43 protein-coding genes (1 of these 43 cut by a window edge) are annotated in these 57,671 nt (G+C 39.4%); 42 read left to right on the top strand and 1 reads right to left on the bottom strand.

Features of this window, described 5'->3' with window-relative positions; genetic code table 11:
* The 39 genes from OCV43_RS02145 to OCV43_RS01955 form a co-directional block, all read left to right on the top strand.
* Positions 1 to 1,641, top strand: partial view of a hypothetical protein gene (locus tag OCV43_RS02145; RefSeq protein ID WP_227700537.1) — the 3' portion only. The gene continues 75 nt to the left of window position 1, outside the view; 1,641 of the gene's 1,716 nt are visible here — the last part of the coding sequence; its start codon lies off the left edge, out of view; the stop codon is at positions 1,639 to 1,641.
* Between the two features lie 37 nt (positions 1,642 to 1,678).
* Positions 1,679 to 3,310 carry a cytidylyltransferase domain-containing protein gene (locus OCV43_RS02140; protein WP_262623301.1) on the top strand — a complete coding sequence of 544 codons (1,632 nt, stop codon included), beginning with the start codon at positions 1,679 to 1,681 and terminating at the stop codon, positions 3,308 to 3,310.
* A gap of 79 nt (positions 3,311 to 3,389) precedes the next feature.
* A complete protein-coding gene (locus OCV43_RS02135; RefSeq protein ID WP_262623300.1) occupies positions 3,390 to 4,403 on the top strand; it encodes an acyltransferase family protein in 1,014 nt (337 codons plus the stop codon).
* A gap of 13 nt (positions 4,404 to 4,416) precedes the next feature.
* Positions 4,417 to 5,484, top strand: a complete 1,068-nt coding sequence (locus OCV43_RS02130) for an N-acetylneuraminate synthase family protein (RefSeq protein WP_262623299.1) — start codon at positions 4,417 to 4,419, stop codon at positions 5,482 to 5,484.
* Between the two features lie 193 nt (positions 5,485 to 5,677).
* A complete protein-coding gene (locus tag OCV43_RS02125; RefSeq protein ID WP_262623298.1) occupies positions 5,678 to 6,307 on the top strand; it encodes a hypothetical protein in 630 nt (209 codons plus the stop codon).
* Positions 6,308 to 6,378: 71 nt separating this feature from the next.
* Positions 6,379 to 7,911, top strand: coding sequence for an ATP-binding protein (locus tag OCV43_RS02120; RefSeq protein WP_262623297.1), 1,533 nt, complete (start codon positions 6,379 to 6,381; stop codon positions 7,909 to 7,911).
* A gap of 34 nt (positions 7,912 to 7,945) precedes the next feature.
* Positions 7,946 to 8,134 (top strand): hypothetical protein, encoded by a 189-nt coding sequence (locus OCV43_RS02115; protein ID WP_262623296.1) that lies wholly within the window; start codon positions 7,946 to 7,948, stop codon positions 8,132 to 8,134.
* Positions 8,135 to 8,206: 72 nt separating this feature from the next.
* Entirely contained in the window at positions 8,207 to 10,453 is a 2,247-nt protein-coding gene (locus OCV43_RS02110; protein WP_262623295.1) for a transglutaminase domain-containing protein, read from the top strand.
* A gap of 186 nt (positions 10,454 to 10,639) precedes the next feature.
* A complete protein-coding gene (locus OCV43_RS02105) occupies positions 10,640 to 12,505 on the top strand; it encodes a hypothetical protein (RefSeq protein WP_262623294.1) in 1,866 nt (621 codons plus the stop codon).
* A 72-nt stretch (positions 12,506 to 12,577) separates the two neighbouring features.
* Complete coding sequence (locus OCV43_RS02100; protein WP_262623293.1) at positions 12,578 to 15,787, top strand: N-acetylmuramoyl-L-alanine amidase; 3,210 nt, start codon at positions 12,578 to 12,580, stop codon at positions 15,785 to 15,787.
* 102 nt (positions 15,788 to 15,889) lie between these two features.
* Entirely contained in the window at positions 15,890 to 18,328 is a 2,439-nt protein-coding gene (locus tag OCV43_RS02095) for a glycosyltransferase family 2 protein (protein ID WP_262623292.1), read from the top strand.
* A 65-nt stretch (positions 18,329 to 18,393) separates the two neighbouring features.
* Positions 18,394 to 19,527: a dTDP-4-amino-4,6-dideoxygalactose transaminase gene (gene rffA / locus OCV43_RS02090; protein WP_262623291.1), complete on the top strand. Its 1,134-nt coding sequence runs from the start codon at positions 18,394 to 18,396 to the stop codon at positions 19,525 to 19,527.
* Positions 19,528 to 19,556: 29 nt separating this feature from the next.
* On the top strand, positions 19,557 to 20,573 hold the full coding sequence (locus tag OCV43_RS02085) for an NAD-dependent epimerase/dehydratase family protein (protein ID WP_262623290.1): 1,017 nt from the start codon (positions 19,557 to 19,559) through the stop codon (positions 20,571 to 20,573).
* A gap of 19 nt (positions 20,574 to 20,592) precedes the next feature.
* Positions 20,593 to 21,738, top strand: coding sequence for an ATP-grasp domain-containing protein (locus tag OCV43_RS02080; protein WP_262623289.1), 1,146 nt, complete (start codon positions 20,593 to 20,595; stop codon positions 21,736 to 21,738).
* Positions 21,735 to 22,091 (top strand): transporter, encoded by a 357-nt coding sequence (locus tag OCV43_RS02075; protein WP_117698685.1) that lies wholly within the window; start codon positions 21,735 to 21,737, stop codon positions 22,089 to 22,091. Before OCV43_RS02080 ends, OCV43_RS02075 begins: the two co-directional genes overlap by 4 nt.
* A 4-nt stretch (positions 22,092 to 22,095) precedes the next feature.
* Entirely contained in the window at positions 22,096 to 22,428 is a 333-nt protein-coding gene (locus OCV43_RS02070; RefSeq protein ID WP_227700551.1) for an EamA family transporter, read from the top strand.
* 12 nt (positions 22,429 to 22,440) lie between these two features.
* Positions 22,441 to 23,385 carry a glycosyltransferase family 2 protein gene (locus OCV43_RS02065; RefSeq protein WP_022244459.1) on the top strand — a complete coding sequence of 315 codons (945 nt, stop codon included), beginning with the start codon at positions 22,441 to 22,443 and terminating at the stop codon, positions 23,383 to 23,385.
* A complete protein-coding gene (locus OCV43_RS02060) occupies positions 23,366 to 26,302 on the top strand; it encodes a YfhO family protein (protein ID WP_262623288.1) in 2,937 nt (978 codons plus the stop codon). Before OCV43_RS02065 ends, OCV43_RS02060 begins: the two co-directional genes overlap by 20 nt.
* Before the next feature lie 5 nt (positions 26,303 to 26,307).
* Positions 26,308 to 28,260 carry a DUF2142 domain-containing protein gene (locus OCV43_RS02055; RefSeq protein WP_262623287.1) on the top strand — a complete coding sequence of 651 codons (1,953 nt, stop codon included), beginning with the start codon at positions 26,308 to 26,310 and terminating at the stop codon, positions 28,258 to 28,260.
* A gap of 90 nt (positions 28,261 to 28,350) precedes the next feature.
* Complete coding sequence (locus OCV43_RS02050) at positions 28,351 to 30,129, top strand: hypothetical protein (protein WP_262623286.1); 1,779 nt, start codon at positions 28,351 to 28,353, stop codon at positions 30,127 to 30,129.
* Entirely contained in the window at positions 30,122 to 31,030 is a 909-nt protein-coding gene (locus OCV43_RS02045; RefSeq protein ID WP_262623285.1) for a glycosyltransferase family 2 protein, read from the top strand. Before OCV43_RS02050 ends, OCV43_RS02045 begins: the two co-directional genes overlap by 8 nt.
* A gap of 56 nt (positions 31,031 to 31,086) precedes the next feature.
* Positions 31,087 to 32,055, top strand: coding sequence for a glycosyltransferase family 2 protein (locus OCV43_RS02040; protein WP_262623284.1), 969 nt, complete (start codon positions 31,087 to 31,089; stop codon positions 32,053 to 32,055).
* A 61-nt stretch (positions 32,056 to 32,116) separates the two neighbouring features.
* Positions 32,117 to 32,530, top strand: a complete 414-nt coding sequence (locus OCV43_RS02035; protein WP_022244453.1) for a sugar 3,4-ketoisomerase — start codon at positions 32,117 to 32,119, stop codon at positions 32,528 to 32,530.
* Between the two features lie 12 nt (positions 32,531 to 32,542).
* On the top strand, positions 32,543 to 33,640 hold the full coding sequence (locus tag OCV43_RS02030) for a DegT/DnrJ/EryC1/StrS family aminotransferase (RefSeq protein ID WP_262623283.1): 1,098 nt from the start codon (positions 32,543 to 32,545) through the stop codon (positions 33,638 to 33,640).
* A gap of 13 nt (positions 33,641 to 33,653) precedes the next feature.
* Positions 33,654 to 34,643, top strand: a complete 990-nt coding sequence (locus OCV43_RS02025) for a GNAT family N-acetyltransferase (RefSeq protein ID WP_262623282.1) — start codon at positions 33,654 to 33,656, stop codon at positions 34,641 to 34,643.
* 15 nt (positions 34,644 to 34,658) lie between these two features.
* Positions 34,659 to 35,666 (top strand): glycosyltransferase family 2 protein, encoded by a 1,008-nt coding sequence (locus OCV43_RS02020; RefSeq protein WP_117840490.1) that lies wholly within the window; start codon positions 34,659 to 34,661, stop codon positions 35,664 to 35,666.
* 26 nt (positions 35,667 to 35,692) lie between these two features.
* Complete coding sequence (locus OCV43_RS02015) at positions 35,693 to 36,610, top strand: glycosyltransferase family 2 protein (protein WP_158561572.1); 918 nt, start codon at positions 35,693 to 35,695, stop codon at positions 36,608 to 36,610.
* A 15-nt stretch (positions 36,611 to 36,625) separates the two neighbouring features.
* A complete protein-coding gene (locus OCV43_RS02010; protein ID WP_262623281.1) occupies positions 36,626 to 38,098 on the top strand; it encodes a flippase in 1,473 nt (490 codons plus the stop codon).
* Between the two features lie 11 nt (positions 38,099 to 38,109).
* Positions 38,110 to 39,294: a nucleotide sugar dehydrogenase gene (locus tag OCV43_RS02005; protein ID WP_262623280.1), complete on the top strand. Its 1,185-nt coding sequence runs from the start codon at positions 38,110 to 38,112 to the stop codon at positions 39,292 to 39,294.
* A 77-nt stretch (positions 39,295 to 39,371) separates the two neighbouring features.
* The gene (locus OCV43_RS02000; protein ID WP_262623279.1) at positions 39,372 to 41,012 is read left to right on the top strand and encodes a glycosyltransferase family 2 protein; all 1,641 of its coding nucleotides are present in this window, start codon (positions 39,372 to 39,374) and stop codon (positions 41,010 to 41,012) included.
* 21 nt (positions 41,013 to 41,033) lie between these two features.
* A complete protein-coding gene (locus OCV43_RS01995) occupies positions 41,034 to 42,056 on the top strand; it encodes an acyltransferase family protein (protein ID WP_262623278.1) in 1,023 nt (340 codons plus the stop codon).
* Between the two features lie 123 nt (positions 42,057 to 42,179).
* Positions 42,180 to 42,377, top strand: coding sequence for a hypothetical protein (locus tag OCV43_RS01990; protein ID WP_022244445.1), 198 nt, complete (start codon positions 42,180 to 42,182; stop codon positions 42,375 to 42,377).
* Between the two features lie 120 nt (positions 42,378 to 42,497).
* A complete protein-coding gene (locus OCV43_RS01985; RefSeq protein ID WP_118056464.1) occupies positions 42,498 to 43,904 on the top strand; it encodes a sugar transferase in 1,407 nt (468 codons plus the stop codon).
* Positions 43,905 to 43,907: 3 nt separating this feature from the next.
* Positions 43,908 to 45,356 (top strand): glycosyltransferase family 2 protein, encoded by a 1,449-nt coding sequence (locus OCV43_RS01980; RefSeq protein ID WP_118056463.1) that lies wholly within the window; start codon positions 43,908 to 43,910, stop codon positions 45,354 to 45,356.
* Between the two features lie 3 nt (positions 45,357 to 45,359).
* Positions 45,360 to 46,526, top strand: a complete 1,167-nt coding sequence (cps2T, locus tag OCV43_RS01975; protein WP_262623277.1) for a beta 1-4 rhamnosyltransferase Cps2T — start codon at positions 45,360 to 45,362, stop codon at positions 46,524 to 46,526.
* A complete protein-coding gene (locus tag OCV43_RS01970; protein ID WP_262623276.1) occupies positions 46,523 to 47,227 on the top strand; it encodes a glycosyltransferase family 2 protein in 705 nt (234 codons plus the stop codon). The genes cps2T and OCV43_RS01970 overlap by 4 nt, the downstream gene beginning before the upstream one ends.
* Positions 47,228 to 47,329: 102 nt before the next feature.
* Positions 47,330 to 48,478, top strand: coding sequence for an LCP family protein (locus OCV43_RS01965; RefSeq protein WP_262623275.1), 1,149 nt, complete (start codon positions 47,330 to 47,332; stop codon positions 48,476 to 48,478).
* Between the two features lie 142 nt (positions 48,479 to 48,620).
* On the top strand, positions 48,621 to 49,682 hold the full coding sequence (locus OCV43_RS01960) for an SGNH/GDSL hydrolase family protein (protein WP_262623274.1): 1,062 nt from the start codon (positions 48,621 to 48,623) through the stop codon (positions 49,680 to 49,682).
* A complete protein-coding gene (locus tag OCV43_RS01955) occupies positions 49,679 to 51,130 on the top strand; it encodes an MBOAT family O-acyltransferase (RefSeq protein ID WP_262623273.1) in 1,452 nt (483 codons plus the stop codon). The genes OCV43_RS01960 and OCV43_RS01955 overlap by 4 nt, the downstream gene beginning before the upstream one ends.
* Here OCV43_RS01955 and OCV43_RS01950 read toward each other — a convergent pair.
* Positions 51,111 to 52,085, bottom strand: coding sequence for a glycosyltransferase family 2 protein (locus OCV43_RS01950; protein WP_117697452.1), 975 nt, complete (start codon positions 52,083 to 52,085; stop codon positions 51,111 to 51,113). The genes OCV43_RS01955 and OCV43_RS01950 overlap by 20 nt on opposite strands.
* Before the next feature lie 193 nt (positions 52,086 to 52,278).
* On the opposite strand from OCV43_RS01950, the gene OCV43_RS01945 reads away from it, so the two are divergent.
* The 3 genes from OCV43_RS01945 to OCV43_RS01935 form a co-directional block, all read left to right on the top strand.
* Positions 52,279 to 53,598: an ArnT family glycosyltransferase gene (locus tag OCV43_RS01945; protein ID WP_227700565.1), complete on the top strand. Its 1,320-nt coding sequence runs from the start codon at positions 52,279 to 52,281 to the stop codon at positions 53,596 to 53,598.
* Positions 53,599 to 53,733: 135 nt separating this feature from the next.
* Complete coding sequence (gene glmS, locus OCV43_RS01940; protein ID WP_262623272.1) at positions 53,734 to 55,560, top strand: glutamine--fructose-6-phosphate transaminase (isomerizing); 1,827 nt, start codon at positions 53,734 to 53,736, stop codon at positions 55,558 to 55,560.
* A 635-nt stretch (positions 55,561 to 56,195) separates the two neighbouring features.
* The coding region (locus OCV43_RS01935) for a S1C family serine protease (protein WP_262623271.1) at positions 56,196 to 57,671 on the top strand (1,476 nt) is incomplete at its 3' end.

Below are 57,671 nucleotides of genomic sequence, written 5' to 3'. Positions count from 1 at the left end.
AGTTCATTAGTATATAGAAATATATATATATGTGTTTCATTGGACCTGTTAATGTATCTAATGTCAGCTATTGTAATTGTGGATTATGTAATGTATGCATTTGATACATATAAAATAAATTATGCAGAAAATAAAATAATAAGAGGATGTATATGGACGATAACAGCTTGCGTATGTAATGTGAAAATATTGATAATATTATTTGTTGTTTCATTGCTATTTTGGCTTTATATATCCAATGAAAAAAGAAGAAAATTTGATTTTTCGTTTACATTTATGGTGGCATGTTTTGGCATGGAAATCATTAGCGTTATTGATATAATGTATGATTGCGAATATAGACATGGCGCAAAAATGCTGAATAGCTCGCTGGCAGTAGATATTTTGACAGTAATATCAGTATTGATGTATATATATTCAGACAAGATATTTACATGGATGGCAAAATTACCGGCAATTGAAAGAATGACAAATTATAATAGTGTGAATTTTAATGAGGAAACACTTTGGCAGAAGAGGATGACATATGTTGGAGTAATACTTATTGGGTTATTATTGGGATTACATACGTATAATTCTTTTGTCATTAATAAAGATATTTCGAGAATATTTATATTATCATTGATGATGATACTACAAATTGTAATTGTGTATTTTTTATATGACAAGGTATGCAGTGACCTAGGCAGAACAGTCAATCTGTTTATAGCAGTAATTACGGTTTGCTTGCCATATATTAATTGTAAAAATTACAGCTTGAAAATGTCTCTTATATATTGTTCAGCGTTTGCAATTTGGTATTGCTGTTTCAAGTTTATAAAGAATAAGAAATGGAGTTGGATAATTGCTACAGTTTTGGCGATTTGTGCGGTTGCTTTTTTGGTTGTAAATGGTTATTATATTATCCCTTTCATAAATGTTGGCATCGGGATTCTTTTGGGAAAGATATTTAAAAAGAAGGAATGTTATTTAATTATTTTATGCATTATATTGATAATATGTGGTCAGGTGTTGTTTGATTATAAATATATAACACCAATGAAAGAATATGATGAAGTAATTAATACTTGCTATGATATCAATGAAAAAGTGGATGTTGACATGTTTTATGTGGGAGAAGATTCTCATATGATAAAGATGTTAAAAGATGGAGATATAACATTTAATTCAACAACCTGCGATAATATAACGGAAAGTGGAGTGATTATATTTGATGCCGCTATTCCAGAAAAATATATTATACATAAATATGTTGTGTTAGAAGACAATCAATTTATTGTTTGCTTTAACGATGAAAGTTTAGCGGAAAATTATCAAAATATGGGAGGAAAATATTCGAAGAAAGAATGTGATGCTCAATTGAATATAGACTATAAGCAGAAAACACACATGGCAGAAGTAACAGTCTCAAATGTAACGGAAGGGTATCATGACCTATCTGTGGCAGTCTGGAAAGGTAATGAGGAGCCAATATGGTATAATTTTGTGGATCATGGAGATGGACAGTTTCAAGTTAATGTAAAGTTGAAAAAATATAAGGAAAATGAAAGGATTAATTTTCATATATATGGGACATTTGAACAGGAAGACCCAAATATTATAATAGGAAGTGATTATTTAATCCCAGCGATTGAACAATAATCAGAAGTATAACAATAACAACAGAGAGGATAAGATAATGGTCTTGGCAGTAATACCGGCTCGTGGCGGCTCAAAAGGAATACCACGGAAAAATGTCCGTTTGATGAATGGAAAACCACTTATTTATTATGCAATTCATAATGCAAAGAATTGTCCAAGCATTGATGATGTTGTAGTTTCATCTGATGATGAAGAGATTTTGAAAATAGCTTCTTCTTATGGTGTAGAGACCATGACCAGAGACAGTGAACTGGCAAAGGATGCCGTGACATTAGACCCGGTTATCTATGATGCAGTCTGCACTATGGAAAAGAAGAAAGGGATTCAGTATGATGTGGTAATTACCTTACAGGTAACATCACCGTTACTTTCTTCTGATACCTTGGATAAGGCTTTGGAAAGCTTTTTGGCTTCTTCCGATGATACTTATATCAGTGTGGTAAATAAGCCGCATTTATCCTGGACGAAGAAAGATGGCTGTTATGTACCGAATTATGAGAAACGTCTGAACCGTCAGCAGTTACCGCCGAACTATCTTGAGACAGGTGCATTTCTGATTACAAGAAGAGAATGTATGGAGGTAAACAGCCGCATTGGAAAGAAGGTTTCTGTCTATGAGATGCCGGAGCGTGAGGCAGTGGATATTGATGCTGCTTCCGACTGGGTATTGTGTGAGTATGAACTGAAAAAGAAACGGATTATTCTTCGGGCAGATGGATACAAAGAGCTTGGAATGGGACACATTTATCACTGCCTGACACTGGCATATAATCTGACCGGACAGGAGATTCTCTTTGTGACAAAAGAGCAGCATGAACCGGGACTGAAGAAACTGCAGGAAGCAAATATGCCGGTACATACCATTAAGAGTGACGAAGAATTCATGGAATTCGTGCAGGAATGGAAGCCGGACGTAGTAGTAAATGACTGCCTTAATACAGAAGCAGATTACATCAAAGAATTAAAGAAATATGTGAAACGTGTCGTAACCATAGAAGATCTCGGCGAGGGAGCCGATTATGCAGATGTAGTGATTAATGCTCTGTATGAAGATCATACCAGAGGAGATAATTATTACTGGGGATCCAATTATGTATGTCTTCGGGATGAATTTTTCTGTGCCACACCATCCGTATTTCATGAACAGGTGCAGAATATAGTGGTTATCTTCGGTGGAACAGACCCTTCGAACTTTACCAAGAGAATCTATGAGATGGCAAAGCGGATTCATAAGGATTATCCTGAGATTAAATTCCATTTTGCACTGGGCGTAGGGTATGACCAGAAAGCAAATCAGATTGAGACAGATGAAATAGCAGGCATCTATGTAGAGCAGAATTTAAAACACATCAGCGACCTTTTTGGCAAGGCAGACCTGGCATTTACTTCTCAGGGCAGAACCGTCTATGAGCTTGCCACCATAGGCGTACCGGCAGTGGTTATGGCTCAGAATGAGCGTGAGATGAAGCACACCTTTGCACAGATGAACAATGGTTTCTTAAATCTTGGACTTGGAATCAATGTGGCAGATGAAACCATTGAGACAACCTTCCGCTGGCTGGTTGATACACCACAGATTCGAAAGGAAATGCAAAGCCTGATGATGCGTCATGACTTGAAATCCGGTATTAAGAGGGTAATCGGATTAATTTTGGAGGACGAAGAATAGATTTTGGTAGCAAGAGTGAGACCATTGAGACTAAAAATGAGACCATTGAGACCAAAGTGAGACTAATTGGAGAACAAATATGCAGAAGAACATAGCATGGCTTTCGAGCCTGCGTGGAATAGGCTGCCTCTTCGTACTGGCAGCACATCTTGGCGCAAGCTCGACAAATTATGGAATGTATTTTAACGGCTGCGGCAAAATAGGTGTCTGGTTGTTTATGATTTTCAGTGGATTCTGGTTTCTGTATCCGCTCTGCCAGAGGCAGCAGGCTTTGAAGGGGCGGAATCTTATGGGCTATTATGGCAAGAAAATCATCCGGATTATGATACCATATCTGGCAGTTCTGCTGATTTCCATGGGACTGGGATTTATTCCGGATGGAAAGGAACTGTTGCGGCATTTGTTGCTGGTAGATGGATTCGGACATTTCTGGTATATGCCGGTTATTATGAAATTTTTCCTGATTGCACCGCTGTTCTGGCTGTTGCAGCAGATGATAAGGAATAAAAAATGGCTGTTTGCAATAATCGCAGGAATTGGAATTGCACTGTCAGTAGTATTTCCGTTTACCACATACACAGAAAATTCCACGCAACTGCGGTGGTATGTTCCGGTATTTTTAATGGGAATGCTTCTTGCAATTATCTGGGACTTCTGGAATAACTGGAAGGAAAACAGCATAGGAGCAGATGTAATTGTATTGGCACTGGTAGTAATATTATTTTCCCTTACACCGTGGTTCCGGCAGAAGTTGTGGGGAATAGAGCCATCTGCTTATCTGCAGAATAAATATCTGCTGATGGGGGGATTGTGGTGCCTTATTATTCTTGGAATCGTAAAAGGGAAAATATGGAAAGCATGGCTTAATAAGAGCCGCATCCTGCAATGGATTGGAGAAATCAGCTTTCCGCTGTACCTCATTCATTTCCCAATCTTAATGCGGTTAAATACTACGGAAATGGGATGGACGAAAAAAGTGATTATTGTATTGGTTACAAGTATTTTACTGGCGGCAATTCTCCATTGGGGCGTGGAAAAGCCATGTATCACATTGTCAAAGAAACTGACAGAATATAAAAAGTCAGAGAAGTAAAGGAGAAATGAATATGAGTAAAATTATCGAACGTGCTCTGACACATAAAGCAGTACTGATTGCAGAGATTGGTGTAAATTATTATGACATTGCAAAGAAAATGAACATTTCCAATATGGAAGCTGCAAAGTTAATGATCAAGAAAGCCAAGGATGCCGGAATCCATGCAGTAAAATTCCAGACCTATAAAGCTGATACGCTGGCAGCAAAGGATTCTCCATCTTACTGGGATACCACGGAAGAGACCACAACATCCCAGCATGAGTTGTTTCAGAAATTTGACCAGTTTGGCGAAAAAGAATATCAGGAGCTGAAGGATTACAGTGATGAAATTGGCATTGAATTTTTATCCACTGCATTTGATATTGAATCAGCAGATTATCTCGATAAGATGATGGAGGTATACAAAGTATCTTCTTCTGATATGAATAATCTTCCGTTTGTGGAATATCAGGCAAAGAAAAAGAAACCAATGCTCATTTCCGTAGGTGCAGCCAATGAGGATGAGATTGACCGCATGATAGCAACTGTCCGTAAGGTAAATAACCAGCCGCTTTGCATTCTGCATTGTGTGCTGGAGTATCCGACTCCGTATGAGCATGCTAACTTAAATAAGATAGCAAGCCTGAAAGAAAAGTATAAGGATCTGATTATCGGATATTCAGACCATACAAAACCGGATGCCTGCGCAGATGTAATCAAAACAGCGTACAATCTGGGCGCGGTAGTGATAGAGAAGCATTTTACACTGGACAAGACCTTAAAAGGAAATGATCACTATCATGCTATGGATCCGGAGGATGCAAGAAAGATTCTTTCAGGAATTGAATTTATTGATACCATTCGTGGCAAAGGTGATTTATGCTGCTTAGAGACAGAGCAGACTGCCAGAAAGAATGCAAGACGTTCTCTGGTAACAACCTGCGATATTGCAAAAGGAACCGTAATCACAAGAGAAATGTTGACCTTCAAGAGACCGGGAACCGGAATTTCTCCGGAGCGGATGGAAGAAATTATTGGACGCACGCTGAAGGTGGATGTGGCAGAGGATACGATTTTGAAGGATGAAATGTTAGGATAATTAGAGAAGGAATAGTGCAAGAATAGAAAATTCTGAAATTAAAAAATTATATTATGGAAATAATGTAGTATTGGTCGTATTATTATAGTTCTGGTTGATTCAGATGAAAGAGGCATCATATGTAGTTGCTGATATGGTTTGAGTCTTTTACTTTATAACTAAATGGATGTAGTAAGAATGGGGATAGTGTAAAATGTTTATGCAATTGTTAATATATTACTATGATTTAATAAAAAAAGAAAAGTATAGCAAAAATCCCAGATGGATGACATTTTTAATTGTTTTTTCTATTGCAGTTTTGATCATAGGAACAATATTGTCGGTTTCTAATTGTATGATAGGTATGAACATTATGTATTTGTTAGCGTTTTGTTCGATTATTGTAATGATATTCAAATCTGAAAGTATTCCTAAAAAAATAATTACGCCTAAAGATTATCATGAAAAAATTCTTATGCAATTAAAAAAGACATTAGATGAAGCTCAAATTAAAAATAAAGAATCTTTGCAGGCAATTATTGAACAATGTAGGGATTACGAACAAATTGAAACAAATAATGGTTGGAATAAATTTATAGACATTTTTAATTTGATGATATGCCCATTAGTAATAACATCAGGCTCTATTATATTTAGCATGGTGAATAAAAAAGAAAGTTTGCTGATATTGGGCGGTATGATAGTAATAGTTTTGTTATTTATTTTAGTTACAGGATGGATTCTTCCTGAGATTAAAAGTTGGTTGAATAGTTATAAAACGGTTGCAAAGAAAATGAGGGGCGATTTAGAAATTATACTTTCAGAATATTATAATGATAAATAATGTGGTTTAAAGAGGTAACAACATACATAATTGTTTCATAACAAAAGCGCGATAGAAAGGGAGGAGGCTAAATGATTCCATTAAAAATAGAAACATTACTAGAAGGGCGTGTTGTAGAGCATGACCGCGTTGAATATAAGACTGGGTGGAATCCAAATGCTATTATTCATTCAATCTGTGCATTTGCAAATGATTATGATAATACGAATGGTGGTTATATTGTAATTGGAGTAAAGGAAAAGGATGGGATGCCGGTATTTCCATTGGAAGGACTACCAAAGGAAAATCTTGATATAATTCAGCAGGAAATATTTCAATATTGTAATATGATAGTTCCAAGGTATATTCCAAGAATGGAGATAATTGATTATAAAAAAACAGGGACATTTTTAGTATATCTATGGTGCCCGGCGGGTGACAGTGGACCATATCAGGCGCCTCATACGGTCTATGGAGTGAAAGGGGAAAAGATTGATAAGACCATGAAATATTGGATTCGCCCAGCTTCATTAACAACGGACGCAAAACAGGATGAGGTTTCTGAACTTTTTGACAAATTTAATTCCGTTCCATATGATGACCGGATAAATCGGAAAGCAAGAATAGATGATATTAGACGAGGATATATGGAGGATTTTATTAGAAAAAGTAATAGTAGTCTGATAAATGGACTGAATAACAGTTCTTTAGAAGATTTATTACTTGCACAGGAAGTCGCAGATGAAACAGACACAGAGCTTGATATTAGAAATATAGGCGTATTGATGTTTGCAGAACATCCAGAAAAATTAATTCCTGGAGCACAGATAGAATTAATTCGATTCAATACGGAAGAGGCAGAGGCTTCCGATGATTTTATAGAAAAAACATTTACGGGACCTATTTGGAAACAGATTCAGGATGCGTTAGATTATATAAATACAACAGTGATAGAGGAAAAAGTAGTTAAGATTAAGGGGAAAGCAGAGGCAGAGCGTTTTTATAATTATCCTTATAATGCATTGGAAGAAGCATTAGTAAATGCAGTGTTCCATAAGTCTTACCGTGAACCTGAACCAGTAGAAATTCGTATTTATGTAGATAGTATACAGATTATTAATTATCCCGGACTTGCAAAATGGATTAATCTTGAAAAGTTTGAGGCTGGAAAAATCAGGGGCAGAAAGTACCGGAACAGAAGAATTGGAGAATTATTTAAAGAAATTGATTTGTCTGAGAAAAAGGGAACCGGAATTTCTAAAATAATACGGGAATTAAGGCAAAATGGTTCCCCTGAGCCAGAATTTGAAATGGATAATGATAGAAATTATCTAAATACTATTATTTATATCCGCAGTGGATTTGAAAAAACAGATGTTACATCAGGAATGAATAAAAATGTATCAAGTGAGGCTTTAAGTGAGGCTTTAAATGAGGCTTTAAATAAAAACGAATTAGTTATAGTAAATCTGATAAAGAATAATCCTGCTATAAAACAGAAAGACATCGTTGAATTAACTGGTATTTCAAGATCACAGGTGCAACGGATTATGAAGTCTTTACAGGAGCGAAATATAATTATGCATGAGGATTCAAAGAAAACAGGAAGATGGATAATATGGTAACTGCCAATCAAAAGAGAAGAGGCTTTATTAATTTATGAAGAAGGATTTGTTAAGACCGAACTGCTATATGCAGATTGTCGATGGACAGATTCGTTCTTTTGCAGATTCAACGGAGAAAAAGTTACGCAAGGCACATAATCTGAGAAAGATGTACCAGGCGGGGCGTTTGATGGAAAATATGAAACTGCATCTTAAAAAGATATTAGAGCGAGCATTGTGTTGAAAAAAGTCATCAAAACAAGTAACATGGGATTATATAAATGTGTAAACAAATAAAAAATTAAGGAGGGCACCAATGAAGAAAAAAGTAGGAAACAGATTAATTGCCTTGTTACTGGCATTATTTATGGCAGTAACCATGATGCCGGATATGGCGGTTGGGGCAGAAGAAACAGATAATAGTTCTGCTTCGACAGAACGGAAATGTGGTTATGAACAACCAGAGTTTATCTATGTTGAAGATACAGGTGATGTTGATATAGATAAGCCCATGTTATATAGTGCACAGTATAATACAGCAGATGCATCTTATTGGTCATTGTATGGATCAAACTATTATTATGGTGAGATGACTAGTGAAGAAAAGAAATTTTACGATGCACTTTATAATGTAAATATGGCATTTCTTACAGGTACAGCAGATGCAGATTATATTCAAGCGTCTTATTGTTCAGGATTCGTTTCGATTGGAAATCTTGATGATGATACGGCAAAAAGAATTGCTCAGATTGTCCAGATGTCTAATCCGCAGTTTTATTTTGCAAATGAAGCAATAATGTGTAGGACTACTGCAGATGGAAAACATATTCGGGCAATATCATTATGTGTATATGATGATTTCGCAAATGGTATTGAAAGGGAAAATATTACTAGTAAAATTAAGGTTAAATTGGATACATGGGTAGCATCGATTAAGAGCAAAGCGACAATTCTTGATATGGAGCAGGAAGCACATGACATTATTATGCAGAATTGCTGGTACTCTGAGGAGGGAAGCTATCATCAGAGCAGTGCCGGAGTTCTGTTAGAAGGTAAAGCAGTATGTGCCGGTTATGCGGAAACCTTTGAAATGCTTTGCAATGCAGTTGGTATTCAGACGGTATGCGTTACCAGCAGCAGTCATGAGTGGAACAAAGTAAAATTATATGGCAGATGGTATGTAGTGGACTGTACCTGGGATGATGATAAAGATGATACAACCGGAACTGTCTATAGTTATTGGTGTTTTAATGTATCCGATAATTTCAGTGATGAATATGGCAAGTGGTCACATGAAGCAGAAAGCTGGTGGAGCAGCTATAGTGTTCCGGTCTGTGAGAATGACAAAGTAATTACAGATAGAGACTATAACTATCAGGGAGTGGATTATTCGTCAGTATTTGATGTGGATTATTATTTGAAAACCTACCCGGATATTAAAGCAGCTTTCGGTGCAGATGAGAATCAGGCATTTATGCATTTTATTAACTGCGGAATGGCAGAAGGACGTCAGGGAAAATCAAGCTTTAATGTAATCTCTTATAAGAACAGGTATAAGGATTTAAGGATGGCATTTGGCAATAATTTACGCTCTTATTATTTGCATTACATATCAAATGGTAAAGCAGAAGGACGTAAGGCGACTGGTGATGTGGCGATTACGGATGGTGTCTCCGTATATAATGGAGTAGACTATTCCGCAGTATATAATTACAGCTATTATATTAAGAAGTATCCAGATATTGCAAAGGCGTTTCCAAATGATGATATCAGTACACTGGCTCATTTTATGACATGCGGCATGAATGAAAAACGTCAGGGAAATATGAACTTTGATGTGAATTCTTATTACAATCGATATGCTGATTTACGGAGTGCGTTTGGTACAAACTGGAGTGCTTATTATCTTCATTATATACAGAATGGCAAGGCGGAAGGCCGGAAAGGAACTGGAACTAAGTCTATTCAGGGAACAACTGTATACAATGGAGTAGATTATTCCGCTGTTTATAATATGAGTGATTATCTGAACAAGAATACAGATGTGAAGAAAGCTGTTGGCGGGGATGACCTTGCTGCGATTGCTCATTTTGTGAATTATGGTATGAAGGAAGGTCGCCAGGCAAGCAGTAAATTCGATGTGAATTCTTATCGTATGCGCTATAAAGATTTGAGAAGTGCATTTGGCTATGATTTGGCAGCTTATTATTACCATTATATGAGTTCCGGTAAAGCAGAGGGTCGTCAGGCAACTGGAAAAGTAACAAGCATTGATGCGATTACCGTATACAATGGAGTTGATTACAGTGCAGTATATGACTTTAATTATTATCTGAGTGCAAATCCGGATATCAAGGCAGCATTTGGAAATGATGATCTGGCTGTATTGTCACATTTCGTGAATTATGGCATGAAGGAAGGCCGTCGTAGTTGTGAAGCATTTAATGTGTTGACCTACCGTGAGAAAAACGGAGACTTAAAAGCCGCATTTGGCGATGATTTGAAACAGTATTATATCCATTATATAAACTATGGTAAAAATGAAGGAAGAAAAGCTGCATAGATTGGAATGCAGATAAGAAAGGCTGTTGCACAGGCAGATGAAATTTGACGGTGTAGCAGCTTTTTCCCATTTTGTGACAAAATTCTTAAGATTTTCATAATGACAAGTAGTAATTCTTTAAAGTAGATTCATATCGTGTTACAATACAAACAGTTATGCAAACAGAAAAATATGGAGAAAATACTTATGAGAAAAACATGGAGACGACAGCTTGCCTTGGGGCTGGCAGTGGTAACAATATGGACGGGTGGAAATGCAGAACATTTCTATGCGGGGCAGAAAGATTGTGAGACTTTGGCAATCAGTACAGAGAGGCTGACAGATACAGAACAGAAAATCAATCTGGATAAAGTCAATTATCAGTTGAAGAAAAGTGCGTATGCACCTGTTTTTGATGCGTCCTATTATGCAAAGAATAATAAGGATTTAAAAATAGCATTTGGAAATGATGAAAATGCACTTTTTCAACATTTCTTAAATTACGGAATGTCAGAAGGCCGTCAGGCAAGTGCGGAATTTAATGTAAAGTCTTATCGGAATGCTTATGCAGATTTACGACAGGCATTTGGAAATGATTTAAAGAGTTATTATCTGCATTATATGAATTATGGTAAGAGAGAAGGCAGAAAGGCAGCCGGTGTTACAATCTTGCAGAATCCGGTTACAGTATATAATGGCGTAAATTATTCATCTGTATATAATTACAATTACTATATCAGCAGGAATCCGGATGTCGCAAGGGCATTTCCAGATGATGACATCAGTACTCTGGCACATTTTGTGAATTATGGAATGACAGAGGGACGCCGGGGATCACAGAATTTTGATGTAGCATCATACCGGAATGCGTATGCAGATTTGAGACAGGCATTTGGAAATGATTGGAAAAGCTATTATCTGCATTATATGAATTGTGGTAAGAGGGAAGGAAGAAAGACAACCGGTGTCACTTCATTGCAGAACCCTGTCACAGCATATAATGGAAAAGATTATGCAGCCGTATATAACTATGATTATTATATTTCAAAATACAGTGATTTAAAGAAAGCATTTGCCGGAGACGACAGCGCAGCAATCCGCCATTTCGTGGAATGCGGAATGGCAGAGGGCAGACAGGCAAGCAGCGAATTTATACTGAATGTATATAAGAGCAATTACAGTGATTTAAGAGCTGCATTTGGCAATGATAATAAGAACTATTATCTTCATTACATAGATTGTGGTAAAAAGGAAGGCAGAAATGCAGTAACGAAGATTGGTACACCGCCGAAGCCAGAACCAAATCCGGAACCGGAAGAGCCGGCAACAACGGAGGATAAGATTAAAGCAAAGGTTGCAAAAATCAGTAACGATTATGGCGTGACAGTCCTGACTGGAGATTCGGCAGGTTTCTATTGGACGGATACTTATTGTTCCGGAGAGACAGACCCGGAGACAACGCTTACCTGGATTACAATGGTGGATGAACAGATGGCAAGATATCCGAAAGGTTTTTTTACAGACATGCAGGATATTACTACGGTAACCATAAAGCTGGTACATAATCTAGATGCCGGCGGAGGTTCTTTTGCAGGAGTGACAAGCAGGGAGTATGGAGATCAGATGTTTATTGCACTAAATACATCCCAGTCCTTTTTACTGTCTGATAGAACCTTTAATCATGAAATGATGCATCTGATTGAATATTATATAGAAGCAAAATCATGGAATGCTTCCACACAGCAGTATGAATCACCATTAAAAGCAACGGAAGCAATTAGACCGGATGCAGAAGTGAACAGTACAAATAGTGATTATACCACATCGGACTATAACAGAGGGTGTGAAGAACAATATTATATTTCTGCTTATGCCAAGACCAATGGAAGGGAAGACCGGGCAGAAACATTCACAGATTATATGTTCCGTGCCTATAAGAAGGACTATATGATAAGGGCAGACTATCCGATTCCAAAGAAACAGCAGATTATTGCCGACTGTATCAGACGGTATTTTCCATCAGCAGCAAGCCAGCCGGCAGGCAGTCTTTCCTGGGAAAAGTGGTTGCCATAATCAGATAAAGTGTTAAAATAGATAGTTAGTAAAAAGAAACAAGTAGTAAAGCAGCAAAGGAGCAAAGATAAAATGAAAAAGAAATGGAGCAGAAAAGCAGCCCTTTTGCTGGCAGCAGTAACAATTCTTACCAGCCTGCCTACAGAATATCTGTATGCAGCACAAACGCAGGAAACACAGGATACTGTAACGCCAGAAGAGCAGAGCAATGAGGAAACAGTAATAGACACAGCCCTTACCGGACAAGAGAGTATTACAGACACTGAGCAGGAAACGACAGAGGCAGTAGAAGGAACAACCGCTACAGAAGAAACTGCTGATGGAACAGAAACTGCCGGAAAGTCAGAAATAGAAACACAGAGTGCGGACACACAAAATGCAGTGACAGCAGATATATTGGCAGCAGAAGATTTACTGAATTATCTGGTATTAGATAATGCGTACATAGCAGTTGGCGGTACACAGAATGTAGTTGCCAATATCGGAAATGAAGATTTAGCTATTGGTGGTGGCAGATTACTGTATCACAGAGTATCTGATGGAGCAGCTTATGAGATGGCAGCTACAGAGACAGATGGAAACGGTCTCAGATTTTCAGAGACTTTTGCAGATGAGAGCCGTACCGGTGAATATGCACTGGATGCTATCATTTATGAGAAAGATGCTCAGGAATATCAGATTAATTTATCTGATGCAGGAATGGACGTTAGGTTTGGTGTCAATACAGAAGTAGAGACCAATCCGGATGCAGAAGTAGTAGATGAAGCGACCACAGATGTAGATATGGATGTAGTAAGCTTTGATGAAAATGGCAATCAGACATCAGAAGATTCGATTGCAGATGCCATTGCAACCCAGAAAGCAGAAGCAGCAGAATCCGGAATAAGCACAGCACGTTATAATGGAAATGTGGTTGTTGTCTTAGACCCGGGGCACGATGGAACCCATGGCGGAAGTTCTGCAAATGGATTCGTGGAAGCACAGCTGAATCTGAAAATTGCACAGTATTGTAAAGCGGAACTGGAAGAATACTATGGTGTGACTGTATATATGACGAGAGATTCTGCCTCCTGCCCGAATGGTGGGGGAGATAATAAATCCTGCCTCCAGCGGAGAGCTGATATAGCAAGAGATATGGGAGCAAATCTTTTTGTCTCTCTACATAATAATTATTCCAGTGCATCCAGTGCATCCGGTGCAGAAATCTGGTATCCGAACCAGAATTATAACCCATGGACCAGTCAGGTGGGTGGCTCTGCAGCATCCTGTATATTAGAACAGTTGACCAGCCTCGGATTAAAAGGCAGAGGGACACAGATAAGAAATGCAAATGAGGATAAATATCCGGATGGTTCGGCAGCAGATTATTATGCAGTAATCAGACACTGTAAGGAATATGGTATCCCTGGAATTATTGTAGAGCATGCTTTTATGTCTAATTCTTCAGATGCTGCTAACTTTCTTTCCAATGATGAAGGATTAAAAAAACTTGGTGTGGCAGATGCAACCGGAATTGCACAGTATTTTGGGTTAAAGAAAGAGAAACCGGAAGAATATTCAGCAGTATTTGATGCTGCATATTATGCAGACCGCTATCCTGATTTAAAGACAGCATTTGGCAATGATGACAGTGCATTATTACAGCATTTTATACAATATGGTATGGCAGAAGGACGCCAGGGAAGTTCCCAGTTTGATGTATATTCATATAAGAATCTGTACCCTGATTTGAGGGCAGCATTTGGTAATAATTTAAAGAGTTATTATATGCACTATATTAGTAGTGGAAAGTCAGAAGGCAGAAAAGCCACAGGTGTAAATACATTACAAAAGCCGATAACGACGTACAATGGAATAGATTATTCTGCCGTATACGATTATAATTATTATCTGAAAAAGCATAGCGATTTGGCGAAGATATATACGAATGATGATATAGGATTACTTGCTCATTTTGTGAATTGTGGAATGAGTGAAGGCCGTCAGGCCAAAGACAGCTTTGATGTTTTCTCTTATCGTAATCAATATCAGGATTTGAGAGTAGCTTTTGGAAATAATTTAAAGAGCTATTATATGCATTATATTAGTAATGGTAAAGCAGAAGGAAGAAAAGCTACAGGTGTGAAATCTATTCAGAATCCAATAACAACATATAATGGAGTAGATTATTCTGCGGTATATGATTACAATTTTTATATCAAAAAATATAGTGATTTAGCAAGAATATATACAAATGATGAAGTAGGATTGCTTGCCCATTTTGTAAACTGTGGGATGGCTGAGGGACGTCAGGCAAAGGCTGATTTTGATGTTTTCTCTTACCGGAATCAGTATCAGGATTTAAGACTGGCATTTGGTAAGGACTTAAAGAGTTATTATTTTCATTATATGAATAGTGGCAAAAAAGAAAGGCGGACTGCTGCCGGTGTCAAGGTACTTCAGAATCCGGTAACAATTTACAATGGAACGGATTATTCTGCGGTATATGATTACAACTATTACAACAGTAAATACAGTGATTTGAAATCTGCTTTCAAGGGAGATGACATTGACCTTTTAGCCCATTTTGTAAATAATGGAATGAAAGAGGGACGTCAGGCAAGCAAGAAGTTTAACGTTCAGATATATAAAAACAATTACATGGATTTGCAGCAAGCGTTTGGCAATGATTTAAAGCCATATTATATGCATTATATCCAGAATGGTAAGGCAGAGGGCAGAAATGCAGAATCACAGATATATCATTCTGTAATAACAAAATCAACTACAACAGTAAATCAGATGGTAAATTATTATAATGCCAAAGCTTCTTATCCGGCATACTACGGAAATGCCAATGTTCCTGATATCAGAAGCTTTTGCCAGGTTTATTATGATGAAGCAACGGCAGAAGGAGTGGATCCGGCATTGGCATTCACCCAGGCAATGAAGGAGACTGGTTTCTTAAAATTTACCGGACAGGTAAAAATTGATCAGTTTAATTTCGCAGGAATGGGTGTAACAGATGCAAGCACGAATGGAGATTCTTATCAGAATGTAAGAGAAGGAATCCGGGCGCATGTGCAGCATTTAAAAGCGTATGCAGTAAAGAATCCAACCTTTGCGAATCCTGTTGTAGATAAACGTTACAGCTCCTGGTTTGCAGCAAACCGCTCTGGTACAGCTCCATACATCGAATGGCTTGGTATATCAGAAAATCCATCTGGATTTGGTTGGGCTACAGAAAAAGGATATGGTTATAGTATTTTAAATGATTATATGAATCAGTTATATAAATATTAATAAGAATAAAGAAGATAGGAACCGGATGGTCGTTATTTGACCATCCGGTTTATTTTTGGTACAATATAGAAAGCTATGATTTCTTTTAAAATGGAGGCAACTATGGCAGAAGTAAACTTTATAGTAGAATGTATCAGATTATATGCCCGGGAGGAAAGAACATTGATTATTCGGGGATTTTTCCCGGAAGATAATCCGGAAAACCGAACATTAAAAGTGTATCTGAATCAAAAAGAAATTCCAGTGGAATATACGATTACCAGTGGTGCAGAGGTAAGACGAAGACACTTGCAATACCGGATGAATGTAGGAGAAGAAATCACTGGAAAATTATTGTTACCGGAAGAAACTGTAGTAGATTTTAAAATATGTAGTTGCCTTGGAACAGAAGAGACAGAAGTATATCATGTTAATAAAAAACAGTTCGAGAAGATGATAAATCATCTGGATGGAAATTTGGAGATGGAACGCTTGGAAGATGGGCAATTTGTACTGACAGGATGGTGTGTGGCTGGAGAACAGACAAAGTGCCAGGCACAGGTAGATGGAAAAAATGTTCCGATAGATGTTCAGTGGAAATATCGAAAAGATGTTATGGATGTATTTCCTGAGTTAGAAGAAACGGTAAAATGCGGATTTGAAATTTATGTACCGGAACAAAATGGCAGAAAACTCAGTTTACATTTATATGCAAATGAAAAAGAAAATAAGTATATCGTGTCTCTGGATAAAGTGAGACATGGTGAAAGTGGGCATGATACAGTAAGCCTGTTTCAAAAAGGGATATGTTATTGGAAACAGTATGGTGTAAAACGTACAATACGTAAAATAATTAGAAAAATGCAGGGAAAAAAGGATACTGTATCATACGAGGATTTTCTGAAAAAATATGGTGTGAAGGAAGAAGAACTGGCTCGTCAGAGACAGGAAGTATTTGAAAATGGTCCATGTTTCTCCATTGCAGTTCCGCTGTACCAGACAAAAGAAAAATATCTGAGGGAAATGATAGAATCGGTACAGGCACAGACTTATACGAATTGGGAGCTTTGCCTTGCGGATGGAAGTGGCAGGGAGCACAGCCTCCAGTCTGTTGTCGGGGAATATATTGCAAAAGATAAACGGATTAAATATTGCCTTTTAGACAGCAACGAGGGAATTGCCGGCAATACCAATGAAGCATTGAAAATGGCAGACGGTGATTTTGTTGTGCTGACGGACCATGATGATTTACTTTCTCCGGAAGCACTGTATCAGTGTGCAAAAGCGGTACAGAAGGAGCCGCAGACAGATGTGATTTATTCGGACGAAGATAAAGTGGATATGAGTGGAAAGAAGTTTTTTGAGCCACATTTTAAATCCGATTATAATATTGATTTGTTGTGTACTATGAATTATATCTGTCATCTCTTTGTTGTTCGCAAAGATGTGATGGAGCGGGCGGGGCTATTTGAAAGCTGTTATGATGGTGCACAGGATCATGATTTTATTTTACGCTGTACCGAGAAAGCGGAGCATATCGTGCATATTCCCAAGGTGCTGTATCATTGGCGGTGTCATGCACAGTCAACCTCCGAGAATCCGGAAAGCAAGTTATATGCCTTCGAAAACGGATGCAAAGCGGTAAAAGCACATTATGACAGAATCGGAATTCCAGCAGAAGTGGAGCAGGGACCCTTCTATGGGATGTACCGTACCCATTATCTCTGGAAGGAGCAGCCGCTAGTATCTATTTTGATTCCAAATAAGGATCATGTTGCGGATTTAAAAAAATGTATGGATTCCATTGAAGAGAAATCCACATACCGGAATTTTGAATTTATCATTGTAGAGAATAACAGTACAGAAGAAGAGACCTTCGCTTATTATAAAGAGATTGAGAAAAGGGATAATGTCAGAGTTTTATATTACAAGGAAGAGTTTAACTATTCAAGAATTAATAATTTTGGCGCAAAAGAGGCAAATGGGGAATATGTCCTGCTTCTGAACAATGATACAGAAATGATTGAACCGGACAGCATCAAAGAAATGCTGGATGTATGCATGCGTCCTGATGTTGGAATTGTGGGAGCAAAGTTAATATTTGAAGATAATACCATTCAGCATGCCGGAGTTATCATTGGATTTGGCGGTGTTGCAGGACATGCCTTTATCGGACAGGACAGAGATGATAATGGATATTTTTCAAGAATTATAAGCGTTCAGGATTTGTCAGCAGTAACGGCAGCCTGCCTGATGGTAAGACGAAGTGTATTTGATGAAGTAGAGGGCTTAAATGAAGAATTTAAGGTAGCCTTTAATGATATTGATTTTTGCCTGAAGGTAAGAAAAGCGGGCTATCTTGTAGTATATAATCCATATGCCCAGTTCTATCATTATGAGTCAAAATCCAGAGGGCAGGAGGATTCCGCAGATAAAGTAGCAAGATTCCAGCAGGAGATAGGTTTATTTGGAGAACGATGGGGAGAACTTTTAGAAAATGGAGATCCGTACTATAATCCGAATTTAACACTGGATAAAGCAGATTTTTCTTTGAAAGAGTAGCGTATTTATTGTGTTAAAGAACAAAAAGTCATATAATGACGTTAATATACAATGGAGGATGAAAAATGATTAATTTCAACGAACCACCTTATATGGAAAAAAGCATGGACTATATCCGTAAGGCGGTAGAAAATAAGAAAATATGTGGGGATGGGGAATATACCAAGAAGTGCAATGCCTGGTTAGAAGAACATACAGGAACAAAAAAGGCATTGCTGACAACATCCTGTACCCATGCAACAGAGCTTGCGGCAATTCTGTCAGAAATCAAGCCGGGAGACGAAGTAATTATGCCGGCTTATACCTTTGTATCAACAGCAGATGCTTTTGTGTTGAGAGGGGCAAAGGTGGTATTTGTAGATATCCGGCCGGATACCATGAATATTGATGAAAAACTGATTGAACATGCAATTACGGATAAGACAAGAGCAATTGTTCCGGTACATTATGCCGGGGTATCCTGTGAAATGGATACTATTCTTGCAATAGCAAAGAAATATAATCTTCTGGTGATTGAAGATGCAGCCCAGGGTGTGATGTCTTCTTATAAGGGAAAAGCACTTGGAACCATGGGAGATTACGGATGTTACAGTTTTCATGAGACGAAGAATTACAGTATGGGAGAAGGCGGAGCACTTTTAATCCGGGATGAGAAAAATGTAGAGAATGCAGAAATTGTCCGGGAGAAAGGAACAAACCGTAGTAAATTCTTCCGGGGGCAGATTGATAAGTATACCTGGGTAGAAGCGGGGTCTTCTTATCTGCCAAGTGAATTGAATGCAGCATATCTTTATGCACAACTTGAAGTAGCGGATAAGATTAATGAAAAACGTCTGTCTATCTGGAACCGCTATTGGGATGGATTGGAAAAATTATCTGATGAGGGTAAAATTGCCCGCCCAACGATACCGGATGGTTGTGTACATAATGCACATATGTTTTATCTCAAGGCCAGAGATTTAGAAGAAAGAACAGCTTTAATCAGTTATTTAAAGGAACAGGGTGTACAGGCAGTATTTCATTATATACCATTACATACAGCACCGGCAGGTCAGCGTTATGGTGTATTTGCTGGAGAAGACCGTTATACAACGAGGGAAAGCGAGAGGCTGGTCCGCCTGCCGTTATATTATAATCTGTCATTGGAACAGGCAGACTATGTGATAGATAAGGTTAATGCATTTTACAAAGAGAGATAAATGAAAATACAGGAAAGAGGACAGAGCAAATGGTTATTGTTATTGGGGCAACAGGATTTATTGGAATGTATACCGTAGACCGCTTCTTGGAAGAAGGTTATGAGGTGCTGGCAACTGGAAGAAATGCAATCATGAAGCAGGAACTGGAAGCAAAAGGCGTTACCTGTGTATCATTGGATATTTCGAAAAAAGAAGATTTTGATAAATTACCGACAGAAGGTGTAGAGGGTGTTATTTTACTGGCAGGTCTGCTTCCGGCAAATGCACCGGTGGATATCAGTGCAGATGAGAATGCCGCAGACTATATCCGTATCAATGTAGAGGGAACCATTAATGTGCTGGAATACTGCCGGAAGAATGGCATTAAGAAAGTGATTGCTACCAGCAGCTATGCAGATGTAAGAAATGCATGGAAAAAAGGCGTTGCCTTAAAAGAGACAGAGCCGAGAGATTTCATGTATACTGGAGACCATGCGGTATATGTGATTTCCAAAAATGCCGCCAATGATGTGATGGAATATTATAATGAGCAGCATGGCATGCAGTGTGCATCTTTCCGCCTGCCACCGGTATACGGAGTAGGACCTCATTCTGAGATTTATGTGAATGGTAAATATTATAAGACCGGAATCCAGACCTTTATTGAGAATGCAGAAGCCGGAAAAGATATTGAAATCTGGGGTGACCCACAGATTTCCAGAGACATTATTTATGTAAAGGATGTTGCGAGAGCATTTGTGCTGGCATTACGCAGTGATAAGACCTATGGTCTTTATAATATGACATCCGGTACAGAACTAACTTTAGAGGAGCAGGTGCAGACCGTTATTGACGTATTTGGACCGGGTAAGGGATCTAAGATTGTCTATCGCCCGGATAAGCCAAATAATACACCATCCTTTTTGTTTGACATGACAAAGGCGAAGGAAGATTTCGGTTTCGTGCCGGAATATCTTTCTTATCGTGCAATAATGGAAGATTATAAAAAAGAATTAGAAAGCGGAAGATGGGATAAGTTCATCGCAAGCCGCCGCAAGAAAAGTTAAGTGCCGGGAGGATGGCAATATGAAGAAAATTGTAATTATAGGAGCGAATTCTTTTCAGAATCCGCTCATTTTAAAGGCAAAAGAGATGGGATATGAGACACATGTATTTGCATGGAAAGATGGCTCTATCGGAGAGAGGACAGCAGATTATTTTTATCCTATCAGCATTGTGGAAAAGGAAGCAATCTTAGAAGAATGTCGGAAGATTCAGCCGGATGCAGTGGCAACGATAGCATCTGACCTTGCCAATATTACCGTGCAGTATCTGGCAGAGCAGCTTGGATTGCCACATAATTCTGACAATTGTATCTATATATCTACCAATAAATTTGCCATGCGGGAAGCTTTCGCAAAACATGGTGTGCCGACTCCGGGCTTTGTCAGTGTATGTGAAGGGGATGATTATGCGAAAGCAGTAAAATCTATGCAGTTCCCGATGATTGTAAAACCGACCGATCGTTCCGGAAGCCGCGGTATTATGAGAGTGGAGAGTCTTGAGGAGATTGCTCCGGCAGTAGAAGAGGCAGTGCGTAATTCCTTTGAAAAGAAGGCAATTATTGAGGAGTATATCGAAGGCAATGAATATAGCTGTGAATGTATTTCTTATCAGGGCAGACATCATGTACTGGCGGTGACAAAGAAATATACCACAGGATATCCTCATTTTATTGAGACTGGACATATGGAGCCACCGGAACTTTCTGAAACAGAGATGAACCGGGTGAAGGAATTTATTCCGAAGGCACTTACTGCTCTTGAGATTGAAAATGGTGCTTCCCATTCGGAATTTAAACTGGATGCCGATGGTAATGTAAGAATCATTGAAATCGGTTCCCGTATGGGTGGCGACTGTATTGGCTCCCATCTGGTATCTTTATCTTCCGGATATGACTTTGTCCGTATGGTAATTGAGACTGCTTTGGGAAAAGAACCGGATCTGACACCGGCACATGAGCCGATGTGTGCGGGTATCCGCTTTGTGTTTACAAAGAAGGATCTGGATGTTTTGGAAGAGATTAAGAGCAAAAGTCCGGAACTGCTTCAGATGGTAAGTGAAATGGAAACGGTAGGTGAACACCAGGTAGTAGACAGTGGAAGCCGTTTTGGTTATTACATTCTGGCTGGAAAAAATCAGGCAGAGATTAAGGATTGGTTGGAACGATGAGTAAAGTAGAAGGAAAGAAAAAGTGGATACTGCTGATTTTATTGCAGCTGGTAATCATGATATACACATTATCCGGTGTGGCAGCGAAGTTTGCAGCGGGATATGAGTTCTTATCCATGGGATTTATTCTGTGTTACGGAGTGGAAATCTGCATCCTTGGATTGTATGCCATTTTCTGGCAGCAGATTATCAAAAGGGTTGACTTGTCGGTAGCATATGCAAACCGGAGCATTGCGATTTTGTGGTCTATGATCTGGGCGGCACTGATTTTTGGAGAACATATTTCGGTACAGAATATTATTGGTGTCCTTCTGGTAATTGCCGGCACCATGATTGTGAATAAGGAGGGATAGAAGGATGATATACTGGCTTTTTCTTGTAGCGTCTGTTATTGTTGCCTCTTTTTCTCAGGTCTTATTAAAGAAAAGTGCAGCAAAGAAGTACGATAATGTGATTAAGGAATATCTGAATCCTTATGTAATTATCGGATATATGATGATGGTTGGAACAACGGTACTGACGATTTTAGCTTATCGTGGCATTGAGTATAAGAATGGCCCGGTCATTGAATCATTGGGTTATATTCTGATTATGATTTTAAGCTTTTTCTTTTTTAAAGAGCCGATTACAAAGCGTAAAGTGTTTGGAAATGCACTGATACTGCTTGGCATTATCGTGTTTTACTTGTAGGAGGAAATGAAAATGGATATATCAGTTGTAGTTCCGGTGTATGGATGCCGGGCAGCACTTCATGAATTGCACAGACGTCTGGTGGAATCGGTAAGTACCATCACTGATGATTTTGAAATTATTCTGGTAAATGATGCCTGTCCGCAGAATTCGTGGGAAGTAATCGAAGAAATCTGTAAGGAAGATAGTCACGTAAAGGGGATTGAATTATCCCGGAATTTCGGACAGATTATGGCAATTACCGCAGGACTGGATGCTTCAAAAGGAGACTGGGTAGTGGTGATGGACTGTGATTTACAGGACAGACCGGAAGAAATCCAGAATCTTTACCGCAAGGCTCAGGAAGGTTATGATGTGGTCTTTGCTAGACGAGCACACAGAAAAGATTCTTTCTTAAAGGTATTGGTATCTAAAATATTCTATAAGATTTATTCCTTTGCATCGGATGGACACTATGACCCGGCAATCTGTAATTTCAGTATCAGCAAACGTGTGGTAATCGATAATTATTGTAAAATGCGGGAAATGCACCGTGCCTTTGTTATCTATGTAAAATGGCTTGGCTTTAAACAGACAGCCATTGATGTAGAGCATGATCAGCGTTTTGAGGGAAAATCCTCTTATAACATGAAGAAGCGTTTTAAGATGGCGGGAGAGATTTTAACCTCCCAGTCGGATAAACTTTTGAAATTCACCATGGGCTTTGGATTCCTGATGTCCATCATTTCAGCAATGATAATTATCGGACTGATTATCTATTATTTTACCGGTCATGTGGCAGCAGGCTGGACCAGTATCGTAGCAACCAACTGTCTCATCGGAGGAATTATTATTATGGTAGTCGGTCTGGTAGGCATTTATGTAGGAAACATCTTTATGCAGTCAAAACAAAGACCATTATATGTGGTGCGCCAGATGCTGAATGAGGAGAAGGAAGATGCAGATTCAAATCGATAAGAAGAAATGGCTGAAAAATGCAGGAGTATTGCTTGCGGAACTGATTCTGATTATAGCAGGGCTGGTTCTGGTGGGAACGGTTGGAACAAGAGGTTTTGACAATCTAAAGGTATATACCACTATTTTTCCGCAGTATCAGGATATGGATGAGGTGTTAGCAGGGGCTAACGACCTGATTCCATCGGAGGATGGAAATGGTTATGTAACCGGAGAAGATACTTATTTTGTGATTCCGGTGGATTCGGATAAGTTAATTGATCTAGAGATGAGTCGTATTGAGGGCGAGGGAATCTTAGGAGAAATCTGGCAGTCGGAAAACGAGACCTTTGCAGAAAAACCGTCTCCGTATACCTTTGAACTGGGGCACAATCCGGTTCAGGTAAAGAAAACAACAAAGTATATCCGGGTTAAGATTTCTTCACAACCCGGAGTTCATTATAATCTGTCAAGGGTATCTTATCGAAATCCATTTTCTGTTTTTGCAAGAATAAATAAAAGTTCAATTATAACAACAGCCTTTGCATTATGGGGGCTATGTATTCTTTTGCAAGTTATGCAATTAGTATTCAAAAATTGTAAAACGGGTCGCAATTTTTTGCATATAGTATTATACATTGGTTTTGTTGGAATAACTATAGCATATGTATTTCATGATTTTATCTGGGGAGAGAAATTGTTCTTATATACGGATATAGGTTCGGATACGATGCAACAATATTATCCATATTATATGAACTGTGTAAGAAGAATATCGGAAGGTTCATTTTCTATCTGGAACTGGGATTATGGATTAGGGACCAGTTTAATCAATAATATTTCCCAGACATTGGATCCTTTTGGTTTATTTGTAATTTTAGGTGGAGTTGTTTTCGGAATAGGAAAAGTAAAACGACTTTTAGTAGTTGCACAGATATTGAAAATTATTCTCTCGGCATTGTTGTGCCGGTACTTCTTAAAACTCTTTCATGTAAGTGAGAGGGCTGCTTGTATTGGTGGATATTTATATGCATTTAATGGATATTTGATGCTTTGGGGACAGCATTATCTCCTGGGAACAATCTGCATTTATCTTTTGTTAATATTGATTTTTTTAGAGAAGCTGATACAGGAATTCAAAGTAAGGTATGTTATGGGACTTGGTATTTCTGTTGCAGCATCAATAATTTACAGTTATTACAATACTTATATGGCATTGCTGTTTGTTGGCATTTATTGTGTCTTGCGCCTTTTAAACCCAAACTTGAATTGGCCTTTAAAAGAGCGTATAAAACGTGCATTTACAATTTTGGGAGGTATTATTTGTGGGGTACTGGCAGGGGCAGTATCATTACTTCCGGCAGCATCATATCTTACATCCAGTTCATCAAGATTAGATTCAGATATGTCGGCGTTGACAAAATTCTTTCATGGATTATTCTCCGTATACTCTATAGAACAGAATTCAGAAATAGCGGGGCGGATGATATCAAATAATCTATATTACATCAATGACATAAATGCTAGTAGTGGCTGGGGAAATTATTATGAAATGCCTAATATATGCATTACAATTTTTATTTATTTTTTCCTTGGGCAGTTATTAGTACAGAGTATAAAAAAATGTAAGAGTTATAAGAATGCATTATACGGTATTCTTATAACTTTTGTTGGAATTCTACTGGTGTTTAATCCGGGAATGGCAATTGCATTTAATGGATTTGCTTATGCACAGGCAAGGTATACATTCGTACTTATGCCGGTTGCAGCATTACTTGTAGCAGTAGAATGGGATAGACTGACAAGAAAAAAGGAATTTAGTTTTATTGGTCTTGGTCTGGGACTGATAAGCAGTTTGTATATTGTTATAAAAGCGTATAACAAGGCATCATTAGAGGTAAGGAGTTATGATGCAGAAATCATAATACTGCAAATATGTTTTGCATTTCTTTTGCTGGTAATGTTTTTTTGGAAAAATAAGCAGGGGCGTAAGATTGTAGAAAGCTTACTAATAGTGTGCGTGCTGCTTTCAACATGTACAGAAACCTATATGACAACTAGCCAGAGAGGTACTGCTTATACAACGACAGAGGAAATTGGATATGATGGTCATACCATGACAAATGATACGATAGATGCCCTGCAATATTTAAAAGAGCAGGATAAAGGCTTCTTCCGTGTGGATAAAGGATATGCAGTGGTATCTACCTATGGAGATTCCCTGGTCATGGGTTATTCTTCTGTAACAGATTATAACAGTACCATTAACCGGCATCTTGCAGATTTTTATAATATGTTGTATACACGAGCTAAAGTAACAGATGCACAGAGGATTGTTGTATATTCAGAGGAATCGGAAGTTTGTCCAATGAGCCTTATTAACTTAAAATATATTTTATCCATGGGAGAATTGGATTATTCCTGGTGTGAATATGTTGGTAGAATAGGCGGCGTTTATATTTACAGAAATAAGTATGCTGATTCTGCTGTGTCCTTCTATACCAATACGATTTCTAAGAGCGAATGCGAATCTATGGATGAGATAGGGCGGAGGCTGCTTTTAAAGGATACCTTAATCGTACCGGATGGAGAGGATGTGCTGCATGATACCGAAACCGGAGAAGTGACACTGGGTTCATTTGTAGCAGATGGGAAATATTTTACCGGAACTATTTCGAATGAAAAGGAAGGCTTTCTGCTTCTTACAATTCCGGACCAGGATGGATGGGAAGTTTATGTTGATGGTAAGAAAACAGAGACTATTAATGGAGACTATGGTTTTCTGGCAGTGAAGCTTGCGGCGGGAAATCATGAAGTGAAGGCAGTCTATCATATCCCTTATATGAAACAGGGGGCAGTAGTAAGTATTCTTGGAGTATTATTGCTGACAGGTTATTGTCTGTGGCTGTATCACAGGGATAGAAAGAGAAAACAGGGGTAAGGAAAATGAAGGAAAAGTTAAAGAAGATACCACCGAAATATATCGTGGCGGGAGTAGTTCTTATTGTCATGCTGTTGTTGCTGGTAAAGCATCGGAGCATATTCTATAACTCTAATCAGGATAATTACAATGACATGAGTGGGAAAGAGGAAAATATTGCTGCTGAAGATGCGGTGGTGTCACAGTATTTTACAATTTCCGGCAATATGCAGAATATCGCGTTGCTTATGATGAATGATTCCGGAGAGGATATTACGATTCATGCCGTTTTAAGGGATGCGGATACCGCTGAAGTGCTGAGTAATATACAGTGTAATGTTCCAAAGTCTACCGGAGCCGAAGAGGTGGTAAATCTTGAACTTGCAGTAGATGGAATAGATGGAACCAGAAATGTCTGTCTGGACTTAGAAGAGGTGACAAAAGCATCAGAAGTATATTATTGTGCATTATCAGGAGACTATGCCCAGACCCTGCTGGTGAATGGACAGACCACAACAGAACGGCTTCGTATGTCAGTGGTTTACGGTGGTGGACTCAACAAGACATTTTTCATTCTGTTTGCACTAGGAATAATAGCGGTAATCGGAATCTTTGTAATGCCGGTAAAGTGGGCAAAACCGGAAAATATGGTGCTGATACTGGTTTCAGTTATAGGAATCAGCATGGCGGTAATTAATCCGGCATTTCAGGAGTGTGACGGACCTTCTCATTTCTATCGGAGTATGGATGTGGCCTATGGAAACGTATTTGGTCCTTTTGCAAATCTCACGCATGAAGGAGGCGTGATATACGTGCCGGAAAATGTGCAGGAAATTGCCTACCGGCAGTTGACGCCGAATGGCAGTGAGGGGACTGCTTATATGGAATATTTAAAGAGCCGTAAGTTTTCTAAAAATAAGATAAAGATGACTTATTATGACAGTGTAACTTCAGTAGTATACTGGCCACAGGGGCTTGGAATCTTCCTTGGAAGAACGTTCAATTTCAGTATTTATGGTGTGATTTTGATGGGACGTATCTTCAACTTGCTGGCATATATGGGATTGGCATATGCAGCAGTACGGTTTATGCCGTTTTATAAGAATCTTATGGCAATGCTTGCGGTAATGCCATTAAGTATTTATCAGGCATCCTCTCTTTCCCAGGATGCAGTATTAAATGGTGCTGGCTTTTTATTTGTAGCATTGTGCTGTTATTATGCTTTTGATGAAAAAGTAAAATTGAATTGGAAAAAGACATTGCTACTTGGAATCCTGTTATTGACAATGCTTTTAAGTAAATATGTCTATGCGTGTCTTGGACTTTTAGTATTTATGATACCGAAGGATAAGTTTAACAGCAGAAAAGATTACTGGAAATCTTTTGTAATAGCATTACTTCCGTTGACAATCATAGGTGGCTATGTGATATTTCAGCTATCTTCCGGAATCAGCGGATTACAGGCTGGCGCTGGTGACGGAGCAGACACCATGACGCAGATGCAGTATCTGAAAACGTATCCAATTGCTGCAGTAAAGGTAATTATTTCAACATTAATAGTAAACCTTAATGATTATTTACAGCAGTTGAATATACTTGGAAGTATGAATTATCCATTAACTTTGCTTGCAGTAATAGAACCTTGTTTTCTTTTAGGTGTAGGTTTATTAGACGGTCAGGAAGTAAGAGACCGGATTAAAATAAAACACCGGATTTTGATTCTGTTGGCATTTGTAATAACTTTTGCAGCAATTATGATAGGACTTTATATCGGGGATGGTATTGCCAATCCGGTAGGCTCTTCAGTAATCAATGGCATTCAGGGAAGATATTTTATTCTGATGCTGATATTGCCATTCTTGGCACTGGGAAGTGACCATGTGAAACAGGACATCAGACATTTTACGGTAAAATGTTCCGGAATCATGGGCATCATGCTTTTATATGCAGTATTTATGCTGGTGAACACCTGTTACTAAAGGAAGTTAGAATAAAGAAAAGCTAGAATAAAGAAAAGTTGGAACAAAGAAAAACACAGGAAGACTTAAGGAAAAGGGAGATAACATACGATGGGATGGAATTTTGGAACTACATTTTTTTATGGAATAGCAGTGATTTCACTTTTAAGTGGTGCATTCTTTAGCTATAAGTCAGAGCGGAAGCAGGCAGGAATGACATGGATAGTATTGCTGCTGATTCTGATGAACTGCTATCACACATTTTGGGCAGCAATCCTGAATGTGATTCATATTCCGGTCAATATTATTTCAATGGGAATCATTGATTTGCTTACCGGTGGATTGCTCTGGTTCTTTATCGTAAAGAAAAAGAAATGGCAGAGGTATGAATTTGCAATAGCAGATGCAGCATTTCTTGTAACCGCACTGGCAATTATTGCAGTATTTGCAAAGGTAAGATATGGTGGAATGGCTCTAAATATCAATTTCCTGACCATTGATCCGGCAAATCATTTCCGGGCAGCCATGGATCTGGTAGAGAACGGAACCATAGCTGGTATGTTTTATGAGAGGGTTTTAAACGGATTGCTTTTTGAATTCTTAGCTCCATTTGCACCGGTGGATTATTTCTATCGATTCTTCGTCTTAAGTGAACTGATTCAGTTATTGATGTCGGCATTTATCTTCTATGGAATTGCAAGAAGGTTAAGCAAAGACCGGTTTGGCAGAGTGGCAGCTTATGTCCTGTCCTTTATCTATATGATAGGCTATCCGCTGTGCTCCATGCTCTACGGCTTTGTTTACCTTGGCATGGGCGTAACGGTTATCGGAATGATTATTATTTTGACAGACGTTTATTTAAAGGATGATATGCCAAAATGGCAGAATATTGTATGTCTGATGTTAGGTTGTCTGGCTATCTTTGAATGCTATGTCATGTTTATGCCGGTTACCTTCTTTGCTTTGATTACCTGCATTTTTGTAAAACAGTTTAAAGCAAAGAAACTGGTATCCAAAGATACCGTGGCAATCTGTCTGACGGTATTCCTGTTCCCATGCATCGTAGGCTTTTATTATACATATGCAGGTATCTTTACCAATGGCGTGACGGTATCTTCGGCACTGGTGAATGAGGGAGCCTGCTACCGGGATTTGTTTTCAAACTTTGTACTGTTTATTCCATTGATGCTCTTTGGATTCTATGGGATGTGTAGGAAGAAGGAGAATAATCTGGTATTGTTTTTAGCACCGTATACGCTTCTGTTTGCTTTATATCTTTTCTTGAAGACAGTAAATGGACAAGCATCTACCTATTATTTTTACAAGATTCATTTCCTGTTGTGGCTGATTGCGTTGGTATTGGTCTATTATGCAGTTGTTTATGCAGAAAAGCAGACAAAGGTATTGATAACCGGAAGCTTTGTGATGTGGGCATTTTTAACAGGAATGTACCTTGGCAAGATAGAGGAGAAAATTGCAGTCCATAATGATTTGATGATTTCTACTTATAAGGCAGAGGATTTTAATGATATTTTGCGTTATAATTATGTATCATTTGGCATGCCGGGTTATTCTAAGGAAAAGGAAGAACTTTATCACTGGGTATATAATGAATTAATCAGCAAGGGTGAAGAAATTGTGCCGATGGCAGGATACTGGGAAGATGATTTATGGTATCAGGCAATTTCAGACCAGCGGTATTATGGCTGGGGACAAAGTGACCCGGATTATACGGATTATTTCAATCACCTGAATGCGTCTGATGCCAGCTATATTCTGGTATTAAAAGATAGCCAGATTTATGCAGATGAACAGGCTTATTTTGATTCATTAGAGAGAATATATGATACCGGGATAGGTTTTGTGGCAAGAAAGGAATTGTATGAGTAAAAAAGTAAATGTATTACTGTCTGCTTATAACGGAGAAAAGTATATTAAGGCGCAGATTGACAGCATTTTAAATCAGTCTTATCCCAATGTGGAACTTTATGTCAGGGATGACGGCTCCAAGGATGGAACCCTTGCAATTGTAAGGGAATATGAAGAAAAGGGACTGCTTCATTTAGAGGCAGGAGAGAATGTCGGCTTCGTAAAGAGTTTTGAATGGCTCATTGCAAATGGCGGCGAAGCAGATTATTATGCTTTCAGTGACCAGGATGATGTCTGGTTTGAAGACAAGATTAAGATGGCTGTGGAAAAATTAGAACATGCAAGGGAAAATGTGCCGGTATTGTATTTTTCCAATTATGATTTCTATGACGGAGATTTAAATTTCATGGCGCACCGGGATGGCAGGACGCCGAATATTTCTTTTGTGAATTCATTGGTGGATTGTGTGTCTCTTGGCTTTAACAGTGTATTTAACCGCAAAGCAAAGGACATGGTGACAGAGCAGATGCCGGAAAAATCTACCGGACATGACTGGTGGATGTATATGGTCTGTGCCGGAATGGGAGAAGTAATCTATGATGAGCGTCCGACGGTAAAATACCGCAGACACAATAATAATGTCAGTGATGGTGGGTACAGCTTTATTAAGTTTCAGATCTGGCGTTTTAAACGTTTTTTCTTGAATCACTATTTCCATCATATTCATGAGCAGATTAAGGAATACAGTGAACTTTACAATGGAAAACTGACCCCGGAAAATCAGAAGGCACTGGCACTTTTTACCAGGGATGGTTTTCATCCGCTGATTGCACTGCGTAAGGTTTTCTATCCGAAGAAGTTAAGACAGAAAGTCGTAGACGAGATATTTGTACGTCTGGTATTCCTCATCGGAAGGCTATAAGTTGCAAATTTTAAGAAAACATAGTAAACTGTATAAGTTAACAAGAAGGAGCAACGATGAAATTTACTGTTTTAATCGTAACCTATCATCCGGACTGGAAGAAATTATTAGTTACACTGGATTCTGTCATGGCACAGACCTTTAAGGATTATGAAATCGTAGTCTCAGATGATGGTTCAGAAGAAAACTGTTTTGATAAGATAGAAGCATATTTTGCGGCACACCAGTTTGCAAATTATACCCTTATTCCTCATGAGAAGAATCAGGGAACAGTAAAGAACCTCATAGATGGTCTGGCAAAAGCAAAGGGTAAATATGTCCGGGATTTTGGACCGGGGGATGCATTCTATAATGAACATACCCTGCAGCAGGTGTATGACTTTATGGAAGAGAATCAGTATGAGTCCTGTTTTGGGCTGATGCGGGGCTATTGCCGCAGGGAAGATGGCGGTGTAGATTATGTGGAATTTCCGCATCCCTTTGATTTATCTCCATATAAGAACTGGAATGAGGATAAGATTGTAAAGAATCTGGTGCTGTATCGGGACAATGCTTCTGGTGCATGTACCTGTTATACCGTAGACTATTATATGACTTATCTTAAGAAGATAGAGGGAACGGTCATTTATGCAGAAGATATTTTTCAGATGATGGCAGGCTTAGATGGCAGACCGATGCATTTCTTCCCGGATTATCTGGTATGGTATGAAGCCGATACCGGAGTATCCACTAAGAAGAAAAGCGGCTTCTCGGAGCTTCTTGCACAGGATGTAGACCGGTTCTATGCCATGATTCAGGAGCAGTACAGCGAAAATCCATATGTGAAGAAGCAGAAAAAGGTATTGGGATTATATAAAATCAGAAATCTTTATCTTCGTACTTTGTTACGGCTGTTCCGTAATCCGGATGCCATCCGTTATCTTATAAGCCATATGCTGCAGGCACGAAAAGGCGCATACCGGCCATCACATCAGCAGAAGGGATTTTTGGATAATCCGGAATTCGGCAAAGAAAAAGCAGAGTAAGAGTAAGAAAAGAATTAAAATAGAAAGTGAAGCACAGCAATGTGGAAGAAGGAGAATGTCCATGGAAGTGATTAAGTACAGATTTCAGCAGCATGGGGATGAACGCGGTCAGCTGGTAGCATTGGAAGAGATGCGTGATATTCCATTTGAAATTAAGCGTGTTTACTATATGTATGATACCGTAGATGGTGTACGAAGAGGCTATCATGCACACCGGTGTTTAGAGCAGATTCTGATTCCGATTCATGGAACCTGTAAGATTCATCTGGATAACGGCAGTGAGACGGCAGAGGTCTTATTGGACAAGCCATATGAAGGCTTATATATTGCAAATAATATGTGGCGGGAAATGTATGATTTCTCCGAGGATGCGGTGCTGATGGTACTGGCATCAGAATATTATGATGAAAATGATTATATCAGGGATTATGATAAATTTCTTGCATTTGTAAAAGAGGAAAATAAGGATAAGTAAAGGAGAATTGCCATGAAAATACCATTTGTGTCATTTGAGAAAATGCATGATGAAATCAAGGACGAACTTACCGGAAAATTTCAGCAGGTTTTAGCAAAAAACTGGTTTATCCAGGGAGAAGAATTAGCAAAGTTTGAAGAAGAGTATGCCGCATATTGTGGTGTGAAATACTGTGTAGGTGTAGGTAACGGACTGGATGCACTGTTCCTTCCACTGAAAGCATATGGAATCGGAACAGGCGATGAAGTCATTGTTCCATCCAATACCTTTATTGCAACTGCACTGGCAGTTTCTTATACAGGTGCAACTCCGGTATTTGTAGAGCCGACTTTAGAGTCCTTTGACATTGACCCGGCAAGAATCGAAGAGAAGATTACTGATAAGACCAAAGCAATTATGGCAGTACATCTTTATGGACAGCCGGCACCAATGGATGAAATCATGGAGATTGCAAAACGTCACAATCTGAAAGTAATCGAAGATTCTGCACAGGCACATGGCGCACTCTATAAGGGAAAACATGTGGGTAGTCTTGGAGACGGAGCCGGATTCAGTTTTTATCCGGGCAAGAACTTAGGTGCATTAGGAGATGCCGGAGCTTTTGTAACCGATGATAAAGAACTGGCAGATAAAGTACGTGCCCTTGGCAACTACGGTTCTGATTATAAATATCATCATATCTATCAGGGAAATAACTCCAGACTGGATGAGATGCAGGCAGCTTTCTTAAGAATTAAATTAAAGAATTTAGACCGCTGGAATGCAAACCGTATTGAGACAGCAGAGAAATATCTTGCCGGAATTAAGAATCCGGAAATCGCTCTGCCAACTATAATGCCGGATACGAAGCATGTATTCCACATCTTTGCAATCCGCTGTGCACGCAGGGATGAATTAGAGAAGTTCTTAAATGAAAAGGGAATTGGAACCAATAAACATTATCCGATTCCAATGCATCTGCAGGGCGCATATGAAAGCCTTGGCATCAAAAAGGGAGAGCTTCCACTGGCAGAAGAGATTTCTGCAACAGAGCTTAGCATTCCGATGTATTATGGAATGACAGAGGAAGAAACCGGATATGTCATTGATACAATCAATGCATTCAAATAGAAGAGGAGAGACTATGTTTCGATTTGAAAAATATGAGGACAGTTTAGAGGAACAGTGGGATAAATTTATCGCAGAAAAATCCATAAACGGAACCTTTTTACAGAGCCGCCGGTTCTTCAATTATCATCCGGCAGGCAGATTTAAAGATGTATCTTTGGTAGTATATAATGAGAAAAATAATATTGCAGCACTGATTCCGGCATGTGAATTAGAGCAGGATGGGAAAAAGGTATTTTTCTCCCACAAAGGAACCACCTTTGGCGGTATCATTATCGACAAGAAGCATCACAATGCCAAACATGTAGTGGTATTAGTAGAAGAATTAAAGGATTATCTTAAGGAGCAGGGCTATGATGAGGCTTACCTTAAGATGACTTCTGATATTTTCTCAGAAGTAGAAAGTGATTTATTCCAGTATGCATTTCAGCATGCAGGCTATACGGAGCATAAGGAACTGAGCACTTATGTAAACTATGCTACCTATAAAGAGGCAATTCTATCTAACTTTGCACAGGGAAAACGTACCAATGTACACAACTGTGAGAAGGAAGGTCTGGAATGCAGACCGCTGACGACAGATGATGAGATTAAAGAATTCTATGATATTCTCTGTGAGAACCTTTCCAAGTATGATACCAAACCGGTACATACTTTAGCAGAGCTTTTAGATTTCAAGAATGACCGTTTCCCGGAGGAATGCGGCTTCTTTGGCATCTTCAAAGAGGATGAAATGTTAGCTGGCTCCATGATGTTTTATTTCGATAAAGTAGGCTGTGCCCATACACAGTATCTTGCTGCAAGACAGGCGTTTAATAAATTAAGCCCGATGACCTTTATGTATTATTCCATGATTGTGGAAATGAAGAATCGTGGCTATAAACGGATTTCCTGGGGAACAGCAACCGAAGATTTGGGTAATTATCTGAATATGGGACTGATTACCAGTAAAGAAGACTTCGGAAGTTCCTATTGTAATAACCTGACCTACTCAATTACATTGTAGGCACTGGAGGATAGTATGAAAGTAAGCGTCCTTGTGACTTTTTATAATCAGGAAGATTATGTGGATGAGGCATTGCAGAGTGTTTTTGACCAGAAATGTGATTTTGATTTTGAGGTGCTGATTGGTGACGATGGTTCTACCGATGGCACCATGGCAAAATTACAGAAATGGAAGCAGAAATATCCGGACAGAATGGAAATTTATGTGATGGACCGGGAACCTGGTGTGAAATACAACAGCAGCCAGCGGGCATCAAGAAACCGTCTGAATCTTTTGCAGTATGTAAAGGGAGAGTATTTTGCTTATCTCGATGGGGATGATTTCTATATCGATGACCATAAACTGCAGAAGCAGGTAGAGATTATGGATCAGCCGGAAAATGCAAAATATGCAGTCTGTGCCCACAATGTCTATGCCTATGATGAGAAGACGAAAGAAAATACACCATTTTTAAACTGCAATCATACGATGAAATTAAAGGGAAAAACCTACTGGGGACGTTTCTATTTCCATCCGGATTCTATTCTGATGCGAAGTGCCTATATCAAGGATATTCCGATGGATGTGGTAGCAGATTATTTTAATGATAATACCATTACGTTCTGTTTTATCAAGCATGGGGATGTATATTATATGCCGGATATTATGGCGAGCTATCGTCAGACCGGAGACGGCATCTGGACGGGAAATTCCCGGTTTATCAACTATCTTAGAAATTTGATGGACTATGACTTGGAACAGAAGATTGCACCGGAATTTATCCGATACAGTCTCGTACGTCACCGGGCAGATATGAGTTTCATGCATAAATGTAAGGAACAGCCAGCCGGAGAAAAGGTGGCTTTCTATGAGGAAAAGATAAAAAAAGACGGACTTACAGTATCCGAGGCGTGGTTAGAATATTGCAAGACCGGAAAGATGTCTGATAAAAAGGCATTAAAATTATACCGGAAGGCAATGCTTTGGTATTTTGTATGCCATGTAAAATGGCTGTTCATTGACAGTTTATTATTACACAATTAGGATATCTGGAATGGATGGAATCAAAGATGAGTGAGAAGAAAAAATTTGGCTTTGTGGTATTGCATTATTGCACTCTTGATATGACAAAGAAGTGTATTGCGGCAATTCAGGAGAAAATGGCACAGGCTGATTATGAAATTGTGGTAGTAGATAATGCGTCCGGCAACGGAACCGGTAAAGATTTAGCAGAGTGCTATAAAGACACAGAGCATGTAAGTGTTCTTTTGAGTAAGGAAAATCTCGGCTTTGCCAAAGGCAACAATCTTGGCTATGTATATGCAAGAGAAGAGCTGCACTGTGATTTTATCTGCGTGATGAATAATGATGTGATTTTATTGCAGGATAACTTTGCACAGCTGGTGGAGGCAGCCTATGAAGCACATCAGTTTGCAGTAATGGGACCGCATATTGAATTAAAGGATGGCAGGGAAAATGCCATGTATTATGAAATTGCATCCATTGAGGGTTTGAAAAAAGAACGCCATGTATATGAGACGAGATTAAAACACATTACCTCTTCCATTTATCCGCTTTGGAATCTTTGGGACAGAGCAAAGCTGCTGCTTCGCATCTTCCTTGGAAAGATTCATGTGATGCCGGAATTAAAGAAACATGAAGACTGCACAGAAGGCTCCTTGGAATATCAGGATGAGCTGGTACTGCATGGCTGCTGTCTGATTTTCTCGCCGATTTATCTTACAAAATATAAAGATGCATTCGTGCCGGATACCTTTATGTTCCGGGAAGAAGAACTTTTATATTTAAGATGTAAAGAAGCGGGAATACCGATGGTATACTGTCCGGAGGTAAGAATTCTTCATCTTGAGGATATCTCTACGGATTATATTTATAAGACCGAGCGTAAAAAAGAAATCTTTAATCTGGAGAATCAGATTAAATCGCTTGGAATTCTCTTGGAACATTTAGAGGTAATGCAGAAGTAACAGCGAGGACATATTGTGAAAGAAGTAAAATCAATCAAATTTAACTTTATAATGAATCTGATTCGGGTTTTGATGACGATATTATTCCCACTGATTACCTATCCGTATGCAACGCGGGTACTGAATTCTGCCGGAGTAGGACGGGCTGCCTATGTAGCATCCATTGTCAGCTATTTTCAGCTGATAGCATCCTTTGGTGTCAATAATTATGCCATTACAGAGGGCGCAAAAATCCGTGATGATAAAGCAAAATTAAATAAATTTGCTTCGGAGATGTTTTTTATAAATCTGGTATTTACGGTGCTTGCCTATATCGGATTTGCAGGAGCGTTGTTCCTGCCGAAGTTTGACGGCTATGAAATGCTGCTGTTAATCAGCAGTTCTACGATTCTATTTACCACCCTTGGTATGGAATGGCTTTATGAACTGTTGGAAGAGTATGAATATATTACGATTCGTTCCGTTATTTTCCAGGTGGTAGCACTTGTAATGCTATTTGTGCTGGTGCGGAATGAAGGTGATGTGGCATGGTATGTGGTATTGACTGCGGTATCTACCGTTGGCTCCGGTGTGCTGAATTTTATTCACAGCAGACATTACATCCATTTATTTGAAACAAGAGTCCATTGGACTGATATCAAGGTTCATATGAAACCGATGGTATATATGTTTGGCGTTTCGATTGCATCTGTTATTTATCTCAATTCCGATATTACAATGTTGGGATGGATGAAGGGAGATAAGGATGCGGGAATCTATACAACGGCATCGAAGATGAATCAGGTTTTGTGTACGCTGATTAAATCTCTGAGTACGGTTATCATGCCCCGGATGGCATATTATCTTGAAAATGACCAGAAGGATAACTTTGACCGGCTGTTAAAACAGGCATTCCGTTTTATGATGATGTTAATTGTACCATGTATGGTGGGTATGCTTTTGATTTCGCCGGAAGTCATTCATCTGATATCCGGTAAGAATTACAGCGAGTTTTTCCCGAGTGTTACAACATCGAGAATTCTTGCCATCAATTTGTTCTTCTCGCCGATTAACGGCTTTATTGCATATCAGATATTTATGCCAAAGAAGAAAGAGAAGATTATTTTCTGGGCAACCTTGGGAGGCGCAATCAGTAACCTTATCATTAACTACCTGCTGATTCCGGTATTAAGCTACGATGGAGCAGCAATTGCTACCGTACTGGCAGAGGCAATGGTAATGTTAATCTGCATTATCTTAGGACATAAGATGATACCGTTTAAGGGAATGATGCAGGGTGTCTGGAAATATGTCATCGCATCCGTTCCGATGGTCATTGCATATGTGCTGTTTCAGAAGGTAACTTTCAACAGTTATTTGATTTATATGTTACTGATGATTATAATTGGAGTAGTAACCTATGGCATTATGCTTTTAATCTTAGGGGATGAACTGGTGCGTGAAGAAGTACGCATGATATTTGGAAAATTAAAACACAATGAAAAATAAGGAGGATACACATGAAAATTGCAGTAGCAGGAAACGGTTATGTGGGATTGTCAAATTCCATTTTATTAGCACAGAATAATGAGGTATGGGCAGTCGACATTGTTGAAGAGAAGGTCGATCTGATTAATCATAAGAAATCTCCAATCGTCGATAAGGAGATTGAAGAATATTTAGCAGAGAAACCATTGAATCTGCGGGCTACCACAGATGCAAAGGCAGCATATGAAGGAGCAGATTTTATTATCATTTCCACTCCGACCAACTATGATGAGAAGAAGAATTACTTTGATACATCATCCGTAGAAGCCGTAATCAAGCTGGTTATGGAATATGCACCGGATGCAATTATGGTTATCAAATCTACAGTTCCGGTTGGCTATACCGAAAAAGTAAGAGCGCAGTTTGGCAGCAAAAATATCATCTTCTCTCCGGAATTCTTAAGAGAAGGAAGAGCATTATATGATAACCTCTATCCATCCCGTATCGTAGTGGGATATCCGAAAGAGGATGAAAGCTTAAGGGCAAAGGCAGAAGAGTTCGCCGGCTTATTAAAACAGGGTGCTATCAAAGAGGATATTCCGGTATTATTAGCACACCTCACCGAGGCAGAAGCAATCAAATTATTTGCAAATACTTATCTTGCACTGCGTGTTTCCTATTTTAATGAGCTGGATACCTATGCAGAGGTAAGAGGATTAAATACCAGACAGATTATCGAAGGCGTAGGCTTAGACCCGCGAATCGGTAACTATTATAACAATCCGTCCTTCGGATATGGCGGATACTGCCTGCCAAAGGATACCAAGCAGTTACTGGCAAATTATGCGGATGTTCCAAATGATATTATCGGAGCAATCGTTGCAGCTAATACGACAAGAAAAGATTTCATTGCACAGCAGATTTTAGATAGAAATCCTTCTGTAGTAGGTATTTATCGTCTGACCATGAAGACCAATTCCGATAACTTCCGCCAGTCTTCTATTCAGGGCGTTATGAAACGTCTGAAAGCAAAGGGCATTGAAGTAGTGATTTATGAGCCAACCTTAAAGGACGACAGCTTCTATAATTCCAAAGTAATCCATGACTTAGACGAGTTCAAGAAGATGTCCGATGTTATTGTATCCAACCGTAACAGTGCAGACTTAGAGGATGTGCAGGACAAGGTATATACCAGAGATATTTATGACAGAGATTAATTTTAGAAAATAAAGCTGCCTGATTAGAACGACGAGATTAGCGCAGTGAGATTAGAGCAGTGAAAAAAGGAGACAAGATGAAACTGAGCCTTTATAACCTCAGAAAAGGTTTCCGATATTTAAAAAATTATGGTTTAAAGGAATTCTTTATCCGCCTGAAAGAAAAAGGAGAACCGGAGCAGATTTCCTATGCGGAATATGCAGCAGGCCATAAGGTGACAGAAGCACAACTTAAGATACAGACAAAAGAATCTGATAAGTGGTCCTATCGACCGCTTATCAGTTGTGTTTATATGGGAGAAAATAGAGAAGATGCGTTGGCTATGTTAGAACAGCAGAGTTATACCAACTGGAATCTAACCTGTATCAATAAGCTTTGTACCGGAAAAGAAATAGAACTTTCCGGGGAATATGTAGCGCTTATTGAGGCGGGTGACACCATAGAACCGGATGCTTTATACGAGCTTGCCCATGCCATTGCTTTTCCAAAAGAGACAAAGCAGTCAGGAATTCACTGGGAAGAAATCGGAAAGCCGGATTTGATTTATACGGATGAAGATGTCAGATGTCCGGATGAATCAAAGACAACGGAGACAGCAGAGCCTCTTTTAAAGCCGGACTTCAGCCCGGATTATCTGGAAAACTACTGTTATATCAGACATTTATGCTGCATCAGAAAAACGGTATTCCTGCAGGCACTGAAAGAAAATGACGGAAATCCTGCAATAGAAGAACTGATCTGCCGGGCGGCAAAGCAGTCCGATAGTATCATCCATATTCCCAAAGTGCTTTATCATACAAAGGCGGAGCATGCACCGAGAGTAGAACATGCCTCTATGGCAGCGGGTAGTCACGAAAAGAAGCAGCCACTGGTATCTATTCTGATACCGAATAAAGACGAAAAAGCTTCTTTGGAAAAATGCATCACATCCATTCGGCAGGGCAGCTACCGGAATTATGAGATTATCATTATAGAAAATAACAGTAAAAGCGAAGAAATCTTTGATTATTATAAAGAGCTGCAGATGCAGTATCCGGATATCCGTGTGGTAGAATGGAAACCTGAAATACCGGGTACTTTTAATTATTCAGCCATTAATAACTATGGAGCATCCTATGCAAAGGGTGAATATCTTTTGTTCTTAAACAATGATATTGAGATTATAACAAAGGATTACATGGAACGGATGCTTACCCTGTGCGGAAAAGAAAATACCGGAGCAGTGGGAGCAAAGCTTTATTACCCGGATGATACGATACAGCATGCCGGAATTGTCATAGGCATCGGTGGACATGCCAGAGGAATTGCAGCCAATATGTGTGTAGGACAGGTACGCAGCGATAGTGGGTATATGTATAGGGCCAGCCTGCGGCAGAATTTAAGTGCAGCAACAGCAGCATTTCTTATGGTGCCGGCGAAGGTGTTTCGTGAGGTGGACGGATTCTGCGAAGCTTTATCAGTAGCATTTAATGATGTGGATTTGTGTCTTAAAATCCGGAAGAAGGGTTATCTTATTATATATGAACCATCCGTAGAAGCGTACCATTATGAATCAAAGTCCAGAGGACAGGAGGATACAGAGGAGAAAGTACGCCGTTTTCAGGAAGAGATTGAATATATGAGAACCCACTGGATTGATATTTTAAAGCAGGGAGATCCCTATTATCATCCCGGACTGACCCGTTACCGGACAGATTATTCTTTAGGACAAAAATAAAAGTGAGGTTAGATATATTTTATGAAAGAAAGAAAAACATATTTAGACATTATAAGAAGTAGTAGCGTATTAATTATAGTATTATTTCATTTTAGCTGTTTACTGGAAGATTTTAATTATAAAGGGTATAACAATTTTTTTCTCCATTATGCAAATGGAAAATGGGGAAGAGTGGGAGTCTTTTTGTTCTTTATGATCTCTGGAGCAGGATTAATGTTAAGTAGTAAAAAGGGATTTGAGTGGAAAAAATTTTTGAAAAAGCGTTGGGTAAGAATATTTCCATTATTTTATTTATGCTATATCCCACTTTATTTTGTTGATGCAATTTTTGTACATAAAGATTTTTTGTATGCGGGTAGTCCGTGGAAGTTTTTCTTAACTATTATTGGGATGGATGGCTATTTAAAATCTGTGGTAGAAGATTATTATATTATAGGAGAGTGGTTTTTAGGAGCATTGATAATCATATATATTTGCTTCCCTTTGTTGAAAAAAATATTTGATGGAAAATTTAGAAAGATTTTTTCAACAGTATTGATTATATTGGTGGTAGTTAATAATTTCTTTCATATCCCATTTATTCCAGAAAGAGAATGGATAGTATTTGACATTTTTGCATTTTGGAGTGGTATGTTATTGACGGAGTATGATAATATTTTGAAAAGGCGTATGAACCTAATTATAGCCATAGTATTATCTATGATATTATTATGGATTAAAATTCCATTGCTTTGGAATACCGATATAGTAGTCGTTTTGTTGGGATATTCGTTGTTTGTAATTGGAGTACATTGTCCAGATAGAGTAGATGGACGTATTGTATCAATGCTTGGCAAATATTCCTATGCTATTTTTTTGACGCACCATGTTATACAGGCATTCTATTTTGAAATGTTTTCGACAACAATTACAAAAGTTACGGTTATTCCTATCATTATTTTGTTAAGTAGTATTACTTTGTTGGTTTCTATATTAGCAACTAAAATTAACACATTAGTAATTGATTGTTTTGCAAGGTGTGGTCAAAGAATGAAAAAAAAATAGAAATGGATTCTTGCTAGTCCAATTAATTATTTAATATGAAAATTAAATGTGCATTCTATTTACAGGAAGTGTTATACTATATAAAATTAGAAAAAAACATGTAACAGGGAGGTAGAGTTACACATGATGAAAGTTTATATTTGTCCGAAATGTGGCTGGATACGGACGGTTTCAAGAAGAAATGAAGTGGAATGTTTTAAATGTGGAAATGAAAAGATGGTTCTGGCAAAGATTCCTTATGAAAAATATGGGAAGATGAGTGAGAAAGAACGGAAAGACTATTCGGAAAGCTGGCTGTATATTCACAGAAACAGCATTTGACAGAAGAAGAACATACTTTTTTCACAGAAAATTAAGAAAGAATTCGGTTGTACCTGACAGGGTAGGACTGGTATAATATTCCTAAAAAGATGGCTTGTATTGCATAAGAGGGAATAGATTATGTATAAAAAAGAACGAAAAAGCTGGATGAAGCATCTTGACTTTACGATTCTGGATATTATCTGTCTGGAACTTGCATATGCCTTATCCTATTTTATGCGTTTTGGAAGAAAAAATGAGTTTTTAAATGAGGAATATCAGCGATTAGCGGTAGTCCTTATTTTGATTGATATCTGCGTGGTATTTTTCGGCGAATCCTATAAGAGCATTCTGCGGAGAAAGAATACGCAGGAATTTAAGCATGTTGTTGTTCATGCAACAATCATTGTTGCCGGAATGATGGTATATGGATACTGGACCAGACAGTCTGACTTCTCCAGACAGATTTTCCTGATGTTCTGGGGACTGTCTATGATTTTTGAATTTGTCGGCCGTTCCGGGCTTAAGAATTTTATTAAGAAAAAGATGATGAATGACAGAAATCTGTCTGCCATGATAGTGGTAACGACAGATGAACTGGTGGAGAGCTGTCTTAAGGAATTTGAAAATCTGCCATATCGGGAATTTGCCGTGCACGGAGTTGTTGTAGTGGATGCAATGCGTAAGGGAGAAATTATCCGGGGCATTCCGGTGGTAGCAAATGCAGATGATTTCTTTGAATATGTAAAAAATAATGTGGTAGATGAAGTATTTATCAATGGCAATACTATAGCCAGCAGCCAGGCACTGGCAGATGATCTGCTGGAAATGGGCGTTACGGTACATTTTAATCTGGTACATGCTTCCAAGCTGATGCCGAATAAAGTAATCGAGCAGTGTGGAAATTATATGGTTTTAACTTCCAGTATGTGTATTGCAACACCACGTCAGTTGTTTTTTAAACGTCTGATGGACATTGTAGGCGGTTTTGTGGGATTGGTGATTGCCGGTATTGCTACCATTATTTTTGCACCGATTATTAAGAAGCAGTCACCAGGACCGATTTTCTTTTCCCAGATTCGTGTGGGAAAAAATGGCAGGAAATTCCGCTTTTATAAATTCCGTTCCATGAATGTAAATGCAGAAGAACAGAAAAAAGAGCTGATGGGGCAGAATGAGATGTCAGGGCTGATGTTTAAGATGGAAGATGATCCGAGAGTATTTCCGGTTGGCAGGTTCATGCGGAAGTTTTCCATTGATGAACTGCCACAGTTCTGGAATATTTTAAAAGGGGATATGAGTCTGGTAGGCACAAGACCGCCGACGGAGGAAGAATTTGCCGGATATGAGGCAAGGCACCGGGCAAGACTCGGAATTAAGCCGGGGCTTACCGGAATGTGGCAGGTCAGTGGAAGAAGTGACATTACGGATTTTGAAGAAGTGGTACAGCTGGATACCTACTATATTACAAACTGGTCACTGGCATTGGATATTAAAATCTTGTTTAAGACCATTCAGGTTGTTGTAACAGGAAAAGGATCGAAGTAAGCAATGGGATTAACGAAAAAGGCTGCATATGCAGTTGGAATGATACGCAAGCATGGACTCCGGGGACTGGCGATTAAAGTAATGGAAACAAAATATGAGCCCATAGACCATGAATATACGAAAAACTGGCAGAATTATATGGTGACAAAAGAAGAATGGAAGGTGCAGCGGAATACGTTGTTTGAACATATGCCGCTGGTTTCTGTTGTAGTACCATTATATGAGACACCGGAATGCTTCTTACGGGAACTGATAGAGGGCATGCTGGGACAGTCCTATGAAAACTGGGAACTGTGTCTTGCAGATGGAAGCCCTACTGATAAAATCGAACGTTTTCTTGCAGAAAATTATAAAGAGGATGCAAGAATACGTTACCGCAGACTGTTGGAAAATGGTGGGATTTCAGAGAATACCAATGAGGCAGTTGCGATGGCAATGGGTGAATATATCGGATTATTGGACCATGATGATGTGCTGGCTGCCAATGCCCTTTATGAAGTGGTGCGGATGTTAAATGCCCATCCGGATGCACAGGTGATTTATTCCGATGAAGATAAAATTGATGCAGAATCCGGGATACACAGCCGGCCACATTTTAAGACGGATTATAATCCAGAATTGCTGATGCATTATAATTATATCTGCCATTTTCTGGTAGTAAAGAAGACCATGTTAGAGAAGGTGGGGGATTTCAATCCCTGCTATGATGGTGCCCAGGACTATGAACTGGTGCTCCGCCTGACGGAGCAGACGGATGCCATTTATCATATTCGAAAGATTCTTTATCATTGGAGAATACACAGTGGTTCCACGGCAGGCAGTTCCCTGTCCAAGGATTATGCCTATGATGCGGGAAAGCGGGCATTGGAAGCTTACGTGCAGAGGCGGAAAATCCCGGCAGAGATTAAAGAAGCCCAGGGGCATAATTCTTATGAAGTGATTTATGAACAGGAAGTTCCGGAGCCGGAGCTTATTAATCTTGCGGAAATAAAGGAAAAAGATGCTTTAAATGAACTGGTAGAAAACAGCACAAGGGAATATCTTTTCATTTATGACAGCCGTCGCACCAGATTGCTTGGGGAGAGAGAACGAAAAGAACTGGCACAATATGCCTGCTTAAATAAAGTGGGACTGACAGGTGTCCGGTTTAAAAAGCACCGGAAGTTAGTTTCGGCAGGCATTGGCGTATTACCGGATGGAAAGAAGGGATACCTTTTTGAAAAACTTCCGGTCTGCTTCAAGGGATATTTCAACCGGGCAGTGCTTCCGCAGAATGTCAGCGCCGTTCCGTTGGAACAGTGTATCATAAAGAAAGAAGCATATCTTAAGGCTGGCGGAATTGCTCTGGATAAAGAACCGTTAGAGAGAGCAATAGATTTTGCCGGACGTCTGCAAAAAGCGGGATATCAGATTATGCTGGATGCAAAACTTACAGCAGTTTATAAGGGATAGAAAATGAAACATGTATTTATTATAGGAAGTAAAGGAATTCCGGCGGCTTACGGTGGGTTCGAGACATTTGTAGAGAATCTGACCGGACAGGCAGTCAGTGAAGACATTCAGTACCATGTGGCGTGCATGTCTGACCATAATGAAGAATTTACTTATCATAATGCGAAATGCTTCCGGGTGAAGGTGCCGGATATCGGACCAGCGAGAGCCGTGTATTATGATTTGGCAGCATTTCGTTACTGCATTCAGAAAATTAAAAAAGAAAAGATAGAGGATGCCGTTGTCTATGTGCTGGCATGCAGAATCGGACCATTTGTGGGGCACTTTAAAAGGCAGCTGCACCGGTTGTCTGGTACACTTTATGTAAATCCGGATGGACATGAATTTATGCGGGCAAAATGGAATAAATGGATTCGTAAATACTGGAAATATTCGGAAAAGGGAATGGTAAAGCACGCAGATTTATTAGTCTGTGATTCAAAGAATATTGAACAGTATATCAGGGATGAATATCATAAATATCAGCCGAAGACCACATTTATCGCATATGGAACACTATCTTATAAAGCAGGTGAACCAACAGAGGATTTGCTGGCATGGTATCAGAAGTTTGATATCAGAAAAGAAAATTATTATCTTATCGTCGGAAGATTTGTCCCGGAAAATAATTACGAGACAATGATTCGGGAATTTATGGCATCTGATTCCACAAAAGATCTTGTAATCATCACAAATGTGGAAGAAAATGCTTTTTATGAAAGTTTAAAAGAGAAAACCGGCTTTTTAAATGACAAGCGGATTAAATTTGCAGGAACCGTGTATGATGCTGCATTGCTGGCAGAAATCCGCTGCTTTGCGTATGGATATTTCCATGGACATGAGGTGGGAGGAACCAATCCATCCCTTCTTGAGGCACTCAGTACCACAAAACTGAACCTGCTTTTAGATGTGGGCTTTAATAAAGAAGTGGGGGAAGATGCCGCACTGTACTGGAATAAGGAAAATGGAAATCTTGCCACTCTGATTCAGAAAGCAGATACTATGGATGAAGCAGAGAGGGAAGAGCTTGGCCGGAAAGCAAAGGACAGAATGAAGAAATGGTATAGCTGGGAAGCAATTGTACAGCAGTATGAAACACTGTTTCTTACAGGAGAGGAAGAGAGAGAATGATATCGGTCTTAGTAGTAACCTATAACGGAGAAACCTATATCAGAGAACAGATAGACAGCATACTTAAAAATATCGGACTGGGTGATGAACTGGTGGTATCGGATGATGGTTCACTGGATACTACGAGGGAAATCCTTAAGTCCTATCAGGAACAGGATGCCAGAATCCGTGTTATGGAAGGACCGGGTGAAGGCGTTATTGCCAATGTGGAAGCAGGACTTAGGGCGTGCCGGGGCGATTATATTTTCCTTGCAGACCAGGATGATGTCTGGATGCCAGATAAAGTAGAGAAAGTCATGGAAGTATTCCGGAGGAAGAAAGCCATGGTTGTGGTTCATGATGCCAGAGTGACAGATGCTGCATGCAAAGAGACACTGATGCAGTCCTTTTTTGTTTACCGCCACAGTGGAAGAGGTGCGATTAAAAATATTATTAAGAATACCTATATGGGCTGCTGCATGGCATTTCGGAAAGAGGTATTGGATGCAGTACTTCCGATTCCGAAGGATGTTACCATGCATGATCAGTGGATTGGTGTGAAATGTGATTTGAAATATCACCGCACGGTATTTTTAAAGGAACCATTGATTCTTTACCGGAGGCATGAAAAGAATGTATCCGATTTTTCCCATAACAGCGTGGGTGTAATGATTAAGAATCGCTTAATTTTTCTAAAACGGATATTAAGCTATCATGGATAATATTGACACAAAAAGTGTTTTGTTATATATTAGTTTCAATTGTTTTGAAAAAATGAATAGAAACTGTTTAACATCAGGAAAATAAGATAATGGAGATGACTTATGAGTACAAGTAGTAATAATAGAAACCGTAAAAGAAAGAAAATGACCAGACGTCAGAGAAGAAAGAGAAAATTGATTCTTTTTATAGTGGAAGTACTGGTTATCTTAATTCTTCTGGCAGCATTATTTGTAATTATTAAATTAAATAAACTCAATAATACCGGTGATTTGGATGAAGATAAGCTGAATATTAATATTGATGCCAAAACCCAGGAATTGTTAGATGGTTATACGAACATTGCATTATTTGGTATTGATAACCGCAGTACCGGCAAATATGAGTCCGGAAACAGTGACTGTATCATGATTGCAAGTATTAATAATGATACGAAGGAAGTAAGACTGATATCGGTTTACCGTGATTCTTTCCTGGCAGTAGATGATGATGACGATTTAAGAAAACTCAATGCAGCATATGCAAAAGGCGGTCCGACCGGTGCAGTTGCAGCATTGAATAAGAATCTTGATCTGGATATTAAAGAGTATGTAGCTGTGGACTTTAATGCAGTTATGGAAGTGGTAGATGCACTGGGTGGAATTGAACTTGATATTAGTTCCAAAGAAGCAGAAACCATGAAAATATATATCAATGAGATGAATGAGGTAATGGGAACCAATGGAACAGCAGTTTCCGGACCTGGACTTCAGACAGTGAACGGAATCCAGGCATTGGCTTATTGCCGTGACCGTTACAGCGGTGGTGATGACTACGGCCGTACCGAGCGTCAGAGAACCGTTATCAGTAAAATAGTCGAGAAGGCAAAAGCAGCCAGTCTTCCTACATTAAATAAGGTGATTGATAAATTATTCCCGGATATTTCCACAAGTCTTAGCAGTTCTGAAATATTGGGACTGGCAGCAGGTATCAAAGACTACGAACTGGCAGATACACAGGGCTGGCCATTCCAGCTTACCACAGAGCGTATGGGAGGAAAGCTTGGCGATGTAGTAGTTCCTACAGATCTGGAAACCAATGTGAATTTACTGCATCAGTATTTATTTGATGTAGAAGATTATGAGACAACACAGACCGTAAAGAATATCAGTAAATCCGTAATCAATGAGTCTGGAAAGACTGCTTCGGATACAGTAAGAGATACAAATCCGTTTACGGCAGAGGACACAGAGGCGGATACCCAGACACAGTAAAGAAAGATAAATAAAAATATTCATAGGAAAAGCTGTCTGGAATAGGACAGCTTTTCTTTCGCAGGAAATAAGGAAGAGACGAAAAAGAGACGGAAAACGAATTCAGAAAAGTTGTTTCTTATATCATGACAGGAGGTTCTCCATGGCGGGAAGAACATCGGAAAAAGGGAATACAACAGGAAAAACAATATTCTGCTTTATCGGAAAGGTAATAGGAGCTGGAATTACAGCATTTGCAATTCTGGCGCTTTTTTGCGTATTTTATTACAACCCTCCGGTACATGAACCATGTGGAAATGGAGTGACCAGCTATGTAAGACAGGCAGATACGTTCTGGGCGAGAGGAACGGAAGGTTTTGCCATGGGAACTACAGATGACAGTGGTTATAACAACAGTTATCCGGCGGATGGAAGAAAGACTGCTATTTTAATGATGGGTTCTTCCCAGACGGAAGGACTGTATGTCAACGAGGATGATTGTGTATCTTATTTGCTAAATGAGAAATACGCCGAAGATGGAAGCAACCGGTATGTATACAACGTGGGAATGTCAGCTCATACCATTTACCGTAATATCAGTAATTTGGAAAATGCCCTTAAGGTTTATCGGCCTGCTGAATATGTTGCGTTAGAGACCGGAACACTGGCAATGAATCCGGTAGAAGCTGCGCAGGCATTGAACCATGAAATGCCTGAGCTGACAGCGGGAAGCGGAATACCGGCACTGGAAGTATTAGAAAAGAATCCTTATATCAAGCTATTGTATCAGCAGTATAAGAATCTGCAGAGCCAGAACAATGGCGAAGCAGATGTAACGATTACGGAAAATGCCGGATATGATGTATTTGGTGATGACACCTATGCGGCCACGGAGGAACTGCTTGCCTATATCAGCAGGACAGCGGAAGAAGCAGATGTTCAGGCGGTGATTTATTATATTCCGGATATGACATTGACAGAGGGTGGTAGTTATGAATGCTCTGCAAGTGTGGACACCAGAGATACTTTTGCAGAATTATGTGGAAAATATAATATTATTTTTGCGGACATGACAGATTCCGTAGAGGAAGCCTATGTGAAAGAGCATATCGTAGCCAGTGGATTTGATAATACAACAGTTGGCTATGGGCATCTTAATGCATATGGACATGAGCTTCTGGCACAGTGCATTTATGATGCAATCGGAGAGGAGGAGCAGAGATGAGTTTTGCAAGTGTAAGCTTTTTACTGTTTTTTCTTGTAGTGCTTCTTCTTTTACTTCTTGTACAGAGGGTGCTGCCTTTTGCGGAAATAAAGCGCCGCATCATATGCCAGGGAATCCTTCTGATAGCCAGTTATGTTTTTTATGGCTGGTGGAATATGCAGCTTTGCCTGCTTTTAATGGGGATTACATGGATTTCCTTTTTTACCGCGGTAAAAAAAGATGAAAAGCATCTGTGGCAGAGCCGGATTTCTCTTCTGATTGGAGTAGGCACGCCTTTGACGGTCCTTGGAATTTTTAAATATTATGATTTCTTTGTGACTTCCTTTTGTGATGTGTTTCATCTGACACCGGGAGTGCTGAATCTGATTCTTCCGGTAGGAATTTCCTTTTATACCTTTCAGGCATTGAGCTATACCATTGATGTCTATACCGGGAAGATAGAAAAAGAAAAAAGCTTTTTGCAGTTTGCGTTGTACTTAAGTTTTTTTCCGCAGCTTGTAGCGGGACCGATTGTAAAAGCGTCGGAGTTTCTGCCACAGCTTAAGGAGAACCGGAAGGTTACACTTGCGGGACTGGAAAGTGGAATACAGATATTTGTATTTGGTATGTTTAAAAAAGTGGTACTGGCGGACAATATTTCTGTATTTGTGGATGAAGTATATCGTAGTCCGCAGATATTTGGTTCCGGAACGGTTGCGCTGGCAGTAGCAGCCTATGCCATTCAGATTTATATGGATTTTTCCGGTTATTCGGATATGGCAATCGGCTGTGCAAAATGTATGGGCTATGAATTACCGGTGAACTTTAACCTTCCATATATATCACATAATGTCAGTGAGTTCTGGAAACGGTGGCATATCAGCCTTTCAAGCTGGCTGATGCAGTATCTTTATATTCCACTGGGTGGTAACCGCAAGGGACGTATTCGTACTTATGTAAACCTGATGATAACGATGCTTTTAGGGGGACTCTGGCACGGTGCAGAATGGAGCTTTGTATTGTGGGGGGGTCTCCATGGACTGGCTCTTTGTATCCACAAGGGCTTCCGGAAACTGGCTGGGTATCAGAAAGGGCAGGAGAGAAAGAAAAATGTTCTGGTGGATACCTTATCCATCCTCGGAACGGACATTTTTGTCTGCATCTGCTGGATATTCTTCCGGGCAGAAAATGTGCCGAAGGCATGGCTGGTATTAAAACAGTTATTTGGCTTCCGGGCGGGCATTACACATCCGTACAGCTTTGCCATTGCAGCAATTATTATTCTTTGCATTGCAACAGTGGCTGCATATCTTAGGGCAGCAAAGAAAAAAGAAAAGACCGTCAATGGTTTTTATCCGGTTATGGATTTAAATCATTTCTGGTCTCTTGTGATTTTCTTTGTTGAGATAGGCCTTATCCTTGGTCTGGCTTATGTGAAGGGCAGTCCGTTTATTTATTTTCAGTTTTAGGTAAGGCAGTTTGTGTGTCTGCCATGGAGGTCTTTGGTGTCATCGGTTCATCAATAATGAATGGTGGACGGTTTCTGGTGGCATCATAAATACGCCAGATGTAGGAACCAATAATACCGATGGAAAGCATAATAATTCCCATACCCATTAAAAGTACGATTAATAATGAGGTATAGCCTTCTGCAGTTATAATTCCGGTCATTTTCCGGTAAATTGTAATAAAGAACAGAATGAGTGCAAAGAGAAATACTCCGGCACCGGCTGCAGTGACCATGGTAATCGGAAAGCTGGAGAATCCTATCAGGGAATCCGTGGCAAGTTTTATTTTTTTGTGAAGAGTCCATCGGGAATGTCCGATGGTTCTTTTTTTCCGGATATAAGGAACAGTTGCAGTCTGAAAGCCACTCCACAGGACCTGTCCCATAAGAGAGGTATTTTTTTCCTTCATTGCGACCAGCAGGTCAATGATTTGGCGGTCAATCAGAAAACTGTCAAATCCACCTTTGGGCATGGTGGGAAGTGCAACCTCCTTCATAATATAGGCATAAAGGGAAGAAACAGCTTTCTGTGTAAGAGGTTCCTCACGGTCAGCACGGGTAGCAAGTACTACCTTATTACCATCCCTGTATTTTTCTAACATACTTAAGATTAATTCGGACGGTTCCTGTAAGTCGGCAGCTTTGCGGACAGCACAATCGCCACTGCAGCGGGAGAGTCCTGCAAGAATGGCAGCATGTTCACCAAAATTACGGGATAATTTTAATGGGATAATATGTGTATCTAGGCGGGCAAGCTCGCAGATGACATCATAGGATTTATCTTTGGAACCATCATCAACCATGAGAATTTCATAGTCACAATCTAGTTTACATAAAACCTTTTCCCGCAGATCATTGTAAAGTGGAAGAAGGTTATCATGGTTAAAATACACTGGTATTACAATGGATAGTTTCATAACATTGGCTCCTTTCATAAAGTATTACTTCTTAATCCTTTATTATGATAACGTATGTTTTGGTAAAATCAATAGGGTAAAGAAAGTCTTAAGAAAATAGTAAGAGAACACTTAGTTGTCTGGATAAGTTTTCAGGAGTATAATACCAACGATTCATCATGAAGAAGAAATTAATAATGAAAAGGAAATGAGAATGGAAAAGACAAATCAGACTCTGAAAAGAGGGTATTTAATATGTTTATTTCTGGCATTGACAATTTGGAGTATGGCAACTACTTCCGGAAGCGGGCCGGATGAAGCAATGAAATATGATATCTGTAATTATATAGCGTCCCATGGAAAGCTTCCTGATGGAACGGACCCGGCGCTAAGAAATCCAATCTGGGGAATATCATATGGATTTACTCCGATTCTGTCATATATGATAAGTGGAGTTTTTTTGAAAATAGCTTTTTTATTTACCACAAATGTGTATTGGCTGTATGTGGCAGTCAGATTCACCAGTGTACTTTCCATAACCGGAATGGCATATTTGATGTTTCAGATAGGAGAGTACTTATTTCAAACCAATAGAAGCAGATTTTTGTTCGTAATGTCTGGAACCCTGCTGCCCCAGGTAATGTATCTTGGAAGTTATCTGAATAATGATTCCTTTGCATTATTTACAATTGCATGGATTATTTATGCCTGGCTTAGGGGCAGGGACAGACACTGGGACTGGAAAAGCTGTATCCTATTAGGAACTGGAATAGGGTTATGTGCATTATCTTATTATAATGCCTACGGTTATCTTTTGATGAGTATACCGTTTTTCTTTATTTCCTACTGGAAGGAAAGGCAAATAGAAGGTGAAGGAAAAAGAACTGACATGCATCGGATGTTCAGGATGGCAGCAGTAATTGCTATTGTAGCAATACTTTTAGCTGGCTGGTGGTTTATCCGGAGTGCAATATTATATGATGGTGATTTCCTTGGACTTCGAACAACGGATAAATATGGGGAAATGTATGCACAGCCGGGATTCCGTCCGTCAGAACGGCCGACGCCATATCATCAGGGCTGGTCATGGCATCAGATGTTATTTACTTCCGGCTGGCTGAGAACATCACTGATTAGCTTTATTGGAATATTAAGGACCTGCGACTGGAATCTGATGGGCAGGGGCTATCTGGGGATTGGAATACTTTTTCTTGCTGGAATTATTGGCTATCTGGCAGGCGGGTGGAAAAGAAAAATATTTTCGTCAGACAGACTGCTGCATATCACATTTCTGATATGCATGGTAATTCCATGCGGATTGAGTATTTATTATTCTTTTTATAGTGACTATCAGCCACAGGGGCGGTATCTGATGCCGATGCTGATTCCGTTTCTATATTTTGTCACGACAGGACTGACTTTGGTACTTGAAAAGATACCACAAAAAGTAAATCGTATGTTATACGGTGGAATTTATATGTTTTTCATATTGATATCTGCAGCAAGTTTTTATTATGTTCATGCGCTGATATAGATTTCAAAAAAGGACTGGATAATCCCCGGTTATTCTTATATAATGTCAAAAGGACGATAAAGACAGTTCTATAAAAGATAGGATGAAACAACAGCAATTGGAATAGAATGTAAAAGAAAAGCAGGAGGAAGAATTATGTGCGGAATTGTTGGATATATAGGGAAGAAACAGGCTGCACCAATTTTGTTGGATGGACTTTCAAAACTGGAGTACCGTGGTTATGATTCGGCAGGTATGGCAATCTTTGATGGGAAGAAGATTAACATGGCTAAGGCGACCGGAAGATTAAAGGTATTATCTGAGCTGACCCATGAGGGTGCTACCTTGCCGGGAACGGTTGGAATCGGTCACACACGCTGGGCAACCCATGGTGCACCGAGTGATATCAATGCGCATCCACATTTCAATGAAGCCGGTACGATTGCTGTGGTACACAATGGTATCATTGAAAACTATATGAAATTAAAGAAAAAGTTATTAGAAAAAGGCTATAAGTTCCAGTCAGACACGGACACTGAGGTTGTGGCCCAGCTGCTGGATTATTACTATACCGGGAATCCATTGGAGACCATTACCAAGGTCATGCATCGTGTGGAAGGTTCTTATGCACTGGGAATTATCTTTGCAGAGAATCCGGATGTTATCTATGCAGTCCGTAAGGACAGTCCTCTGATTGTAGGAAGAGGTGAGGGGGAGAATCTGATTGCATCTGATGTCCCGGCAATTTTAAAATATACCAGAGATGTATATTTTATTGAAAATGAAGAAATTGCCCGCCTCTCCGAGGAAAAAATAGAATTCTTTAATGTAGACGGGGAATCTATCGAAAAAGAATGCAAACATATCGAGTGGGATATTCATGCAGCTGAAAAAGGCGGCTATGAGCATTTTATGTTAAAAGAAATGAATGAACAGCCAAAGACCATAAGAGATACCATCAGTCCGCGTATCAAGGATGGCAGAATTGTCATCGATGAGCTTGGAATGAGTGACGAAGAAATCAGAAATATCAACAGAATTCACATTGTTGCCTGCGGTTCTGCTTATCATACCGGATTTACCAGTAAGTATATTTTCGAGGGAATGGCAAGAATTCCGGTAGAAGTAGATGTGGCATCTGAGTTCCGCTACCGGAATCCGATTTTAGAGGACGGAGCCCTTGTCATTATTATCAGTCAGTCCGGAGAGACAGCAGATTCCCTGGCAGCACTCCGTATGGCAAAAGAGCGTGGCGTTAAGACCCTTGGTATTGTAAACGTAGTTGGAAGCTCCATTGCAAGAGAGGCAGATAAAGTAATGTATACCTGGGCTGGACCGGAAATTGCAGTTGCAACTACAAAGGCATACAGTGCACAGCTTGTGGCACAATATCTTCTGGCAATTAAATTTGCACAGGTTCGTGGTAAAGTTACAGAAGCAGAAGTAGGAGAAATGCTTCGTGACCTTAAGAAGCTGCCGGATCAGGTAGAAATGTTACTGAGCCATAAAGAAAAGATCCAGAAATTTGCCAACCGTTTCATTGCAGCTAAGGATATTTTCTTTATCGGAAGAGGAATTGATTATGCGATTTCCATGGAAGGTTCTTTAAAATTAAAGGAGATTTCCTATATTCATTCTGAGGCATATGCAGCAGGTGAGTTAAAGCATGGAACCATTTCCCTGATTGAAGATGGTACACCGGTCGTTGCAGTGGCAACACAGGATGCACTGCTGAAAAAGACCATCAGCAATATTGTAGAAGTGAAGACCAGAGGCGCATTTGTCATGGCAGTCACCAATGAAGGCAATACAGAGATTGAAAAGACAGCAGATTATGTCATCTATATTCCACAGACCAATGCATATTTTGCCAATTCACTGGCAATTATTCCATTGCAGCTGTTCAGCTACTATGTAGCAGTTGGAAAGGGCTGTGATGTGGATAAACCAAGAAATCTTGCAAAATCAGTAACGGTTGAGTAATTTATAGAGCAATTGGAAAAGAAGATGCGGTTTTACTTAGAATTCTATTTCTATGAAAGGACATTTTATTTTGTGCACACTAAAATGCCAGCCGTTCTAAAATTTTGTTTTGCTTGCTTGTAAACTGTCTTTCCGTTGCTTTGACTTAAGATAGCTCCACCGTCCGTTGAATACGGATGCCACATAATGCCTGCAAGGGGCACTAAGGATTTCGGATAAAGTTTAATTCATCTGGCAACCGGCGCATATTCACATCCATGTTCAGATGCGCCTCGCTGGCACGTCCTGTGCCAGCGTTGCCGGGTGCCAGACGAAATCCTAAGTGCCCCTAACAGTCCTTATCAGGCATCCGTACTTCGACGAACGGTGGAGCTATCTATGTCAAACATTGGAAAGACTGTTTTTATAGCAAAAAGCAAAACGAAATATTAAGAACGGTGGTATTTCGGTGTGAAAATAAAATGTCCTTTTTTATAGAAAAAATTCTAATGTAAAATATATCCTCTTTTGCAGAGCTTTTTACAAATTAAACATAAAAGAAACATATTTTTCTCAATAAATAGACACAGAACTAACACAATTTATGGATATTATCATAATCAGAAAGTAACAAAGAGATGAAAGGAGTAATCTTTATGGAAAACAATTATAACAACAATTTTAACTCCGGCTCTCCTTATTCATATAATCAGACGAACCAGCAGACAGGAGACGGAACAAATACTTCATGGAGCAGTCAGGTGAACGGAAATACTTCACAGGGCTACAGTCAGGGAACCCAGTATGGACAGGGAAATGCCTATTATAGTCAGGGAACCCAGTATGGACAGGGAAATGCCTATTATAATCAGGGAACACAGCCATATGGACAGAATCAGCAGAAGAAAAAACGGAAAGAAAAAGTAAAGAAAGAACATGGTAAAGGCGGATTTGGTGTAAAACTTGCAAAATGTGCAGCTATTGCATTAGTCTTTGGATTGATTTCAGGAAGCGTATTTGCGGGAACAAATCAGTTGCTTGGAACGAAGTGGAGCAACTCTGAATCTGCTAAGACAGAGGCTTCCCTGAATAAGAGTAGCAGCGGAGATACTGTTAAGGCAGCAAATACTTCATCCAAAGCAGTAACCGATTTGACGGATGTCTCAGATATTGCAGATAATGTAATGCCATCTATTGTTGCAATTACGAATATGAGTGAAAAACAGGTAAGCACCTGGTATGGATATACTGCATCACAGCCACAGGAAAGCTGTGGTTCCGGAATCATAGTAAGCCAGGATGACCAGTACATCTATGTAGCAACGAATAATCATGTGGTATCCGGTGCCCAAAGTATTACCGTGCAGTTCTCAGATGACAGCACAGTAGCCGCAGAAGTAAAAGGAACAGATGCAGGAAGTGACTTAGCAGTCGTTGCAGTTCCGATTTCCGATATCAGCGCAGACACCTTAAGTACCATTAAGGTTGCAACCCTTGGCAATTCTGATGACTTAAGTGTAGGTCAGGCAGCAGTCGCAATTGGAAATGCGTTAGGTTATGGGCAGTCTGTTACAACCGGTGTTATCAGTGCATTGAACCGAGAGGTGTCCGTAGAAAATGAAGACGGTTCTACCACCACCAATGAACTGATTCAGACTGATGCGGCTATTAACCCTGGTAATAGTGGTGGCGCATTACTGAACGCCAAGGGTGAAGTAATCGGTATCAGTTCTGTAAAATATTCTGATACCAGTGTAGAAGGTATGGGCTATGCTATCCCGATTAATACAGCGTCTCCGATTATTGAAAAATTAATCAACCGGGAACAGGTGGATGAATCCCGTTCCGCATATCTTGGAATCTCCGGTGTAGATGTATCCTCCACCGTTGCACAGACCTATAATATGCCGGAAGGAATATATCTCTATCAGGTAAAGGAAGGTTCACCGGCAGAGCAGGCAGGCTTACAGGCAGGAGATATTATCACATCCTTTGATGGAAGCAAGGTTTCATCTACAACAGAATTAAATGATGCGATTAAGTATTGTGCAGCAGGTGATTCTGTAGAAGTTGTATTTGAACGTCAGACAGATGGACAGTATCAGGAACAGACGGTAACCGTAACTTTAGGG

It is taken from the genome of Roseburia amylophila, from assembly GCF_025567465.1.
In the GTDB taxonomy this organism is placed as follows: domain Bacteria; phylum Bacillota; class Clostridia; order Lachnospirales; family Lachnospiraceae; genus Roseburia_C; species Roseburia_C amylophila.
This window is presented reverse-complemented; position numbering and strand designations above follow the sequence as displayed.

Coding starts and splice junctions, on each gene's coding strand:
- OCV43_RS02135 (WP_262623300.1), top strand. CDS start 3,390: ATGCAGAAGAACATAGCATGGCTTTCGAGCCTGCGTGGAATAGGCTGC.
- cps2T (WP_262623277.1), top strand. CDS start 45,360: ATGAAACATGTATTTATTATAGGAAGTAAAGGAATTCCGGCGGCTTAC.
- OCV43_RS02045 (WP_262623285.1), top strand. CDS start 30,122: ATGAGTAAAAAAGTAAATGTATTACTGTCTGCTTATAACGGAGAAAAG.
- OCV43_RS02140 (WP_262623301.1), top strand. CDS start 1,679: ATGGTCTTGGCAGTAATACCGGCTCGTGGCGGCTCAAAAGGAATACCA.
- OCV43_RS02080 (WP_262623289.1), top strand. CDS start 20,593: ATGAAGAAAATTGTAATTATAGGAGCGAATTCTTTTCAGAATCCGCTC.
- OCV43_RS02060 (WP_262623288.1), top strand. CDS start 23,366: ATGCAGATTCAAATCGATAAGAAGAAATGGCTGAAAAATGCAGGAGTA.
- OCV43_RS02055 (WP_262623287.1), top strand. CDS start 26,308: ATGAAGGAAAAGTTAAAGAAGATACCACCGAAATATATCGTGGCGGGA.
- OCV43_RS02005 (WP_262623280.1), top strand. CDS start 38,110: ATGAAAATTGCAGTAGCAGGAAACGGTTATGTGGGATTGTCAAATTCC.
- OCV43_RS01960 (WP_262623274.1), top strand. CDS start 48,621: ATGGCGGGAAGAACATCGGAAAAAGGGAATACAACAGGAAAAACAATA.
- OCV43_RS01945 (WP_227700565.1), top strand. CDS start 52,279: ATGGAAAAGACAAATCAGACTCTGAAAAGAGGGTATTTAATATGTTTA.
- OCV43_RS01965 (WP_262623275.1), top strand. CDS start 47,330: ATGAGTACAAGTAGTAATAATAGAAACCGTAAAAGAAAGAAAATGACC.
- OCV43_RS02050 (WP_262623286.1), top strand. CDS start 28,351: ATGGGATGGAATTTTGGAACTACATTTTTTTATGGAATAGCAGTGATT.
- OCV43_RS01990 (WP_022244445.1), top strand. CDS start 42,180: ATGATGAAAGTTTATATTTGTCCGAAATGTGGCTGGATACGGACGGTT.
- OCV43_RS02075 (WP_117698685.1), top strand. CDS start 21,735: ATGAGTAAAGTAGAAGGAAAGAAAAAGTGGATACTGCTGATTTTATTG.
- OCV43_RS02040 (WP_262623284.1), top strand. CDS start 31,087: ATGAAATTTACTGTTTTAATCGTAACCTATCATCCGGACTGGAAGAAA.
- OCV43_RS02015 (WP_158561572.1), top strand. CDS start 35,693: ATGAGTGAGAAGAAAAAATTTGGCTTTGTGGTATTGCATTATTGCACT.
- OCV43_RS02070 (WP_227700551.1), top strand. CDS start 22,096: ATGATATACTGGCTTTTTCTTGTAGCGTCTGTTATTGTTGCCTCTTTT.
- OCV43_RS02110 (WP_262623295.1), top strand. CDS start 8,207: ATGAAGAAAAAAGTAGGAAACAGATTAATTGCCTTGTTACTGGCATTA.
- OCV43_RS02000 (WP_262623279.1), top strand. CDS start 39,372: ATGAAACTGAGCCTTTATAACCTCAGAAAAGGTTTCCGATATTTAAAA.
- rffA (WP_262623291.1), top strand. CDS start 18,394: ATGATTAATTTCAACGAACCACCTTATATGGAAAAAAGCATGGACTAT.
- OCV43_RS02085 (WP_262623290.1), top strand. CDS start 19,557: ATGGTTATTGTTATTGGGGCAACAGGATTTATTGGAATGTATACCGTA.
- OCV43_RS02025 (WP_262623282.1), top strand. CDS start 33,654: ATGTTTCGATTTGAAAAATATGAGGACAGTTTAGAGGAACAGTGGGAT.
- OCV43_RS02120 (WP_262623297.1), top strand. CDS start 6,379: ATGATTCCATTAAAAATAGAAACATTACTAGAAGGGCGTGTTGTAGAG.
- OCV43_RS01980 (WP_118056463.1), top strand. CDS start 43,908: ATGGGATTAACGAAAAAGGCTGCATATGCAGTTGGAATGATACGCAAG.
- OCV43_RS01970 (WP_262623276.1), top strand. CDS start 46,523: ATGATATCGGTCTTAGTAGTAACCTATAACGGAGAAACCTATATCAGA.
- OCV43_RS01955 (WP_262623273.1), top strand. CDS start 49,679: ATGAGTTTTGCAAGTGTAAGCTTTTTACTGTTTTTTCTTGTAGTGCTT.
- OCV43_RS02130 (WP_262623299.1), top strand. CDS start 4,417: ATGAGTAAAATTATCGAACGTGCTCTGACACATAAAGCAGTACTGATT.
- OCV43_RS01985 (WP_118056464.1), top strand. CDS start 42,498: ATGTATAAAAAAGAACGAAAAAGCTGGATGAAGCATCTTGACTTTACG.
- OCV43_RS01950 (WP_117697452.1), bottom strand. CDS start 52,085: ATGAAACTATCCATTGTAATACCAGTGTATTTTAACCATGATAACCTT.
- OCV43_RS02095 (WP_262623292.1), top strand. CDS start 15,890: ATGGCAGAAGTAAACTTTATAGTAGAATGTATCAGATTATATGCCCGG.
- glmS (WP_262623272.1), top strand. CDS start 53,734: ATGTGCGGAATTGTTGGATATATAGGGAAGAAACAGGCTGCACCAATT.
- OCV43_RS02125 (WP_262623298.1), top strand. CDS start 5,678: ATGTTTATGCAATTGTTAATATATTACTATGATTTAATAAAAAAAGAA.
- OCV43_RS02100 (WP_262623293.1), top strand. CDS start 12,578: ATGAAAAAGAAATGGAGCAGAAAAGCAGCCCTTTTGCTGGCAGCAGTA.
- OCV43_RS02115 (WP_262623296.1), top strand. CDS start 7,946: ATGAAGAAGGATTTGTTAAGACCGAACTGCTATATGCAGATTGTCGAT.
- OCV43_RS01995 (WP_262623278.1), top strand. CDS start 41,034: ATGAAAGAAAGAAAAACATATTTAGACATTATAAGAAGTAGTAGCGTA.
- OCV43_RS02035 (WP_022244453.1), top strand. CDS start 32,117: ATGGAAGTGATTAAGTACAGATTTCAGCAGCATGGGGATGAACGCGGT.
- OCV43_RS02105 (WP_262623294.1), top strand. CDS start 10,640: ATGAGAAAAACATGGAGACGACAGCTTGCCTTGGGGCTGGCAGTGGTA.
- OCV43_RS02030 (WP_262623283.1), top strand. CDS start 32,543: ATGAAAATACCATTTGTGTCATTTGAGAAAATGCATGATGAAATCAAG.
- OCV43_RS02020 (WP_117840490.1), top strand. CDS start 34,659: ATGAAAGTAAGCGTCCTTGTGACTTTTTATAATCAGGAAGATTATGTG.
- OCV43_RS02065 (WP_022244459.1), top strand. CDS start 22,441: ATGGATATATCAGTTGTAGTTCCGGTGTATGGATGCCGGGCAGCACTT.